This is a genomic window from Exiguobacterium sp. (assembly GCF_020832205.1).
Classification (GTDB): Bacteria; Bacillota; Bacilli; order Exiguobacteriales; family Exiguobacteriaceae; genus Exiguobacterium.
On the sequence record NZ_JAFIFD010000016.1, the window covers coordinates 1 to 50628 of the forward strand.

Consider the following 50628-nt stretch of genomic DNA (forward strand, 5'->3'; position numbering starts at 1 on the left):
CTTGCCCAAATGATCGGTGTCGCGGCCCTCATCGGCATTTTGTTTGAAGGGGGTCTGCAGACGAAGTGGTCATCCATCCGCAGCGTCATCGCCCCGTCAGCCTCGCTCGCCACGCTCGGCGTCTTGATCACGACGAGCGTCGTCGCGGTCGCCGTTCGTTTCGTATTCGGTTTCGATTGGATCGAGTCTTTCCTATTTGGCGCCATCATCGGGTCGACCGATGCCGCAGCCGTCTTTGCCGCCTTTAAAGGAAAGAACATTGCGCCGAACGTCGGCGCGACACTCGAAGCCGAGTCCGGCACGAACGACCCGATGGCGATGTTCTTGACGATTCTCGCCCTCGATTTCATGATGAAGCCGGATACGACCGTGTGGGACGGCATTTGGATGTTCGTCCTTCAACTCATCGTCGGTGCGTTCGTCGGATATATGCTTGGTAACGCGTCTCGTCTCATGCTCAACCATTTAAAACTCGAATCGAGTGGCCTTCACGCTGTCCTGATGATCTCGATGGCGTTCATGACTTACGGGGCCGCCGCTTATTTCGCAGGAAGCGGACTGCTCGCCGTCTATATCGCCGCGATGATCGTCGGGAATGCGCACACGGCCCATGAAGTGACGATCGTCCAATTCTCCGAGGCACTCGCCTGGATCATGCAGATCATCATGTTCGTCATTCTCGGGTTGCTCGTCTTCCCGAAACAGCTGCTCGACCCGGCACTCATCTGGAAAGGATTGCTCATCTCGTTCATCTTAATGTTCGTCGCCCGTCCGATCGCCGTCTACTTGTCGACGCTCGGGATGGCGTTCACGAACAAAGAGAAATTGTTTATTTCCTGGGCCGGACTCAAAGGGGCCGTCCCGATCGTGCTCGCGACATTCCCGCTCATCGCCGGGATTGACAACAGCCAGCTCATCTTCAACGCCGTCTTTTTCGTCGTCGTCACGAGCGCCTTGATTCAAGGAACGACACTCACCCCGCTCGCGGCGAGATTGAAGCTGCTCGGACCGGATAAGATCCGTTCGCCATATACGATCGCCCTCGTCTCGAGTAAACAGTCGCAACACCAACTCGTCCCGTACGTCGCGACGGAAGCGTCATCGATGATCGGCAAGACGCTCGCTGACATCACGCTTCCGCCGAACACGGTCGTGAATGCCATCGTACGTCAAGACTATCTCATTCCACCAACCGGTCAGACGAAGATTGAACCAGGTGACTTGCTGTACGTACTCGCCTCGACGTATCGCCACGATCAACTCGACCGCAAGTTCGGGGAGGACGGGCTCGAGCGGGTCGAATTATAGAAACATATATAAAAGGTAAGGATTGTGCCGAAGCACGATCCTTACCTTTTTGTATCCACTGCTTTCGCTGCTTGAATCAATGCGGCCACTTCCTCGTCCCGTCCTTCGTGTAGCGCCTCGACGATAAAGCTGCCGACGACGACACCGTCGCACGCTTCACCGAGCACCCGGACTTGCTCGGCCCGGTGGACTCCGAACCCGGCTAACACCGGGACAGGGGATCGAGCAGTGAGCGATCGCAAATGACCGAGCAGCTCATCCGGGAACACGTCCGTCTTCCCGGTCGTCCCTTTCAACGTGACGGCGTATACAAACCCCTCAGCTTGACGTAAAATCGTCTCAATCCGTTGCGCGCTGCTCGTGAGCGTGACGAGCGGGATGACAGCGACGCCCCGGCGATCGATACCTTCAAACAGCTCGAGACTCTCCTCAAACGGTAAATCCGGTATGATGACCCCGCTCACGCCACATGCCGCCGCTCGTTCGAAGAACGGCTGTACACCGAAACGGAACACCGGGTTCAAGTACGTCATGAGGACGATCGGGACGGAAAAACGTCCAGTTCCTTCTATTAAACGGTCAAGCACTTGTGCGAGTGTCACCCCTTCGGCGAGGGCGCGCATGCCGGCCGCCTCGATAACGGGCCCGTCCGCCACGGGATCTGAGAACGGGATGCCGAGCTCGATTGCGGTCGCCCCCATCGCTTCTAACCGTTCAATCGTCGGAATCAAGTGATCGAGCCCGCCGTCCCCTGCCATGATATATGGAACGAACGCCGCCCCTTCGCTCCGTTGTCGAATCGCTTCATCTAATTTCATCATGTCGTCACCCTTTCTCGAATCGTATGGACGTCCTTGTCCCCGCGTCCCGATAGACAGATGACAAGCACGTCGTCTTCCGTCATCGTCTCTGCGAGCGTCTCGGCATAGGCGAGCGCATGGGACGACTCGAGCGCTGGAATGATCCCTTCTTGGCGACTGAGCGACATACATGCTTCGAGCGCCTCCTCGTCCGTCACAGCAGCGTAACGGACCCGCTCGATGTCTTTTAAAAAGCTATGTTCCGGTCCGACACCTGGATAGTCGAGACCTGCCGAAATCGAGTGCGCTTCTTGGATTTGTCCGGCCGCGTCCTGGAGCACGTACATGAGCGACCCGTGCAACACGCCGACTTCCCCTTTTGTGAGCGTCGCCGCATGTTCATCCGTATCGACGCCGCTCCCCGCCGCTTCGACGCCGTATAAGGCAACCGACTCATCGTTCAAAAACGGATAGAACATGCCCATCGCGTTGCTGCCTCCGCCGACACAGGCAATGACCGCGTCCGGCAGCCGGCCCGTCTTTTCAAGCACTTGTAGACGCGTCTCTTTCCCAATCACACTTTGAAAGTCGCGAACCATCGCCGGGAACGGGTGCGGTCCGAGCACCGACCCCATGACGTAATGGGTGTCGTCGACATGTTTGACCCAGTAGCGCAACGCTTCGTTCACCGCATCTTTCAACGTCCGGCTGCCCGATTTGACCGGTACGACGGTTGCCCCGAGCAGTTCCATCCGAAACACGTTCAACTGCTGGCGTTCGACGTCGACCTCGCCCATGAAGATCGTGCACTCCAAATTGAGCAGCGCACAGACCGTGGCTGTCGCGACGCCGTGCTGCCCGGCGCCGGTCTCGGCGACGATTTTTTGTTTGCCCATCCGTTTGGCGAGAAGTGCTTGGCCGATCGTGTTGTTGATTTTATGGGCACCGGTATGGTTCAAGTCTTCTCGTTTCAAGTAGACGTTCGTCCCGAGACGACGGCTCATGTTTTCCGCATAATAGAGCGGCGTCTCGCGCCCGACATATTCGCTGAGCAGTTCGTCGAAACGTTCATGGAAAGCCGGGTCTCGTTTCGCCTCTTCATACGCCACTTCTAACTCCTCGACCGCCTGCATGAGCGTCTCTGGTATATACTTGCCGCCGTACGGTCCAAACTTTCCGTTCACTGGTTGGCTATACATGTAAACTCCTCCTTGGCACGTTTGATGAACGTGCGAATCTTATCAAGATCTTTCTCTCCGTCCGTCTCGACGCCGCTCGAGACGTCGACCCCGTCAGGCTGCACGAGGCGAATCGCCTCTGTCACGTTCTCGCTGTCTAATCCGCCGGCGAGCCAAAACGGTTTATCGGGGCGGTGTAGCGTCCCCCAATCGAGCGTCTCCCCGCTGCCCGGTGACGGGGCATCGAGCAAGACGATCTCAGCGTCCGTCCCCGTCTCCGCTTCAATGATCGGCAGCCCAAACGTCCGGAACGCTTCGAGCGGTAGTGTCCGCCGGTGCAGTTGAATATCCGTCAATCCGCATGCGAGCGCTGTCTCGACGTCCTCGCGCGTCGGATCGAGAAACACCCCGACGACACGGACGTGACTCGGAATTAACCGTCGCAACCGTTTCGCCGTCGTCACGTCGATGCGCCGTGAACTTTTCGCGAACACGAAGCCGATCGCGTCGGCTCCCGCGTCAACCGCCGTCCGTACGCTTTCCTCTGTCTTTAATCCGCATATTTTAACGAACATGCCGTCAACTCCTCGATCAATGCTGTCGGGTCATCTTGACGCATGAGCGCTTCCCCGACAAGAATCGCTTTCGCCCCGGCCGCTTGGAGCCGTCCGGCCGCTTCACTGTTCTCAACACCGCTCTCGCTGACGAACGCAACGTCCGGATAGCGTCGCATCAATTCAATCGATGTCTCGAGCGTGACCTCGAACGTTTTCAAGTTGCGGTTGTTGATGCCAATCAACACGTCGCCAAGTTCGAGCGCGGTCTTTAACTCCGATTCGTCATGCACTTCGACGAGGACGTCGAGGCCGATCTGCCGTGCATGCTGCTTCAAAGCGTGGAGGCGGCTCGGATGGAGCGCCGCGACAATCAACAGTGCCGCTTTCGCCCCGGCCGCTTTCGCCCGGTCGAGCTGTCGTTCATCGATGATGAAGTCTTTGCACAACACCGGGATATCGACCGCGTCGGCGACGATGCGCAAGTCTTCGAACGACCCTTTGAAGTATGTCGCATCCGTCAGCACAGAAATCATCGTTGCCCCGGCTCGTTCATACGCACGTGCTCGGGCGGCGACGTCTAGCGTTTCCCGTATCATTCCTTTTGAAGGAGACGCCCGCTTGATTTCGGCGATGACGTGGAACCCGTCCGCGACGAGCCGCTGCAGGGAGATCGGCTCTGTCGGCGTGACGACGATGTCTTCCATTGCATTGACTTCTTCGATTTTTGTGCCGATGATTTTTGTTAAGTAGCTCATATTCCGACCTCCGTTTGTTGTAGTTGGCTAAGCACGCCGAGTGCGTGACCTTCATCGATACTGCGGCTCGCTTTCGCGACCCCTTCACGGAGCGTCTTCACCGCACCGTACGTACATAAGGCGAGTGCCGCGTTCAACAAGACGACGTCACGGGCCGGCCCTTGCTGTCCGTTCAACACAGCGACGAGCGTCTGTGCATTCTCTTCCGGTGTGCCGCCTCGTAACGCAGAGAGCGGGGCCCGCATCAATCCGACATCGCGTGGGTCGACTTTGTACCTTGCCGTCTGGTCCCCGTCAAAGAAGAGCACATCGTTCGCACCGGCGAGGCTCGCCTCGTCAAGTCCGCCGGCGCCGTGGACGACCATCCCTCGTTCCACACCGAGATGTTTCATCGCTGCCGCCATCTTCTCAAGGAGCGACGGATGATATACGCCGATCAATTGTCGTCTCGGCTTGAGTGGGTTCGTGAGCGGACCAATCTGATTAAAAATCGTCGGTGTCGCCAACTCTTTTCGCGCCGGCATGACGTGCTTCATGATCGGGTGCACGTGTTGGGCGAACAAGAAACTCAAGTTTGATCGTTCTAGGTCGGCTAACACGTCGTCTGCCGTTCGGACGATCGGAACGTTCAACGCCTCGAGCACGTCGGCACTGCCTGAGCGGCTCGACACGCTTCGATTGCCGTGTTTCGCGACCGGGATGCCGAGCCCGGCGAGGACGAAGGCGACAGTCGAACTGATGTTGAACGTATGTGCCCCGTCTCCCCCCGTGCCGCACACATCGAGTACAGGGAGCGTCGTCTCAGGGAACGTCGCCGCCTCACGGATGTAATCGGCGAGCCCGGCCATCTCTTCGGCCGTTTCACCTCGTTTTTTCAACGTGAGGAGCACTTCTTTGATTCGGTTCCCATCAGCTTCGAACAGCTCTGCCGCCGCTTGTTTCATTTCCGTCGCCGTCAATCGATTCGTCAGTAGTCGTGTTAACATCTATGTTCCTCCTCTAGTTTTACGTACAAAAAAACTCCATACGACGTCTGTCGTATGGAGGACGGTATGGACCGCGGTGCCACCTCTCGTTGGATCAATCGATCCCACTTTCCGATGCTATCACATCGTATCCCGATAACGGGGGAAGCCGTCACAGCCTACTTCATTCAGCCATGCTCTCATGAGCCCATTCACGCGTCGGTCTCGGCCAGGATCCCACCACCCCCGGCTCTCTTGACGAGACGTACATACACGTTACTCTTCTCAATCATTGATTTCATTATGTGTTGAAACGAAAAAGGGGTTACTCGCCCGCCCATAGCCTAAGCTATGAGAAGGACGAGTAACCCCGTGGTGCCACCTTCGTTGGTTCAGATCGAACCCACTTTACGGACAAACATCCGCTTCCCCGTGATAACGGTGGGTGACCCGCTAAAGCCTACTAAAAGTTTCGGTTTAGAGCTCGGAAGTCCATTCGCGACGTCCCACATACTGATTCACACCAACCATCAGCTCTCTGTCATGTAGGGACTGTCGTTACTTCTCTTCGTCGACGCCTTTATTCGTTTCAGTTAAGTTAACTCGTACTATACAGGGCACGATTGTCCGTGTCAAACAAAAACGTGTAAAAAAAACTTTGCTTCTATAGGTGCCTCCGGAAAGCCATCACGTTTCGCAGTTCGGCGAGTTGACACGTGTTTTTTTCGTCTGCTATAGTCGTCCCCAACAACACTTCACTCGACTAAAGGAGAATTGACATTGGAAACAAGCAAACTAAAACGTGAGCTGTCGACCCGGCAACTCACGATGATTTCGCTCGGGAGCGCCATCGGGACGGGTCTCTTCCTCGGAAGCGGACTCGCCATTCAAACGGCGGGACCGAGCGTGCTCGTCAGCTACGCTGTCGGCGCGTTCATCGTCCTCTTACTCATGGGTTGTCTCGCTGAGATGACCGTGGCCCACCCGACATCAGGTTCGTTCGGTACGATCGCCGAACGGTATGTCCATCCGCTCGCCGGCTTTTTGGTCCGTTACTCGTACTGGGTCGCCAACGTCCTCGCGATTGGGGTCGAAGTGAGCGCCATCGCCATCTATATGCGTTACTGGTTCCCGGATGTGAACGGGTTCGTCTGGGTCGCCTTGTTCGGCGGACTGCTCATCTATATCAATGCCCGACACGTCCACACGTTCGGAACGACCGAGTACTGGTTATCATTCATCAAAGTAAGCGCCATTTTCTTATTCATCATTCTCGGTGCGGCCGCATTGTTCGGCCAACCCGGTTCGCCGATCGAGTCGATCACGACAGGCGATGAAGGATTCTTCGCCTTCGGCTTTTACGGCATGTGGGTGACGATTTTCATCTCCCTCTTCAGTTTCCTCGGGACAGAGCTCGTCGCCGTCACGGCCGGCGAAGCGAAAGACCCGGACCGTGCCGTGCCAAAAGCGCTGCGGGCGACCGTGTTCCGCTTGACGTTCTTTTATCTCGTCACGATCGCCATCATGCTCATGCTCATCCCGTGGCAGCAAGCGGGCATCGACCAAAGCCCGTTCGTGCTCGTCATGCAGCAGTTCGACGTGCCAGGTGCGGCCGGTATTTTGAACTTCGTCATCTTGATTGCGGCACTTTCCGCGATGAACGCCCAACTGTACGCCTCGACGCGGATGATGTATTCGCTCGCCGAGGCCGGTGACGCGCCTCGCGTCTTTAAAAAAGTGAGTGCAAACGGCATCCCGACGTACGCTTTATTCGTGTCGACGGGCGGAATCGTCCTCGCGGCGCTCCTGCAAATCTTCATGGAGACGTCGTACCCGTTCCTCATGGGTATCTCGATGTTCGGTGCCATCTTCACATGGTTCATGGTATTCGTCTCGCACTTGTTCTTCCGTAAAAAATGGACAGGCCGTAAGCTCCCCGTCCGGATGATTGGGTACCCGGTGTTGCCGCTCTTAGGAGCCGGTTTACTGCTCAGTCTCATGATCACGACATGGTTCACCGATTTTGACATCTTGCTCAAATTCGGGATTCCGTGGTTAGCGTTACTGACCGTCATCTACTTCGTACGGGAACGCTTCCGTAAATCTGACGATCAAACCGATGATATCGAGCAAGCGAACTAAAAATCGCTCCTTCCCGTTACACGGAAGGAGCGATTTTTTCATGAAGACGAGCACCGGTCGCAATCGACTGGTGCTCGTTTGTTTGATTAGAAGAACTGACGTGGGTTGACCGTGTTCCCCGCGCTCGATGACGAGTACGAGTAGCTGCCTTTATGGATCTCGAAGTGGAGGTGCGGGCCAGACGAGTTGCCTGTGTTCCCGAGCGTCCCGATGTTCGAGCCTTGCGTCACACGTTGTCCGGCGCTGACTGATACTGCGTTCAAGTGCGCGTAGACCGTCGTCCAAACTTGACCGTTGATGACGTGGGCGATCATGACATGGTTGCCGTAAGCCCCGCCCCATCCTGCGCGGATGACGGTACCCGTTGCCGAAGCACGGATCGGCGAGCCGACTGGTCCAGCGATATCGACTCCGTTGTGGAACGTGTAGCCGAATTGACCGCTAGCCGGTCCCCAACCTTGAGAGAAGCGGCCCGCTGCCGGTTGAATGAACATCGCGCCAGACGGTGCTGGTGTCGACGCAGTCGGTGTGCTCGGCGCCGGTTTCGGAGCTGGTGCCGCCGGCTTTGGTGCTGGCTTCGGTGCCGGTGCTGCCGGTTTTGGTGCTGGTGCTGCTGGTTTTGGTGCCGGTGTATTATTTTGCGTCGCTTGGTTTGAAGATGACGACGACTGGGTACTATTATTATTGTTCTGCTTTTGTTGAGCTGCAGCTTGACGCGCTGCCTCTGCTCGTGCGGCTTCTTGACGAGCCGCTTCTGCTCTCGCTGCCTCTTGACGGGCTGCTTCAGCTTTTGCTTCTTCGGCAAGACGTGCTTCTTCAGCTTTTCGTGCAGCTTCTTGACGAGCGGCTTCTTCGGCGCGACGGCGTGCTTCTTCTTCTTCACGGCGCTGTGCTTCGATTTCCGCTGCGATCGCTTCTTCTTGAGCTACCAACGTCGCTTCGATTTCTTGAAGATCGAAAATTTGTGTTTCAAACTCGATGTTTTTCTCTTCAAGTTCTTTAATGCGCGCTTCGCGCTCTTTCATTTTCTTCTCGAGGTCGGCTTGACGCGCTTCGAGCGCTTTCTGCTGTTCTAAAAGTGAAGCACGTTGCTCTTTCAATGCGGCCTGTGCCTCTTGAAGAGATTGACGTGTCGCCTCATAGTCGTCGAACAACTCTTGGTCGCTACGCTGAATCGTACCGGCCGTGATCATCCGTGTGATCAAATCCGAGAAGTTTTTCGAACCGAAAATAAATTCTGCCCAGTTGATCGAGCCGCCACCGTTGATTTGCATCGTGGCCATCCGCTCGCGCATCATCGCTTCTTGGGCTTCCATTTTCTTTTGGTAAGCTTTAATATCTGCCTCAAGGTCTTCGATTTTCATCTCCGTACGCTTGATTTCTTGGCGCTTCGCTGCGACATCATAGATGATATCTTGGAGCTGGGCATCCATCTTGTTGACTTCTTCTTGCACTTTCGAAATTTCTTGATTGTTTTGCTGAATTTTCGAAGATGTGTTCGCTTGGTTCTGTTTTACGTTGTTGCGCTGGTCTTGAACTTTCTTCTGCTGTTCTTGTTTCTCTTTGATTGTCGTCGAGGCGTCGGCCACCGAGTGTGAGCCGAGAAGCAAGGCGCTGAGCGTCAGTGTCGAGACGGTGCGTTTCCAGTTGATCAATGCGGACATCCTTTCTATTTTGACGGGCTATTTAATGACGTACGAATATGAAGGTCGTTTTGCTATGTAACAAAAACGATTAATTTTTCAGTTTCAACACGACTAATTATATCGAAGAGTCGAATGTTTTCCTGTTAAAGTTATATTTCACTTTTATTACGATAACAAAGTGGGGATGCCGTTGGTATGCCCGCTTTCGCTTTATTTCAACTGTTTTTCTTATTTCTAGTTTTCGAAATGTTTCTGTAATAGTAGTTGAAAATAGAAAAACATTTACCTTATGTTTAAAAAACATTAAGACGCTTTTTCTACATTTCGCCATTCCCAGTAAACGTAAAAAGGACCAGTCGCCGTCTTTGCAAGAAGCAAAGACGATGACTGGCCGAGTGGTTCGTTGTGGTGTGAACACGAGGGGTCTCACACGTCTGATGATACAGACGAATTGTTAACCCTCTATGGATATTTCGTTACAATTTCAACGCGCCGAGGATGACGAACACCCATGCCGCGATGAACAACACACCGCCGATCGGTGTGACCGCGCCGAGCTTCGTGATGCCTGTGAGCGCCATGACGTACAAGCTGCCCGAGAAGAAGACGATCCCGGCCAACATGAGCCAACCTGCCGTGTTGAATTGGCTGATGCTCACTCGCATCAAGATGCTTGCTAGCGCAATGATACCGATCGCGTGAATCATGTGATACAGTACGCCGGTCTGCCAATTCGCGAGCATGTTCGGTGCGACACGGTCTTTCAACGCGTGGGCGCCAAACGCCCCCAAAGCGACGCCGAGTGCCATCAAGGCCGCGCCGATGATCAATAACAATTTCATAATCGTTCCCCCTTATCTAACTTTACGTGCTGGTAAATTCCACTGTCGATAGTAGGATATCACTCGAAGCGTCGCGACGACAATGAGCAACGCATAAACCGGCAACCCGCCTTCTAGTCGGAAGTAGTATGTGACGACGGCAATGATGATCGCCCATATCGCATACACTTCAGATTGAAGCACGAGCGGTTTTCTGCCTGCGAGCAAGTCCCGGACGACGCCGCCTCCAACTCCCGTGAGAACTGCGGCCGCAATCGCCGCCGAGAGCGGCAAGTCGAGCTTGATGGCGACTTGCGCCCCTTGGAATGCGAAGGCGACGAGTCCGATGGCGTCGACGATGACCCCCCATCTTTCCCAATGCGGCAAGACGACGCTCGGCAGCAGGAAGATGAGCAGGGCGACGAGAAAACAAAGGATGAATAAGTCATTTTGCTGCCAAATTAAACTGACGGGGTTGCCGAGCAACACGTTTCGAATCGCGCCGCCGCCGAACGCTGTCGTGAAGGCGAGTAGCCATACCCCAAAAATATCGTACTTTTCGTCCATCGCGATGATGGCGCCACTCGCCGCGAACGCAATCGTCCCGACGACGTTGAGTAATTCCCATTCCATGAACATCCCTGACCCTTTCTCCTAAGCATTGTATGGTACAGTAAAGATACTAAAAATCAGATCAGTCGAGCGACTGCTTGTAAAGGATGTCGGTACTTTTATGAAACGAATCGCTTTGTTCCGCATATGGATTATCGTCACAATGTTCGCCCGATTCATCATCAAAATTTACGCCTTCTCGCGCAAACAGCAACAAGGTCTCGCTTCGCAAGAAGAGTACGAGGCGCTCATGCTTCAACTCGCACGCGAGTACAAACGGAACGCCCTCCGCTTGGAAGGTCTCCTCATCAAGCTTGGTCAATTTTTGTCGATTCGGGCCGACTTGTTGCCGCCATCTGTCCTCAATGAATTGTCCGAACTCGTCGACCGCGTCCCGACGTCCGGTTGGGATAAATCACGTGCCATTCTCGAAGCCGACTGGGGCGTCCCGTACACGCAAGTCGTCAAAGACGTCGATATCGACGCCGTCGCCTCCGCTTCGATCGGCGAAGTGTACGGGGCGACGTTGCTTGAGAACGGGAAACGAGTCGCACTGAAAATCCAACGTCCGGACATCGAAAAAATCATTCGGACCGACTTTAAAGCGATGCGTATCGTCACGACGATGCTCAAGCGAACCTCCCTCGCAAAATCGACCGACTTAGATAGCTTATATCGCCAAATGATTTTTGTCATCGGGGATGAATTAAATTTTCAAACCGAATTGAAAAACGCCCATTATTTCAAGGCGAAGTACGCTGAAAACACGAACGTCCACATCCCTGATTATTATGACCATTTATGTACGAATCGTGTCCTCACGATGGATTGGGTCGATGCGCGCCGCATCACCGACCTCGCCTTTTTAAAAGAAAACAATATCGACCGTTCGGCCCTCGCTGAGCGCCTCTTTACGATGGCAGCTGAGCAGCTCCTGTTCGGCGGGAAGTTTCACGCCGATCCGCACCCCGGAAACGTACAAATCCGAGCTGACGGGACGATCATCTTGCTCGACTTCGGGATGGTCGGATCGACGACCCCGCAAGATATGGCGACGATCCGAAGAATACTGCAAGCGTTCATCTCGCTCGACTATGACGGCGTCGTCGACGGACTCGAAGATTTACGATTCCTCTTGCCGACAGCGAACAAGCATAACATTCGGCAAGCGCTCGAAAAGGCCGTCACCTTCTACTTAGAGACAGACATTGAAACGGTCGATACGAAGTTGATCGAGAAAGTGTTGCAAGATATCCAGCTTCTCGTCAAAAATGAGCCGATCCAACTTCCAGCCGAGTTCGCGTTCTTCGGCCGTGCCGCCTCGACACTGCTCGGCATCTTGCAGATTTTAGACTCGAAAATCGATTTGTTCACTCTCGGAAAACCGATCGTCATCCAATGGCTCGAAGCGGACGGGACGACGATTCAAAACCGATACGTCATGACGGCGCTCAATTACGGTAAAAAGTTATTGAACGTCCCGCCTTTGCTCGACAACTACTTGAAAGAACCGACGCGTAAGCGCCTGTCCGAACAAGCGATGTTCCAGCGCCAACTCGAATCAAAAGAACTACTCCATCGCCAGACGTTCAACTCGGGCGTCATCATCCTCGGTCTACTCGTCGGCTTGTTCGGTTATATCCGTCCAGATGAGTGGCTGTTCTGGTCAGGTGGGGTCGTCGCGGTCCTCGCCTATTTCAACGCAAGACGCCTCGGCCGTAAAATCCGCCACTTGGCCCGGCAAGACTTCCGCGTCTAACCATCCCGTCACTCTTCCGAGTGACGGTTTTTTTGTGAGCCGCATTGTAAAATTGTGTATGTTTTTTGAAATCGGGTACTTTCTTAAATGTGCACCTAGACGAAAGGGGAGAAAACGATGCGAGCTGAAAACAACTTCATCAACGGTGAATGGATCGAGACGGGTGAGACGATTGAAGTACGGAATCCGGCGACCGGCAACATCATGGCCACGGTGACGAAAAGTGACGAAGACGAGGCCCGCTCGGCTGTCGACGCGGCCCATGACGCACTGAAAGACTGGCAACAACGGACAGCCGAAGAACGAGGCGCCTTGTTGCTAGAATGGCACCGCTTGATCGCCGAAGAGACGGAAGCTGTCGCTCGGACGATGGTCGAGGAACAAGGAAAACCTTTAAAGGAAGCTGTCGGCGAGATTCGCTACGCCAACGGGTTCATCGAATGGTATGCCGCGGAAGGTCGCCGTGTGTACGGAGAGACGATTCCCGCCTCAGCGAACAACAAGCGCATCTTCGCCATTAAGCAACCAGTCGGCGTCGTCGCCGCGATCACCCCATGGAACTTCCCGGCGGCGATGATCACCCGGAAAGTCGCTCCCGCCCTCGCCGCCGGGTGCACTGTCGTCATCAAACCGGCATCGGCCACGCCGCTTACGGCGATCGAGCTCGTGAAGTTGGCAGAAAAAGCAGGCTTCCCTCCTGGCGTCATCAACCTCGTCACCGGTACCGCCTCGGACATCGTCAAAGTATGGCAACACGACCCGCGTGTCCGCAAGTTGACGTTCACCGGTTCGACAGAGGTCGGTAAAACGCTCATGCGCGGCGCCGCCGACACGATGAAGAAACTATCACTCGAGCTCGGCGGACATGCTCCGCTGATCGTCACCGCCAAAGCCGACTTGGAGAAGGCCGTCCCGCAAGCGATCGCGACGAAATTTCGGAACGGCGGACAGACGTGCGTGTGCGCCAACCGGATTTACGTGGAGAAGTCCATCGTCGATGCGTTCTCCGAAAAGTTCATCGAGGCCGTCGAGACGCTCCAAGTCGGTAACGGGCTCGATGAAGGAGTCGACATCGGGCCGCTCATCGACGAGGCTGCCGTGGATAAAGTTATGAAACATCTCGAGGACGCTCAAATTCGAGGCGGGGAGATCACGGGCGGCGAGCAACTCGACGGATTATTCGTGCGGCCGGCCGTCGTCCGCTATGCAAACGAGGACATGCTGTGCATGAACGAGGAGACGTTCGGACCGGTCGCACCGATCGCTTCGTTCGACACACTTGAAGAGGCAATCGAACGGGCGAACGCGACGCCGTTCGGTCTCGCCGCCTACGTGTTCACCCAAGATATCAACGAGGCGCTCTATTTGGCCGAAGCACTCGAATACGGCATCGTCGGGGTGAACGACGGGCTGCCGTCGACCCCGCAAGCCCCGTTCGGCGGATGGAAAGAGAGCGGTCTCGGCCGTGAAGGCGGTCATCACGGTATCGAAGAGTATTTGGAAGTGAAGTATATTTCGCTCGGACTATAAAAATGACCGGTTGAACGTTGCGTTCAACCGGTCATTTTCACTGTTCCACCCACTCAATCAGTTCGGCCGGTGTGGCGATCACATGATCCGCGAGCGCCCACTCCTCGTCATTGCCGAAACCAAATCCGGTCAAGACGACCGGGAAGTCATGCGCCCGAGCCGCCTCGACGTCGGACTTGCGGTCACCGACCATGACATAGTCCGTCTCGCCATGTCGCAGACGATGCGCCGTCAAAATATCGGCTTTCTTCTCCCCGCTCACCGACTCCAAACATTCCGGAGCGGTCATGAAGCGCCGGATCCCTTGCGAGTCGAGAATCAAATTCAAATAATGAACGCCGCAGTTGCTCGCCGTCGTCAACGTATGACCGTTCGCATGGAGCGTCTCGAGCATCTCATAAATCCCGTCGAACAAGACGTGCTGGTCTGCCATCGCATGTTCGAGCGTCTCATGCCGCAATTTGCGGATTTGCCGAATTTCCTCGAGCGTCGCTTCCGGGATGACGTGTTCCCAAAACGCGTTGCCTGCCAAACCGTACCCGGAACGGACGATTTCCTCGCTCGGTTTCGGTAAATGCGGGAGTTGCTCTAACGCCTTATGAATCGCTTCTGTCATCGGGACCGTCGTGTCGACGAGCGTCCCATCGATATCAAATAAAATGACTGCCATATCGTGTACCCCTCTCTGTTCTACTTCTCTTACCGTAGCAGAATGCCCATAAAATCAAAAGCAGAAACCCCAATCCACAAAAAAACGGCTGAACGTTTAGGTTCAACCGGACAATAAATCAGCCACGCCAGAAGCTCATGCCGCCCTTGACCGAATAGACATCGGTGTAGCCGGCACTTTTCAGCATCGCAGCTGCTCGCTGACTCCGCATGCCGCTTTGGCAGATCACATACACAGGGCGATCTTTATCTTTTGGATATTGAGCACTCGCGTTCCCGAACCCTGACAATGGAACGTTTTTCGCTTGTTTAATATGCCCGCCCCGGTATTCTTGAGGCTCTCGGACGTCAAGCAACTGAATGTTGCGCTCCTCGGCAATTTTCCGTTTCAACTCATCCGTCGAGACCGTCTTCACACTATTTCGTTTCGTCCACCAGAAATAAATCAAACCAATCACTACCGCTACAAATAAGAAATCAAGCATGTGTCCGCCTCCGTTATGCGTAAGTTTTATTAACCTCATTATACCCCCTATGGTATATAAGTCAATGCAGACGCCTCGAAAAAAAGCCACGCCATAAGGCGCAGCTTAAAAATCGAGCAACGAATCGGTTTTCGGTTGCTCGTCTTCTTCGAGCGGAATCCCTAGGAAGGCCGCCATCTGTCGATCGAGCGGCGGTTTCACCTCTCTAGACGGAAGCGTCGGTTCGACAGCCGTCGACGTCGAAGACGAGCTATCCGCAAGCAACAGTTCACAGTAGCCCATCAACTTGGCCACGTGCCGTTTCTGCGTTTCCCCGCTCGACTGTTCGATTTGCGTCATCACTTGTTTCATCTGAGTGATGAGTTGCTGTTCTGTGATCATACGTACACATCCTTTACCCCATCATTGTGCAGGAAGTCCTCACACCTCGCAAGCGTCACGCTTATTTCTCGCGTGCGTCCAGCCACGATTGGAACGCCTCGTGATCAAACCGGACTTGCGCCGCATAAAATCTAGCCCACCGTGAGATTTGACGGACGAAGAGTGCCCGCGCGTCCCCAATCGCTGCGGCGATATGTTCACTCGCCTCATAATCAAGCACGTTGGCGTCAGCATCGGCCCGCGCATGAATCTTGGCCGTGATTTCAGCTTGGACTTTCAACGTCGCGATCAACGCGCCCTCGTTTTTAATATGCTTCGCTTTTACTTTCCGCTTGTACGGAGAACGTTGCCGCACGTAGTATTCGTTGCCATCGATCGTCAAGTAGCCGAGGTACGGGTCGTGACTATGCACCATCGCCCGTTGCGCCGCGGTCACACGAGCCCCTTGATGCGAAAGCCCGTCCTCAAACAGCGGATGCGTCGGTAAAAAGAGCGACGGCACGGCCGACTGCGCCTGTTTCATCTCGAGAATGACGTCTTCGTCATGTTCCGCGTCCGCCCCTTCAATCAAGATGTAATAACGTTCGAGACCGATCGAGGCCGTCCCGCTCTCGAGCTTGATGGCGATGTCTTTCACTTCATAGTGATCCGCATGATGGCGATGCGCTTCCGATAATGAAGACAAATAGTCTGGCCAAGCATGCTTTATCTTCTCGGTCATACCGGGACTGACCGGGATGAGGTCGTCACTCGTCGCGAAGTAACGTTCCTCGTCACGCACTTCGGTCCGTTCCGCCATGAACGCGTCTTTCTTCTGCTCAGCCTTCTTGATCACTTTCTTGATCGCTTTCGACGTATTCGCTTTCGTGAACTGGACGTCCTCGTCCTCTCCTTTCGCATAGCGGGCGATGGCGCGCGCGTATACTTCCGCATACGTCTCGATGGCCTCCGTCGCGTCGAACCCGGATTCGGCAGCGAACAAATCGACCGAGATCGCCATCCGCAACACATCGAACAAATAAGAGCCGAGGTACGCCTCATCGAAATCGTTCACGTCATAGATGATCGTACCGGCACCGTCTTCGAAAACACCAAAATTCTCGAAATGAAGGTCACCTTGAATGAACGTCGGATACGTTTCTCCCGTGTCGAACGCGAGCGGCACTTTCGCGAAATCGTAGTAAAACAAGTGTGAGCTGCCCCGAAAAAAGGAAAACGGACTCGCGCTCATCTTCTCATATTTTTCCCGTCTCGCTTCCTCCGACAGATGCCGGACCGACGTATCGTAATAATCCAGGACGGTCGCGATTGTCTCCCGACGAATTTGTTGTTTGACCGAAGTGAACATCGGATTCTCCCCTTCACGCATCAAATAAGTGCTTGTACTCCCCGTAACCGGCTGACTCGAGTTCTTCTTTCGGAATGAAGCGCAAGGCGGCCGAGTTGATGCAATAGCGTAAACCGCCGAGCTCTTTCGGACCGTCATCGAACAAGTGGCCAAGATGGCTGTCGCCCCGTTTCGAACGGACTTCCGTGCGAACCATATGGTGTGTCGTGTCCATGTTCATATCGAGCCGTTTTTCTTCAATCGGCCGGGCAAAGCTTGGCCAACCGCAATTGGACTGAAACTTGTCACGCGAAGTGAAGAGCGGTGTGCCGTCGACGATGTCGACGTATAGTCCTTCCCGTTCTTCGTCCCAATATTCGTTTTGGAACGGCGGCTCGGTCCCATTCTCTTGCGTCACTTTATATTGCATCGGTGTGAGCCGTTCTTTCAATTCTTTCTGTTGTTTCTTGTCGCTCCACGCCTCTTTCACGAACTTGGCGCGGCCCGAACCGACCCGGTACATCTCATAACGGAACGGGTTTTTCTTGTAATAGTCTTGATGGTAGTCTTCCGCCTCCCAAAACGTTTTGGCCGGACGGATCTCGACCTCGATCGGACGGTCGAACCGACCCGAATCCTCGACAGCTTGTTTAGAGCGTTCGGCCGCGTCACGTTGCTCTTCTGAATGATAGAAGATGGCCGGACGATAGGATTCGCCGCGATCATTGAATTGGCCGCCACCGTCCGTCGGATCGATTTGACGCCAATAGATGTCTAGCAGCTCCTCGTAGGAAATGACATCGGGATCGTAGGTGACTTCGATCGCCTCTAAATGACCCGTCGTCTCAGAACAGACTTGTTGATACGTCGGATTGTCGACATGTCCTCCGGTATAACCAGAAATGACGCGTTCGACTCCTTCGTATTTATGAAACGGTTTGACCATGCACCAAAAACAGCCTCCCGCAAACGTAGCTTTTGCCATGTTGAATCCCTCCTTACTATGTAGTGTACCCAAAAAAATGGCGCGACAACAAAAAACGAGAACCACGAACGTGTTCTCGCCTTCAGTCTTCGACGCGGTTCATATGCCGCATCACTAAAAATAAAATCACAACGACGATTCCGGCGCCGAGTACAGTCAACGCCAAGTTGCCGCGTGCCGATAATGTATAAAAGATTGCTAGCCCGATCAAAATGAGCGCGATCGGAATGAACGCTCGTTTGAAGTGATCCCAATAACGCACGGACAGTCCCCCTTTTTCTCTATCATACCAAACATTTTTGATATGATAGAAGGGAAGCTCGATTTAACATGACAAAGGAGACGACAACATGGATGTAGCCACGCTATGGGCCAACCGCCCGACGCTCGTTTGGGAAGACCGATTGAACGAAGGGGATGACATCTATACGTTATCGGCGATCCTTGCCGTCGATGCCGCCCTTAAACGCTATGTGACCGCATTGACGCATTCGGACGGTTCAGAGGCCTCTGTGTTGGCCGCTGTTCGAGACGTCGTCTTGCGCTTGAACGAGTTGGATGAAGAGCACGACTATTTCATCGAGACGTTAGAACGAGAAGAACTGTACGAGTTCATCGCGGCCGGAGCAACGCTCGCCGGGTATGAGACGGACGAAGACGTGACCGAGGAGTGGCGTGAGTGGTGAACAGGTTCGTCCAACTCGAACGGAGCCAGCGCCATTTTCCTATGATAAAATAAAGTAATTCTTTCCATTTCAAGCAGGGGGACTGTGTCCATGCTCACGATTATCAATTCATTCTTCATCGACTTATGTATTTTGTTCACGCTGTTCACCATTTCCTTTCTGCCGTATCGCAACCGGCCCCGCCTGACTCCGAACAGCCCGCTCAAGAGCCGGGTGCTGCTTGGCATTCAAAGTGGGCTCGTCGCCTTGATTTTGCTCGCGAACGCCCTCCATCTCGAAGGCGTGCTCATCGATTTGCGGGCCATCCCGATTTCGCTCGCCGTCTTGTTCGGCGGCTGGGTCAGCGGAGCCATCGCCGGGGGCTTGTTTTTGATCGGCCGCTTTTTCATGATCACCGACGGCGAGTTCGTCGGCTTTTACTTGGCGGTTTTGACGATGGTCGCGCTCGTCTTGCCGACGAGCCTGTTGCGCTTCAAACTAGATAACACCCGGAACACGTTGTTGATTTTCACTACGATCAGTGTCGTCGTTTTCGGATCGGCGCTATACTATGCGTTGCCGCTCGAACTGTTTTATCCGATCCTGTTCGTCTACATCGTGATGGTATACGTCGGCGCATGCGCCGCTTACCGTCTGCTCCATGAGTTGCGCCGTCACTTCGAGAACGTCCAGCACCAGCAACAGCTCGCCCGCACCGATGCATTGACCGGGATTGCTAACCGCCGGCTGTTGAACGAGGCGATGGCGAACTTGACCGTCGAGGCGGAAGAGTATGCGCTCATCCTCGTCGATATCGACCATTTCAAGCGCGTCAATGACACGTACGGACACGACGTCGGAGACGACGTCTTGCGGGAGCTCGGGATGCTCCTCGTCTCGGAAAGTCACGACGACCACCTCGTCGGCCGCTTCGGAGGCGAAGAATTTTTGATCATCATGCCGAACGCTCAAAAAGACGAAGTGACCCGTCTGGCCGAATCTATACGAGAAAAAGTCTCGACGTTCCCGTTTGAGACGAGTGCCGGCACGCTTCACATCACCGTCTCGCTCGGTGCCTGCCATTCGAACGATATCGAGGTCGACAGCGTGTTAAAACATGCCGATGAAGCGTTATACCACGCAAAGGAATCGGGACGCAACCGTTTCATATTGGCTTCATGACGCCATAAAACGTTCGTAAAGGTTTAACACGTTCGCCGGATTTCCCGCTTTACTTTCCTTGGTCGAATCGGTACACTAGGCTAGACTTTGGTTACGTAAACGAGATAATCATCGATTTGACTAGAAAAAGGGGAAACACATTTCATGGCAGTATTGTTATCATTATTCGGATTGATGTTCGTGGGATCGTTCGTCCTCGACTATCAACGTGGTAAGACGTTCCGCCAGTCGCTCTTTGGGGGAGTCGATACTTTAAAACGGAACTTATTCATCTTTTTGCGCACCTCAATCTCCATGACCATCTTCATCGGACCGCTCCTCCTCCTCTCGATGCTCGCCTTCCCGCGTCTCGTCGGATTTGAAACGGTCGCCGCTTTCATGATTGCCGTCTTGAGCATCGGGTTCGCCGAGCGCATCATCGGGATGATTGTTGCCCCGCTCGTCCGAACGTTTTGGCACCAGCGCGGTAAATTGATGCCACTCTATCTTGATGCGGGACTCTATATCTTTTTGCTTTCGATTCTCGTCTTAGAGTTTTTATTGAATATTCCCGGCGTCGACATCGGCTCACCGGTTATCGCTGTATTCTATGCCTTCGCTTTATTCTATATCCGATACTTGTTCAGCCTGCTTCGCTTTACACTAAGTAAAGGCGTTCCATCTAGCTGATTCGATTCATATGACTGCGGCCCATACCGGCCGCAGTTTTCTTTTGAATTTTAATTGACAATGAGAATCGTTATCATTTATACTCAACGTGTAGCTCCCAAAAGCTTGACGCCTTCGTTCCCCAAACGCATGCGTCACGTGGATTCCCCTCCACGACACTCTTTTTGAAAGCATTGCGACAACCCCCATTTGTTGCACCCAGATTTGCCATAAAAAAACGAGCGGCTCTCCGACGGAGCCGCTCGTTTTTCATTTAGGCGAACACATCTTGTTCGATTTGCTTCAATCCATAGAACGTGCCGCGGCTTCGCATCAAGTCCTCGTACGAACCGACCTCGATGACACGGCCGGCTTCCATGACGATGATTTGATCGAACGCTTCGAGCCCGTTCAACCGGTGACTGACCATGACGAGCGTCGCCGCTTCTGCCGTCCGAAATATTTCCTGATAGACGGCGGCTTCGGTCCTGGCGTCGAGCGCCGAGGTCGCCTCATCGAGCAGCCACACCTCGCCGTTCTTCAACAACGCTCTAGCGATGGCGAGTCGTTGCCGTTCCCCGCCGGACAAGTTCGCGCCTTTTTCAAGCACCGGCTCGTCGAGCGAGAAACCGAGACGGACGCTCGCGAGCGCCGCTGTCATCTCGTCGTCGGTCCGGTCTCCGGCGAGCGCCAAGTTTTCACGAATCGTTCCGAAAAAGAAGTGGTTCTCTTGGAGAACGACGCTCGCATGTTGCCAAATCGACGCCTGCGTGACGTCGTCTAGGCGTGCCTCATCGATGAAGACGTTCCCTTCGTCAGGGCGGACAAAAGCGAGAAGCAACTGTAACAACGTCGATTTCCCCGAGCCGCTCGGTCCGACGATTGCCGTTTTCGTTCCGCTCGCAAACACGGCATCGACGTCGACGAGAACGTCTCGGAACGTGTCCGGATAGCGATAGCTCACGTGCTCGACTTTGAGCGACGGCGCCGCCTCAAGCGTGATCGGATGACGTGCGGCTTCTGCCGCCTCGATCGCTTCGCTCGGGGCGACGACTTCGAGCAATCGGTCAGCCGCTTGTTTGCTGTCCGCAAAATGACCTGGGAACACCGCCATCGGCGTCGCATTCTCAAACGCCGTGAGCGACATCATGATGAGCATCGCCAAGAAGAGACCGTCGAGATCCCCTCCGACGACGAGATACGCCCCGATGGCGAGCACACCCCATGAAACGAGGAGAGACGCCCCGACGACGAGCGACGAGTTGAAGAACTGATTCGTCACGTCTCGCCGTTGAACTGCGGCGTAACGGTCGCTTCGGTCGAGCAGATCGTCTCGTGTGCGTCCGAGCTGATCATGAAGCAACAGGTCTCGATACCCGTACATCATCTCGGTCATCCCGCTCGACAAGTCTCCGCGGAGCGTCCGAATCTCTTGGTCATGCTTGGCGCGAACGCCTGCGAACAACGCCGGAATCAAAAACCCGGTCACGATCACGCCAAACAAGATCCATAGGCTGACGAGCAGTGAGAAGTACGTGACGAAAAAGATTGTGCTCAAGAACACGAGCACTAAGATGATAGGCGGATAGAACACGCGCAGAAAGTAATTTTGCAAACTTTCGACGTCTCCGACGACACGCGCGAGCAAATCCCCGCTTCGGTACTTGGCGAAAATGTTCGGGACGAGCGGCTCGAGTTGGCGATAAAACCGAACACGAAGTTCGCTCAAAATCGTGAACGTCGCCCGGTGCGAGGCGAGACGTTCTTGGTAACGAGCACTTGCCCGGATGACGCCAAACAACTTGATCAAGACGACCGGGATCATGAGCGCGTAAAGAGGCGGCACAAGCCCGGCCCGGGAGACGAGATACCCGCTCGCCGCGAATAACGCGACGGCGGCAAGGCCGGCCACATAACCGAAGAAGATCGAGAGGACGATATCCTTCTTCTCTTTCATCATCCATTTGGTGATTGTCCAAAGTGAACTCATCCGCTCACTCCTTTCTGCAGTGCAAACAATTCGGCATAGGCTGGCACATCGAGCATTTGCTCATGCGTCCCGCTCGCGACGAGCTCGCCTTCTTCCATGAACCAAATCGCATCAGCCTGTTTGATCGTGTGCAGGCGATGCGCGACGGTGACGAGCGTCGCGTCACGCGACAACTCCTCGATCGACCGCCGAACGATTCGTTCGGTCATCAAATCAAGTCCTGTCGTCGGTTCGTCGAACAAGATAATTCCCGGCCGCTTCAAGAATGCGCGGGCCAGCGCGAGTCGTTGCCGTTCACCGCCGGAAAGTCCGTAACCGCCTTCCCCGAGCTCGGTATGGAGCCCGTCCGGCAAGTTACCGATGACGTCGACGAGTCCTGCCGCTTCTGCCGCGCGCAAGATGGCTGCCTCATCGGCCGTTTCGCCGAGCGCGATGTTGTCGGCGAGCGTCCCGGCGAACAAGTAAGGGTTTTGTGAGATGTATCCGACCGTCCCATACCAAGACGTATCGGTATACGTGTGGAGCGGCTTGCCGTCCACGAGCACTCGCCCGGCATCCGGGTTGACGAGTCCGGACAAGACGTTCAACACGGTCGTCTTCCCTGATCCGCTCGCCCCAACCAAGGCGACGTGGGAACGAGCCGGGATTTGACCGCTGAGCGGATGGAGCGTGAAGCGCCCGCCTTCATATTGAAACGAGACACCTTCAAGTGACAGGTCCGGGGTCCGGTTCGACAGTTCACGGTCGCCCCATGTGATGCGCTCTTCCGGGGCATCGAGCGCCTCGAAAATCCGGTCGGCCGCGCCCATGCTGCCGCGTCCGGTATGGAACGCACCGCCCAAGTCTTTGATGGCCAGGTAATATTCAGGTGCCAACACGAGAATCAAGAACCCTGCGAAGAACGTCAAGTTTTGCCAGACGACCATCTGCAACGCGACTTCAAGCGCGACGACACCGGTACTGAGCATCGAGATAAATTCGAGCATGAGTCCGGACAAGAAGGCGGTCTTTAAGACGACCATCGTCGCGTCCCGAAAATCAAGGCTGCTCTTCTCGATCGCTTGGGCTTCCCGTTCGGTCCGCCCGTACAACTTGAGCGTCGTCAACCCTTGCAAGACGTCCAAAAACTTACCCGAAAACTGATTCATCTTCTCCATCTGTTGCTCAGACTTCTTCTGGGTCGCAATCCCGATGATGATAAAGAAGATCGGGATGAACGGCGCCGTCACCATCATGATGACGCCCGAGATCCAATGCTGGCTGAAGACGACGATAAGGATGAGAAGCGGGATGATCGACGTTTGAATGACTTGCGGCCAGTACTGGCTGAAGTAGGCATCGACTTCATCGACCGCATCCATGTAGACGCTCACTTTTTTTCCGGACTGACCGGACAGTGAGGTCTCGATCGGATTCGACGTGTAGCGATCGAGCAACTGTCGCCGGAGCGTCCGCTTCGCCTTTTCCGACAGACTTGCCCCGATTCGGCCCGAGACGTAACCGAACATCGCCCGTACGAGCAAGGCGAGGACGAGCCAACCGAGCGCCGGGAGGACACTTTCAAATGATTCATTTTTTAAGAAAACACGATCGACGACATCGACGATCAAATAGGCTTGGGCCAAAATCGACAACCCGATCATGACGGCCGCGATGACGAGCCCGACGATATGCCGTTTTTCGGCTAAAGCGAGAGCTTGCAGTCGTTTCACTGCGTTCATCCTTTCTAACAATCCGTAACATCATTTCTTTGTGATGATTCTCACTAATTATATCGTATGCATCGCTCCATAGCGAACGCTTCGCTTAGCAGGACATGCAAAAAACACCGTCCGGTTCGAACGGTGTCAATGGCTCGCTTGCTCGAAGTATTCAGGATGCTCGGTCACGAGCTGGCGGGCATCCAATTGAAGGATGTCTTCTTTTCGGAGCTTGGACAAAATGTTCGAGACCGTCTCCCGTGACGTCCCGGAGATTCGTGACAGCTCGACCGTCGTGAACGGACAACGGACCCGGACCCCGTCGGCATCGCGTTCCCCGAGGTCTTCGATCAAATAGTGGATCGTGTTCAACACGCGGTCGGTCGCACTCGGTGTGATGATCTCTTGAACACGCCGCTCGTGCAAATCAAGAATCCGATTCATTTGTCCGACGATGTGCAGGAGCATCGTCGCATTTCTCGAGACGAGCTGTTCGAAACGGTCGGTTGGCATATAAATGACCGAGATATCGGTGAGCGCTTCCGCCGAATGCCGATAATACGTCTCTGTGAACATGCCGCTGTACGGGAACAGTTGCTTCGGTTTCAAATAGTCCGCATATTGATAGGTCGCCGCTTCATTCAAACGTTCGAGTTTGACGTAGCCGTCCATCAAAAAATAGACACGCTCGCGCGGGTCCCCTTCCATGAACAAAATCTGTCCTTTCCGATACGTGCGGCAGTAGACGTGGGGCAGGAGCGCCTCTAATTCCCGACTGGCACTCTTTTGAAAAACATCGATTTGTCTCAAGTCGTCGATCGTCCATCGCTGTGACATCGTGCATCCCTCACTTCCTCAATCAACTTCTTCTCTCTCAGTATAAGGGATTGAGCTTATGTAAACGCTTTCAAATTCCGACAGTTTTCTGACAAGAAAAAAGAGGGGCTACCCCCCTCTTCAATCCAGCATCAGTTCCATGATTGCATCTTGTAAGTCGCGATCCAATTCGAGCGCATGTAAATCAAAGAGCCAAGCTTCAAGCCGCGTTTTCGCCGCGGCCGACCGATAGAGTCGATCCTTCAAATCATACGCGATCTCGGCTCGATCAAGAAATTGATATAAGCGATCGAGACGATTATCATTCGTCGTCAGCTCGACCGGGAGCTCGACGGTCAGCTCTTCTTCAATCGGACCGAGTTCGACACGAAGCGTCTGTGTCGCCCGCTCATATTCGCCTTCTGCTTTAACGCCGCGCACGAGCAAGGTGATGTTCCGCTCCTCCGGTAAGACGGTCGTGTCCCCGGTCACGCGGATGTGTAAGCGTCTCGCTTCCCAATCAAGGGTGAATGTCGTTTCCGCATAGGCACCGGTCTCATAGGCGCGATCCGTTCCGTTATCTTCAAACAACGTGAACGTGTTTGAGGCGCCCGGAAAGACGACGACTTCAAGTTCGGCCGGATTGTCCGTATTGTTGCTACCGGTATGGTGTGCCGCCATCGGGACGATCGCCCCGGCTTTCGCGAACACGGCCTGTTCGTCAAGTCGCCGGAAAGCACGCACGGATTTTCCACCGACGTAATGATGTCCGGTGAAGAAATCGAACCAGTCGCCTTCCGGTAACCAAACGTTCGCCGGAGCGACGTGGAGGCGGTCGTTTCGTTTGACGACGATCGGGGCCACAACTAACTCACTGCCGAAATAATACTGATTCGGCGCTTCGTATGCCATCTCGTCTTCCGGATGGTCATAATACATCGGCAAGATGAGCGGTGTCGCGTCCCTATGATTGCGCCAATTCATCGTATACAAATATGGCACGAGTTGATGTCGGAGCCGAAGGAAGTGTTTCATGGCCTGTTCGGCTTCCATACCGAATCGCCATGGCTCTTTCCCATTGAAAATGCTAAACGTCGAATGGAGTCGCGTAATCGGACTGAACACGCCGAAAGCGACCCAACGTGCCGCGAGCTCATCGTCTTTCACGCCACGGTAATGCCCACCGATATCATGGCTCCACCAGCCGTATCCGATATTCGAGGCCGTGGCCGTGAAGTACGGCTGGAACGCGAGTGAAGCCCACGAGATGAGCGTGTCGCCCGAGAATCCGACCGGATAACGGTGACTCCCCGGCCCGGCATAACGCGAAAAGATGAGCGGCCGGTTGCCGTCGCGCGCGATATCGACCGCATGATAATGATTCAGCATCCAAAGCGGGTCGAGTCCTTCCATCTTCGACGTCGACCCTTGTTGCCAGTCGATCCACCAAAAGTCGACGCCATCCGCTTCATGCGGATGATGCATCTGCTCAAAATAGGATTGGATGAAACGCTTGTCGGAGAAGTCAAACGGAATCCGGTCACCGGTCTCGGGATCGATGCCCATCGCCTCCGCCATCGCCGCATACTGATCTTCAAATGCGCGGACACCATCGGCGGGATGCAGATTTAATGTCACGAGGAACCCTTCTTCTTTTAACCAACTCAAAAAGCCTTTCGGGTCCGGGAACAAGTTTTTATTCCACGAATAGCCCGTCCAACCGCTCCCGAATTCTTCGGGGATATCCGTGACGTGCCAATCCATATCGATGACACTGACGGAGAACGGAATGTCCTCGGTTCTGAATCGATGCATCAGGCTCTTATATTCCGTCTCATCGTATCGCCAGTAGCGGCTCCACCAGTTGCCGAGCGCCTTACGCGGCAGAAGCGGCGTCGGGCCTGTCAATTGATAGAAATCGCGCAGTGCTTGCCGATACTCGTGGCCATAACCGAAGTAATACAAATCATGGATGCCTTTACGACGAGGTTCCACGAACCGATCGTCTGTCATGATGAATGATGTCGAGTCGTCAATCACGGCATAGCCTTGTTTTGAGGCGATTCCTTCTTCAAGCTCAACCGCACCGTCCACGTGGTCAAGTGTCCGGGCCGTTCCTTTTAGCGTCCGTTCTACCCCATGGAACGTGTAACGGCTGTAATACGTACTAAAGTTCCCCTTCACGTCTACATAGAGCGTGTTCGGTGCGAACGGGCCTTTCACGTAATACAAATGAACGTGCTCCGTGATGATTTGCAGCTCATGCTCATTTTCCACGACGCGAAAATCTGGGACGTCGAACTCGCGATTCCAGACGACTTGGGTCGGTCGATCTTCAAACACACCATCCTCGGCATACTCCATCCGAATCAATTGACTCGTGAGCACGGTGAAGCGATAACAATGTCCTTGAACGATGGCACGTTCGTCCGCCTGCGGTTTCATTTGTTTCGTATAGACGTTGTCTTGTTCAAATAAGCGCATAGTGTCGAGCGTTGCCGCTCTTCGTCACTTCCTTCCCAAATATAGTACAACCGTTTACACCATTGATGATCACCATGTCTGGTTCGACATACAACCTTCGTTCCCTATGTCAGAGCGGAGAAAACGAGGAGAGGCCGATTCACAAAAAAAGCCGCGATTTTGATCATCGCGGCTTCGTGCTTATTGTTGGAGCGTCGCTGCGAGGCGGACGCGGGTCCCGATATCGCCGCGAACGGCTGTCCGGGCTTGAGCGAGCGATGTGATGACCGCGACACGACCTTCCCCGGTTTCCGCAAATTGAAGGGCGGCCCGAACTTTCGGCAACATGCTGCCCGGTGCGAACTGTCCTTCCGCGATGTACGTCTCGAGCTGTTCTTTCGTCGTCTCTTCAAGCGCCGTTTCTTCAGGCGTCCCGAAATTGACGTACACGTGATCGACCGCTGTCAAAATGAGGAGCATGTCTGCTTCGACGAGTTCGGCCAGTTTCGCGGCGGCGAAATCTTTGTCGATGACGGCCTCGACCCCGACGTAACCGTCCGGCGTATCGACGACCGGGATGCCGCCACCGCCTGAGGCGACGACGATATGTTCGCGCTCGACGAGGTCGCGGATGACGGCGTGCTCACAAATCGCTACCGGGAACGGACTTGGGACGACGCGGCGATACCCTCGACCGGCATCTTCTTTGAACACGTAGCCGCTCTCTCGTTCGATGCGCACCGCTTCTTCCTGCGAGTAGAAAGGGCCGATCGGTTTGGTCGGGTGGCTGAAGGCGCTGTCGTTCGGATCGACGACGGCCCGGGTGACGATCGGGGCGACTGAACGTTCGAGCCCACGGGCCCGAAGCGCTTTTGTGAGTGCATTTTCAAACCAATAACCGATCATGCCTTGCGTCATCGCGCCGCAGACGTCGAGCGGCATCGCCGGTGTCGCCTCGCTGTCGGCAGCCGCTTGTTGCAACATCAAGTTGCCGACTTGCGGGCCGTTCCCATGCGTGATGATGACATCGATCCCTTCTTCAATCAATCCTGCGAGCGCATCAGCGGTCGTCTCGACAGCACGAATTTGGGCTTCGGCCGTCGCATCCTTTCCTTGTTGGATCGCATTTCCGCCTAACGCAATGACGACTCGTTTTTTCACCATGTCTGTTTCCCCCGATCAAATGACTGAGATGTTTCCTGTGACGATGCGAACGACTGCTAAAATGGCGAGCGCCGTCAAGATGCCGGCGACGATCCATTCTGTTCTCGTCAACGTCTTGATGCCGTTCTCACGTTGTGCTTTCACATAAAGGAGCGTGCCTGGTGCGTACAGCATCGTCGTCAACAACAAGTAATCGACGCCAGCCGCGTAGATGAGCCAGATGCCGTAAATCGAAGCAACCGCCCCGATGATCAAGTCACGCGTCCGTCGTTCACCGGCGTTATACCCGATGCCGCCTTTCGCCACTTTCACTTGATAAAACGCGGAGAACGCGTACGGGATCAAGATGGCGCTCGAGGCGAGCGAGAACGCAAAGTTATAGGCGGCGTCCGAGAACAAAAACGTGAAGAGGAACAATTGAATCAAACCGTTCGTGAGCCAGAGCGCATTGACCGGCGCGTTGTTCTTATTCTCTTTCGTGAACCATTTCGGAAAGACACCGTCTTTGCCGGCGACGTAAGGAATCTCGGCTGCAAGGAGCGTCCAACCGAGCCACGCCCCGAGAACGGAGATGACGAGACCGCCGTTGATGAGCATGGCTCCCCATGGTCCGACGGCAGATTCTAACAAGTAAGCCATCGCCGGTTGAGAAGCGTTCGCCACGTTTTCTGGATTCATCAGCCCGAGCGACATGATCGAGATGAGCAAGTAAATGACGAGCGTCCCGAGGAGACCGATGACCGTCGCTTTCCCAACGTCCGAGCGTTTCCGGGCCCGGCCGGACAAGACGACGGCCCCTTCGACCCCGATGAACACCCAGAGTGTGACGAGCATCGTCGAGACGACTTGGTCTTTTACGCTGCCCCACGAGAAGCCGCCTTGGCCCCAAAAGTCGAACGTGAAGTTGTCTAAATTAAAGAAGAACAAAGTGATGGTGATGAAGGCAAAAATCGGAACGAGTTTCGCAATCGTCGTGATGATGTTGATCATCGACGCTTCATGGATGCCTCGTAAAATGAGTGAGTGGACGAGCCAGAGCATGATCGATGCCCCGATGATGGAGGCGATGTTTTGACCGCCTGCGAAGATTGGGAAGAAATAGCCGACCGAACTGAACAACAGCGTCGCGTAGGCGACGTTTCCGAGCCAAGCCGAGAGCCAATAGCCCCAGGCCGAGTTGAACCCGACGAACTGACCGAAACCGGCCCGGGCGTAACTGTATACCCCGCCGTCGAGGTCGGGACGCCGCATCGTCAAGTTTTGGAAACTGAGACCGAGCGTGATAATCCCGATCCCGGTGATGACCCAGCCGATGAGAATCGCACCTGCGTTCGCTCCTTGGGCCAAGTCGGCTGCCAAGTTGAAGGCGCCACCGCCGATCATCGAACCGACGACGAGTGCCGTCAGGGCCCCGAGCCCTAACCGTTTGTCTTTCGGACTAGGACTTGCGCCAACGGAACCGCTTGAGTCATGATCTATTTTCGTAGACATTTAACTCATCCCTTTCGATTAAGTAAGGGGAGGAGACCCTCCCCTTCTTCAACGTTCAAGCCACTCAGACGTGTCGGCGAGAGTCGCCGCCATGACCGCTTTGATCGTGTGCATCCGGTTTTCCGCCTCATCAAAGACGAACGAGTGGCGGCTGCGGAACACTTCATCCGTCACTTCCATCTCTTTCAAGCCGTGCTCTTCGAAGATCGCGCGACCGACCTCTGTTTCTAAGTCATGGAACGCCGGCAGGCAATGCAAGAACATGACATCCGTATTTCCCGTCTTCTCGAGCATCTCCATGTTCACTTGGTACGGACGAAGGAGCTTGATCCGCTCTGCGAACTCCGCTTCTTCTCCCATCGACACCCAAACGTCCGTATAGATGACGTCGGCGTTTTTGACCGCCTCGTCGATACTCTCGGTCAACGTGATTACCGCCCCGGTCTCTGCCGCCACGGACCGCGCATACTCGACGACCTCATCAGATGGCCACAATGATTTCGGTGCGCAGATGCGCATATCCATTCCGACTTTCGCACCGCCGATCAATAACGTGTTGCCCATGTTGTTGCGGCCGTCTCCGACATAGACGAAACGGATGCCGGCAAGATCCCCTTTTTGTTCTTTCACCGTCAAGAAGTCGGCCAAAATTTGTGTCGGATGGTACAAGTCCGTCAACCCATTCCATACCGGGACGCCAGCATCGCGCGCGAGTCCTTCGACCGTCGCATGGGCGAAGCCGCGGAACTGGATCCCGTCAAACATCCGTCCGAGGACGATCGCCGTGTCACGGACCGACTCTTTTTTACCGAATTGAATGTCCGACTTACCGAGATATTCAGGATGCATGCCCAGGTCGACAGCTGCGACTGTGAACGCACACCGTGTCCGCGTCGACGGTTTTTCGAACAGCAAGGCGACATTTTTGCCTTCACAGATCCGGTGCGGGATTCCTTGTTGTTTTTGTCGTTTGAACGCGGCTGACAAATCGATCAAGTAGTTCAATTCGTCTCCCGAAAACTCGTTGAGCGATAAAAAGTGACGACCTTTCAAGTCAAAGTTGTACGTTGTGGACATGCTCGTTTCCTCCTCGTCAAATATCTTCGCGAATAATTGGACAACTCATGCAACGTGGGCCCCCACGACCGCGCGACAGCTCGCTCGACATGATCTCGATGACCTCGACGCCTTCCGTACGCAACAGTTCATTCGACACGTAGTTGCGGTCGTATGTGACGACGACGCCCGGAGCAATCGCGAGCGTATTCGAACCGTCGTTCCACTGCTCACGCGCCGCGGCGATCGGGTCTCCGCCACCGCAAGGGATAAGGACGATTTCATCAAGCCCGAGGGCACGTTTTAACACTTGCAACAAATCGGTATGTTGCGTGATATGAAGCTCGCCTTCTTTGTTCAATGTCAGTTCAAAGATGTTCATTTTGCCTTCTGGGCCTTGAATGAACGGATGGATCGTAAATTTGTCGTGGTCGACCATCGTGAAGACGGTGTCGAGGTGCATGAACGCCCGTGACTTCGGAATCTCGATCGCGATGACTTTTTGAAACGTGCCGCCGTTTTTGAGCAAGTTGAGTGCGACCCGTTCGATTCCTTGGGCGGTCGTCCGTTCCGATATCCCGATGGCGACGACTTCTTTCGACAAGACGAGCTCATCCCCGCCTTCCATCGCGAACCGATAGTCCCGGTCCGACCAAATCGGGATGTCATGTTTCGCGAAGCGCGGATGATATTTCATAATATATTGCGTGAACAAAGATTCACGGCGGCGTGCCGGCTCTTTCATCCGGTTGATCGATAGTCCGTTGCCGATGGCCGCAGCCGGGTCACGCGTGAAGTAGAGGTTTGGCATCGGGTCGAGATAGAACGGATACGTGTCTTCGATCATCTCATGCAAATGACGGCGCTTCTCCGGCTTGATTTCCGACTTCCGGATCCCAGCCATGACCGTCTCGATCAATTGTTCATTATCATAAGCGAGCAAATATTCTTTGAGCGTCTCGTATGAGCCGTTAATGTTTGATTTTGACTCCGACAAGATGTCGGCGACGAAACGTTCACGCACACCCGGGAGCGACAGCGTCTCTGCCATTAGTTTTTCTAAATAGAGCACTTCGACGCCGCGGTTTTGGAGCGCGCTCGCGAAGTAGTCATGTTCTTTTTGAATGACCGGTAAGTGTGGGATGTCGTCAAAGAGGAGTCTCTCTAAATATTCGGGGGTTAAATTTTCAAGCTCGCGGCCCGGACGTTTTAGAAGCACCGTCCTAAGTTCGCCAATTTCTGAATACACGTGGATTGGATGTTTCAGCGTTGTATCCCGTGAGGTCCGTTGATCCATCATCGTTATCATCTCGCTTCCTCCTAGTGTTTCGGGTGTGTTGCTACCCTTACATTATCAACTTACCCAATATCGGGATGGGTAAGTCCGACAAGACACGTGTGGCGGATTCCACAGTCAAATGTATGAAAGATTGAGGAAATTGAATGAACAAACGGTTGTGAACGACTGAACAAGCGGTTAGAAAAGGCGCCTATGAATAATCGTTGTATGCATTGTGAAAAAAATTCATTATTTTATTTTTAGACGGATAAGGTAAGATAGTGACGTGCCTCAAGATTTTGAAGAAAAGGAAGTGAGTCGATGGCAATCGAACGTACAGAACATGCGCGTCACCAAGCTCAAGTGACCGCGCTCATTCAAAAGGGGGACCCGGTCGATTTCCGCGACCTGTTCCTCACGTTACACCCCGGTGAACAAGCCGACTTGTTTATCGAGCTCGAGCAACCCGAGCGACAGTTCGTCTATCAAGCGTTGACGCCGGAAGTGTTTACCGATCTGTTTGAAAAACTTGAACTCGAGAATCAGGAGCGGTTCATCCAAGAGATGCCGCGCCCATACGCCGTCCGTGTCTTGAACGACATGTTCTCGGACAACGCGGCCGATTTGATGAACGAGCTCCCTGACGACTTTATGAACGAACTGTTTGAACAAATGGATGAGACCGAAGCGACCGAAGTCAAAGACTTGATGCGCTACCCGGACGATACGGCCGGAGCGGTCATGACGACCGAATTCGTTGTCTTGAAATCAGACAAGACGGTCGGTGAGACGCTCGAAGAGCTGCGCGACCTCGGACCAGATGCCGAGACGATTTACTATTTATACGTCATCGACGCGTCGGGACGCCTCGTCGGCGTCGTCTCACTCCGTGACTTGATTGTGTCACCGTTAGACGCTCGAATCGCCGACATCATGGGAAGCCGTGTCGTCTCGGCGAACGTGCTCACCGACCAGGAAGATTTGGCCCGGACCGTCCAAAAGTATGACCTTCTCGCCCTGCCTGTCATCGACGATGAAGAGAAATTGCTCGGCATCATCACGGTCGATGACGTCATGGACGTCATCGAGCGCGAGACGACAGAAGACTTCGAGGAGCTGTCCGCGACGAAAGGATCGTCCGACATCAATATGGGACCGCTCGAAGCAGCGAAAAAACGAGCCCCGTGGATCATCAGCCTTATGTTTCTCGGCATGATCACCGCCTCGACGATCGGCGGCTTCGAAGAGACGCTCGAAACGATCGTCCTCCTTGCCGTCTTCATGCCGCTCGTCATGGGGTCGGCCGGAAACGCGGCCACCCAATCGCTCGTCGTTGCCGTTCGCTCGATTGCGCTCGGGACGATCAATCGGAAAAATGTCATCAAAATGGTACGACGTGAGTTCGGGACCGGGGTCATTCTCGGCCTCGTCTGTATGGTCGTCATCTTCGGCGTCATCACGTTCCTTTATGATAACGCCTTGATCGGCCTCATCGTCGGTATCTCTATATTCGCTGCGCTCAGTGTGGCGACGACCGTCGGGACGCTCATCCCGCTCCTCATCAACCGGTTAAAACTCGATCCGGCCGTCGCTTCAGGCCCGTTCATCACGACACTGATGGACAACCTCGGCTTGATCATTTACTTCACAGTCGCCACATCGATGTTGCAGTTCCTCTAAACGAGACGTTTGCTTCGGCAAGCGTCTTTTTTTATTACGTTTCGTTTACAAATAGAAAAACGGGAAATAATTCGTTTCACCCGAGGGTATCACTATCAAATACTTATAAATAAGAAAGAACTGCGGGAGGAACGAATATGACCATTCAGCAAGTCATCTACATATTGATTACCGGGGCCCTGTTCATGGGACTTGTCGCTTACGTCTCGTATCGAATGACACGAGGAAAAGTTGAAAGCGCCGATGACTACTTCCTCGCCGGACGCGGATTGACCGGCCTCTTTATCGCCGGGTCGCTCTTATTGACGAACTTGTCGGCCGAGCAGTTGATCGGGTTGAACGGACAATCGTTCGCCGGCAACATGTCTGCGATGGCATGGGAAGTGACGGCCGGGATTGCCGCCATCATCATGGCACTCTTTTTACTGCCGCGCTTTCTCGGGATCGGCATCTCGACCATTCCGGAATTTTTGAGCCAACGCTACGATGAGGACGTTCGCCGGTTGACCGTCTTATTATTTCTGTTCGGATACATGTGTGTCACGATTCCATCGATGCTCTATTCAGGCGGGTTGGCCGTCTTACAACTGTTCGACGTGCCTGAACTGTTAGGGGTCAGCTTCGAACAAGCGTTATGGATGGTCATTTGGTTTATCGGGATTATCGGGGCCGTTTACGCCATCTTCGGTGGCCTCCGAGCCGTCGCCGTGTCAGATACGCTGAACGGCATCGGACTCGTCATCATCGGGTTTCTCGTCCCGACGCTCGGATTTATCGCTCTCGGTGACGGCAGTCTCGTCGACGGGATGAAGACGATCGCGACGTCAAACCCTGAGAAGTTGAATGCGATCGGGTCATCAAGCGATTCGGTTCCGTTCCTCTCTATTTTTACAGGGATGATCTTTGCGAACTTGTTCTACTGGGCGCTCAATCAGTACGTCATTCAGCGTGCCCTCGGTGCTAAAAACTTGGCAGAAGGACAAAAAGGGGTGCTCTTCACCGGTTACTTGAAGTTGCTCGTGCCGATCTTTATGTTGCTTCCGGGCATCATCGCATTCCATTTATACGGTTCGAACGTCGATAAAGCCGACCTCGCCTATCCGAGTCTGATCGCCGACTTGTTGCCGATGTGGCTCATGGGCTTCTTCCTTGCCGTCTTGCTCGGCGCCGTATTCAGCTCGTTCAACTCGTTGCTGAACAGTATTGCCACGTTGTTCGTGCTCGATATTTACAAGCCGAAGTTCAAGCCGGACGCGTCGGACAAAGACTTGATTCGCGTCAGTAAGTGGTTCGGAACGTTCGTCGCGCTCGTGTCGTTCTTCGTCGCCCCGAACTTGATGTACGCACCGGACGGACTGTGGGACTTGATTCGTCGCTTCACCGGATTTTTCAACATCCCGATTCTCGTCATCGTCTTGATCGGGATGCTCGCGAAGCGTGTGCCTGCCATCGCTGCTAAAATCGTGATCGTGTTCCACGTCATCACGTATTATTTCCTTGTCTGGGGCACGAATCAATGGTTCGGGTTTGACCTCGGTATCAATTTCATTCACATTTACGGCATCTTATTCGTCATTGAGACGAGTATCATGCTTCTGTTCGCCAAACTGCGTCCGATGCAACGCATCAACCCGATTCGCATCGAACTCGGTCGTGTCAAACCGTGGCGTCATGCGATCTCGACGTCTATTCTGTTGGTCGCATCCATGGTGTTCGTCTACTTCGTGTTCTCTCCGATTGGGCTCGCCTACGCGGATGGCATCGTCTCGGGTTGGTTCTGGCCAGCTACACTCGGCTTGTTTGTGATGACAGGCGGCCTCGTCTTTGCCTCGTATCGCTACTGGCTCCCGCGCTATGAGGTGTATTTGAATAACCTCGGCACGACCGAAACCGAACGTGAAGAAGAAGCGAGCGGATCATAAACGATTGAAACACCTCACTTGTCAATGGACGAGTGAGGTGTCTTGTTTCAATCTATGCTTATGGACGTACATCATACGGTCAGCTTCGTCGTATAGCTCCTTAAAATCCGACACGTGCCTATCCCACGCCGAACCGAGCGCAGCCGAGATCTCGGCCTCGTCCAACGCGTCATGAATGTCGGCGACTAGTTGTTCAAATGATGATTCGGTCACATCGCTCACAAGGACGACGAACTCATCCCCGCCGAGTCGATATACTTTCGGGCTACGGCTCGTCAACGCGTGGGCTGTCCGTTGCAACAATTGATCGCCGGCCGAGTGACCGTTTTCATCGTTCACTCGTTTCAAGTCGTTCAAGTCGACAATGATCACACCGATAGCGATTGCTTTATCCTTCCATCGGTCAATCGTCTCGTCAAAGGCGCGCCGGTTCCATACCCCCGTCAAACTGTCGTGACGACTCTCATACACGAGCGCCTCCCGCTCGGCTACCGCAGCCTCGACGTTCCGGATGACGCCTTGAACGGCTACGAGCTCATCCCCCTCATAGATCGGGGTCGTATATTCCTCGAACGTCAAATAGCGCCCATCGTTCGTTCGCCATCGTTGCAAGATCGGCTCGTCGTAGTTGACGTGACCAGTCACTTTATTCACGAGCAGCTCATAGTCGTCCGGATGGATGCGACGAAAGCAATCGTATGGATCGTCGTAGTTTTGGGAGACCGTTCCTTCTCCTAAATAGTCGTCAAGGGAAGGGCTGATGTAGCGAAACCGAAAGACGGGCTTCACGTCAAAAATATAGATGACGTCTTTCATTTGATCAGTGAAACGGCTCAACGGCTCATCTGAGTGCTTCGCTTGATCACGGATTTTGTACACGATGAATGTTAAACTAATGCCAATGACAATCCCGCCCCACAACTCGATCATGACGTCCCCTCCCCTCGTCTAAAATCTTTGTCTATCTTATCACGGAGAATGTCGGCCACCTACGCTGCATCCATTATTTAGGGGAATGAATTTTTAATTTTTTGTGTGTGATGTGCCAAACTATAGGAATGATGGAGGGCAGACATGGAACAGCGAATCCGTCCTTATGAGGAACAGGACTTTAATCAGATTCAAGCGCTGAACGAGGCGGAAGGCTGGACACAGCTCGTCGCGCGATCGGACGAGACGAGACAGGCGTGGGACCACTCGAACGTGGCCTATGTCATCGAAGACGCCGGCGACATCGTCGCCTACATTCGTGGCCTGACGGATTCGGCCGTCAGTCTGTACGTATGCGAGTTGCTCATCGCCCCGTCCCATCGCCAGCTCGGTTTAGGTGAACAGTTATTGACACACGTCCACTCCCTTTACCCGACGACGCGGATGGAGCTGCTCGCGAGCGCATCGTCGCATACGTATTATGAACGATTGAGCTTCCGTCCGTTTCATGGCTTTCGAAAAACGATTCACGAATAGGAGGAAACATGATGAAACTAGCTCTCGTCACCGGTGCCTCGCGCGGTCTCGGCCGTGCCGTCGCCGAGGAACTACTGAAGCGTGATTACGAGGTGATCAATTTCTCACGGACACGTGCGAACGACGCCTCATTCCGACAAATCGAGGTCGACTTATCAGACGGTCCGAGCACGCTCGCCGCTCTCGAACAAGTCGGACCGCTCATCGAACAAGCCGATTCTCTACTCGTCGTCCAAAACGCGGCATTGATTGAACCGATTCATCAAGCTGGCCAGCTGAACACGAACGAACTGACGGCTCACGTCCAAGCCAACTTGCTCGCACCGATGCTCATCACCAACGCCGTCCTTGCCTACGACTTGCCTGTCTCGCTCATCCACGTGACGTCAGGCGCCGCCAAGCGTCCGATCTCCGGATGGAGCGCCTACTGTGCGACGAAGGCCGGGCTCGATCATTTTACCGAAACGGTCGCCCTTGAACTCACCGGCACAGAACACCGGGCCGCCTTGTTCAACCCCGGCGTGATGGACACATCGATGCAAGCTAGTATCCGGTCTTCATCAAAAGAGGCGTTTCGTGACGTCGAGCAGTTCCAGGCTTACGTCGCGGAAGGACGTCTCCGAGCGCCAGAAACGGTCGCCCGCGTCCTCGTCGAGCAGATGGTGGACCAGCCGTTTGAGAACGGGAGAATGTACTCCATCTATGACCTCATTTAAATTTTTACCAGGAAAGAAAAAACGCCACCCTTCTTCGTTCGAACCGACTACACTAAAGTCAAATGAATGAAGAAAGGATGACGTCATGATGAAAACGATTGCTGGAGGCCTCCTGTTTTTTGGCTTGTTCTGTCTCGCCTTGTCGTTCACGATGATCGGCGACACGGCCATCGTCGGAGCGATGGTGAGCGGCGTGTCGATTCTCTCGAGCGTCGGGCTTTGGTTCGGGGCGACGGAAGTCGTCCGGGTGCGGTCGGACTTACAAACCGTCAAAAAAACGTCTTTCCCTGCTGAATGAGGGAAAGACGTTTTGGATTCAATTCTCGTCGTCTTCATCGTCAGCGAACTCTTCGAAATCATACTCTTCGAAGTCTTCTTCGTCGATAAAGATATCACGATCGTTGACGACGTGAATCGGACCGTTGGCCACATCGATTCGAATCGTCCACGCCCACGGAATGCGCAATCGGCTGTACACGCCCGTCCAGAATTCCATCGATTCTTGCTCGTATTGCTCGAACTCTGTGAGCAATTCTTTGAACGTTACTCCGGATAACTGGAAGTTTGAGTCTTGGATACGTTGAAGCGCGTGATGCTTCGCTTCAAGTTCCGCCGCTCGGACCATCTCTTCGGCAGTCGCCATCTCGAGAATCGTACCATCTGGCGGCAGAATGTCGTATACGTTAAACAATTCGCCTTCTTCTACTTCTTCATCAAACTCATAGTCATCGTGCCGCATGCTACATTCCTCCTCACTCTAGTTGAATCTATTCCATTATACCATTCCACATCTGCTCATAACGAAACATTCGTGTATATATTTTCAACAGACGGGAATGATAGATGGTGATAGCATCTCTCACAGAGAAAGGGGCAATTTGACGATGAACGACACATTCCAAGCACTCGTCCTCGACAAGCAAGAAGACAGGCTGCACGCCGAAGTGAAAGACGTGCAACGAGAGGCATTGCCGAAAGAAGAAGACGGCAACGTCTTAGTGGAGGTCCATTACTCGGCGCTCAATTATAAAGACGCGCTCGCTTTGACCGGTTCCGGCTCGATCATCAACAACTATCCGTTCATTCCCGGCTGTGAATTCGTAGGAACCGTCGCCTCCTCCGACCATCTCGACTTCAAAGAAGGGGATGAAGTCATCGCGACGGGGTTTGGCATCGGCGAGCGACACTTTGGCGGATTCAGCCGTTACGCGCAAGTCCCAGGGAATTGGCTCGTCAAACTGCCAAAAGGGATGTCGATGCGGGACGCCATCACGCTCGGAACCCCTGGACTGACTGCCATGTTTGCCGTCGAGGCGCTCGAGCATGAACAGATCCATCCGGGACAAGAAGTGCTCGTCACCGGCGCATCGGGCGGGGTCGGCAGCTTTTCCATCGCTATCTTGCATAAACTCGGCTATCACGTGCTCGCCTCGACCGGAAAGACCGACCCGTCTTATTTACGAAGCCTCGGCGTCGAGAACATCATTGCCCGGAGCGAACTCGAAGGCCCTGCCCGTCCGCTTGACAAGCAACGGTTCGACGCCGCCATCGACTCGGTCGGCGGCGAGACGCTCGGAAACATTTTAAGCCGGACCCGTTACGAAGGGACCGTCGTCGCCTGCGGGCTCGCCGGGGGACACGAGCTTCACACGACGGTTTACCCGTTCATCTTGCGGGGTGTCCGCCTCATCGGCATCGATTCGGTCATGCAACCGATCACGAGACGAGTGACGGCGTGGGAACGGCTGCATGAGCTCGTCGACGAAACGGTGCTCAATCATATGGTCCACGAGATCCCGCTCCATGATGTGCCAAGGCATGCCGAGGCGATGATTCGCGGCGAATTGAGCGGTCGGACCGTCATTCGACTCCATGCATAAAACAACAGGGCTGAATCAACCGATTCAGCCCTGTCTCTGTATTCTCCATGGTAAGGTTATAACGTGAAGCCGTTCGGTGCGTCTTTTACGACGACGATGACTTTGCCTTGATCTAACTTCTTCTCGAGCTGGTCCGCCTCTGTGGCCGCAAAGCCGAGCTGTTCGAATTGAGCCCGCAACTCGTCCCCTTTTTTACGGAACAAGTTTTTTGCGGCCGTTCCGAGACCGACGTCCGACGCGGATACCGTATTCGCATCGGCGTTGTCCGCGACACGATCCGTCCGATCGTCATCGTGCGTGATCACGTAAATATGCGAGTCGTCGACTCCTTTTGCTTTCATCGATTGAATGGCGGTGACGACTTCTTCATCGTTTGTAAACTCTTTGTACAAAACTGACATGTCTATTCTCCTCCTTCAATAGCGTTACAGTAATAGGTATTTCCTGTTTTCCTCCAAGCTACACATTAAAAAACGATGACAATTGTCATCGTTTCGTCAAACGGCCGGTTCTTGGCCTTTTAATTTTTTCAGTTCCGCCAATAAGATATCCGATTCATTGAACGGGACCGCCTCACTGCCGATCCGTTCGACATGGTCGTGTCCTTTTCCGACGACGACGACGCGTTTCCCTTCGAGCGCTTGAACGGCCGCATGGCGCAGTGCTGCGCGGCGCTCTTCAAACGTGACGTACTGCGTGTCCGCCTCGACCCCTTTTAACAGCCCATCGATGATCTGTTTCGGGTCCTCGGTCCGGACGTCATGTACCGTCACGATCAAATCGTTCGAATAGCGGCTCGCGATCCGTCCCATCTCAGCTCGCTTCGTCGGGTCACGATCCCCGGCCGCACTCAACACGACGACGAGATGCCGTTCGCCTTTTTGAAGCGTCGACAAACATTTTTCTAACCCGTCCGGCGTGTGCGCGTAATCGATATAAATTTCAGCATCTTCCGTGTCGAGCCGTTCCAGACGGCCTTTTGGAAGCGTGAGTCCCGGGACGTTGGCAATGATGGCTCGAAGCATCAGTTCAGACGTCGACACGAGTCCGATGGCCGCAGCCAAGTTGGCGGCGTTGAACGCGCCCATGAACTGAACAGGCACTTCAATTGTCATGGCGTTCACTTTGACACGCACCGTATCGTCTAGCCAGATGACTTGAATATCGGCCGGTACGTTCGTGTGCGTGCTATACATGACACGCCGTCGTGTCGGTGCGAACGACGCCATGATTTCGCTTGCTTCGTCCTCGGCGTTCAAGATGATCGCATCGCCACCTGTCTGTTCGACTTGCTCGAACAGACGAGCTTTCGCCCGCGCGTACTCGTCCATCGAGCGATGGTAATCCAGATGGTCATGCGTCAAATTCGTAAACGCTGCCGCGTGGAAATGAACGCCTTCGACGCGTCCTTCCATCATGGCATGTGAAGACACCTCGACGACGCAGTCGGTCACACCGGCATCGGCCATTTCAGCCAAGATTCGGTGCAAGACGACGGCCTCTGGTGTCGTATTTGGTGTTGTTAACGTCTTGTCTTTATAGCGGGCGCCGATCGTACTGACGATCCCGACCGGTCGTCCCGATAGACGGAACAAGTCGTACGTCAGTGTCGCTGTCGTCGTTTTCCCGTTCGTGCCGGTGACGCCATAGACGCGCATGCGGTGCGACGGATGATCGTAAAACGCACTGGCCACGATACCGGCCGTTCGTTTCGTATCCGCGACGACGAGGTTAGGCACATCAAGCTCAAGCGGATATTCCGAGATGATGGCGCTTGCGCCTTTCGACACGGCGTCTTCCGCGAATTCATGCCCATCCACCGTATAACCGCGGATGCAAATAAACAAATTCCCTGGACTGACCTTCCTGGAATCCGTTTCAATTCCGGTCACCCATGGATCACATTCGATGTCATCCATCTCATTTCCTAGAATGGCGGATAAACGTTTCGTCCTCATGCTGTGTACTTCCTTTCTCATGGGTGTCGCTAGGTTCGCAAACCTTATCGTCATGGTACTAGATTTTAGGTGTAATGGAGATGACAAATATATTACTTCCCTTTTTCATAGGAAAACAACCGTCCCATCAAAAAAATCCCAAACCCGTTTTCTGAGTTTAGGACATGGATTCGTCATCATCGTGCAAAAATCCTTTAGCGGGCGAGACGCGGACGAGTCACACGCCGTCCTTCTCGCTCGTTTCGATCTCGTTCAATCGTCGGGAGACAGGCGAGGACGCGATCGATATAAAACGAGCGGCGCGCCCGTTTCGCCACATCCCAAGCGATGACCCGCTCCCCTTGCAGCTTCAGCAGTTTGACCCGCCGCTTTGAAATCACACCGTGCCGATCGATATACATCAACTCCACCACCCGGCCGATTCGCATGTCGCGCAACAGTTCGTCCCTCATCTCGTCTCCCTCCTTCATGTTTCAATTATACCGAACAAAAGTTCGTATTTCCAGTCTGGAGGTGTATGTTGCACCGTTTTCGAGTATGCTGTGAGTAGCGCATTCACACGAAAGGAGCGTTGTCGATGACGACGTATGTCATGCTCGGAATCTTAGCCTTGATCTTATTCATCTCGATGGTATTTGCGGCCAAGGCATTGCCGAATTTAAAAAATGTGTTATACAACCGGGGCAGTCTGTTCGGTGCGGACAGTGAGACCGTCACTTGTCCGAACTGCAAAAAGACGTTCAAACGTTCAGGCGGGAACACGCAGACGTGTCCGCACTGTTACACCTCATTTTGACGGGAAACGTCAGAGCGGCCAACAAGAGCCGTCGACGCGTGAAACAAAAACAGAGCGACCATTCCGTTTATTGACGGGACGGTCGCGCTGTTTGCGGTAAGAAGAGAAGCATCGTTCGATGAAAGTCCGACGTACTCCGAATGTGCTCGGCAGCAGCAGAAATCGTTTACATCCGATTGGATTTGGAAATAACAACATTATTGCCAATTTCGATTTCATACAAAGGGCGCCATGCCTTCAAAGGAGTTCACGATGTCATTCTTATCTGATCACGAATTATTCGAACGAATCATTCAACGAGACACCTCTGCGTTCGAGCTCCTTTACGACCGATATGAGCGGGTCCTCTACTTAACCGCACTCCGTTTGACGACACGGGCCGAATTAGCCGAAGCCGCACTGCTCGAAGTGTTTAACGAGTTGTGGCGCGCCCCACAGACATTCGATATTCAAACCACATCATTGCGGCTCAGGCTATTCGCCCGGGCCGAGACGGCCGCTCGCCAGCTGCTACAGAGCGCTTGAGCGTCACTCGATCTCCCGTATCAACACTTCTAAAATCCCTGCCGCGTATGGCTTCTCGGTCACGCGGTGATGTCCCTTCTTCGCCTGCTCCGTGCCGTTTCCGAGCACGTAGCCGTTTCCGACTCGTTTTAACATCTCTAAATCGTTGCCGCTGTCCCCGAACGCATACGCTTCTTCGGCACGGAACGAGAAGTGCTCACAGACGTAGTCGACCGCTGCCGTCTTCCCGGCCCCCCGCGGAATGAAATCGATGTCGTACGCTCCGGACGGATCTCCAGCGAGCGGATTGCAACGACTGACGTTCGCCGCGATGCCCGCTTCTTCCACGAGCGTGCGAATCAACTGCAACGTCGCCATGTCGTCGCCGTGATAGTAATAGTTGTGCATCCACGGGTTCTGGCCGACGCTCGACTGCGGCTCGAGCTCGATACCGTGACGTCGCATCGCCTCGATCGTTCGACCGACGCGCTCGACAAAATCGGACGGAAACAGCTGCTGAAACGTCGCATCTAGTTCAAGGCCGCCCTTGTCGCTGACGTGGTATAGCTCCGTGCCGAGACTTGAGGCAATCCGATGCGGGAAGTAGCGCATCGAGGCCCGGTTTGTTTTTTCAGTCAACGCATCGAACGAGCTGCCGGTCACCCACATCGTCGAGAAGCGATGCGCGTTCTGTTCGAGAAAATCTTCGAGGCGACGTACCCCCTCGAGCTGTTCTGCCGTGCACGCATGGGGAAAGTATGTCTCATCGAAATCGAAACAGACGAGCGTCCGGCCTTCTTTTGAAAATCGTTCCATAGTCATCCTCCTTGTGTCGCCATACCCCATCTCGTATAGTTGAAGTACGAAAGGAATGAGCGATGTGAGAAATTGGTTTAGTCGATCCTATTGTCAGTATAGCGGAATCGCGACCGGATTCGGTCTCGTCTTCGCCTTTTTGTTCGGTGTCCGGACGTTTCCGTTTTGGCAACAGTGGTTATCGAACGGTTTGGCGTTCATGATGATGCTCGTGACGGCGACGCTTTTCAGCTGTACGACCTATCAGCTGCTCAACCGCTTGAACTTATTTATTTTCCGACGCATCGGGGGTGCCGCTTCGGCTTGTTCACGCTGAAGGCACGGGCAAAATCACACTGTTCACGTATTTGTCACCTCACATAAGCATCCATTTTACGTTTTCATCCGTTAGATGAATACAAGGGACCCCTTTACGAGAAAAGGAGCAAGCCATGACTGATTATGAATTGTACGAGCGTGTCAGGCAAAAAGACAAGCAAGCGCTCGAAATCTTATACGATCGATATGAACGTATTTTGTACGCGTTCATGATGCAGTTGACGAAAGACCGCGACCTCGCCGAAGAAGCGATGCAAGAAGTATTCATCAAACTCTGGCGCGGGGGCGGCGTTTACGACGAATCAAAAGGCAAGTTCAAGTCGTGGCTCTTCACGATGGGCCGCCACGTGGCCATCGATTTGATTCGAAAACGTAAACCGGACCTGCAGCTCGACGAGTCTTATGCGGAAACAATCCCATCCACCGATCGTTCCGTCGAGAGCGAGGTCGAATGGCAAGAGGAACGGGCCCAAATCGAGACGGCGATGGCCGAGCTTCCGACCGAACAGCAACAAGTCGTCCGGCTCATGTATTTCAATGGGCTCAGTCAACAAAAGATCGCCGTTGCGTGCAACATCCCGCTCGGTACCGTGAAAGGCAGGATCCGGTTAGCATTGAAACAGTTACGAAAGCACTTATCCCATGAAACGAATGATAAGGAGGTGGAACGATGAACGCTTGCGACCAATTGATCGATTACTTCAACCAACATTTGACGGAAGAGGAACGCCTCCGTTTCGAGGCGCACCTCGCCACATGCGAGACGTGTCAACAAGAGCTCGAACAGCTTGAGGCACTCGTCGGCGGCGTCGCGTTCCTCTCTGAACCGGCTGAACCCCCAAGTGGAATGAAGGCCCGCATCCTCGATAACGTTTTTGCCGAAGACGACAACCCAAAAGCGGCGGAACCCGCCCCTGAGCCAACACCTGCGCCCGTGACGCCGTTCACCGCACCTAAAGAAAAACGGAAGACACCGTGGGGCGCCTTCGCGCTCGCTGCCGCGCTCGCCTTGTCATTGATTGGCAATGGCTATCTGTTGCTCAATCAAAACGAACCGGCCGGAATCGCTTTGATCGATACAGTCCCGCTTCAAGGCGAGTCGGAAGGAGTCGCTTATTTGGCCGAACAAGACGGCGAACGCCAACTCATCGTCCAAACGAACGGCCTCGCCCCGCTCGAGGCGAATGAAGTGTATCAAGTCTGGCTGTTGAAAGACGATTCCCCGATCCCGACCGGCGCGTTCGTCACAGATGATAAAGGCAACGGCACCGTCATCTATACGCTCGACTCAACCGAGTCAGCGACAGATTGGGACACGGTCGCTGTCACGAAAGAACCTGAACGAGGTAACACAGCTCCCGAAGGCGAAACCGTACTCAGTGCCAGCTTATAAGAAGAGACCAGATGACACTATGCATAGGTGTCATCTGGTCTCTTTTTCGTTATGATTGATAAAAAGGAGTGATTGTATGCGAAAACCGAAAATCGGGGTCGTCGGTCTCGGTGGCATTGCCCAAAAAGCGTATTTGCCGATTTTGACGAACAGTACGTCGTTCGAACTCGTCGGGGCCTATTCGCCGACCGTCGAGAAACGTGAGGCGATTTGTCGTGCTTACCGGATGGAGTCGTTCTCTGGACTGCTTGAGCTTGCCTCATCGGTCGACGCGGTGTTCGTCCACAGTGCGACCGATACCCATTACGACGTCGTCTCGACGTTACTCACACATGGTGTCGACGTCTATGTCGACAAACCACTCGCCGCGACGATCGAAGACGCTTCGCGACTCGTTGACATCGCAGACAAGAATAAACGAAAGCTCATGGTCGGCTTCAATCGACGCTTCGCTCCGATGTATCAACACGTCAAAGAAGCAGGCCCGTTTCATATGATCGATTTCGTCAAACATCGCGGTGACGGTCTGCGTGGACACGACTACCAATTCACGTTGCTCGACGATTACTTGCATGTCGTCGATACGCTCCGCTACTTATCGAGCGGGACGTTACGCCTCGTGACCGGTCAGCTCGAGACGACGCAAACGAACGGTCTCCACTTTGCCCGCCATGTCTGGCAAGACGACCACGGCTTACATACGACGGCCATGCACCGGAAGGCTGGTGTCAATCATGAAGGGGTCATCGCCGTCACCGATGATTTGCGTCTGACCGTCGATGAGATGGTGACACTCCACCGCCACAGGAACGGGACGCATACGACCGAGACGTTCGGCTCGTGGGACACGCTCCTTACCCAACGCGGATTCCAAGGGGCCATCGATCACTTCATCGAGGCGGTGACCGACGACACGCCGATACTGACGGACGGTCGCGAGGCGCTTATGACACAGCAACTCGTCACCGACTTATTCAATCGCTGAAGAAGAGACCAACCGTCTCAACGTTGAGCACGACAACTTAAATCATCACGGTTTTTGAAAAACAGTCGGCCTTTATCGGGCCGACTGTTTGCGTAAGCGTTCGGTTTGATCGTACGAGGTTTCTGCCAGTTTGCGCTGTTGCCGTCGCTCGACGAGAGTCGACCACGTCACGGCCGTCACGATACAGGCCGCGCCGATGAAGAAATTGCGATCGAGTTGTTCATTTAAGACGAGCCAGCCGAGATATCCGCCGACGAGCGGTTGAAAGAAGAAAAAGAGCGACCCGACGCTCGCGTCCATGAGTTCAAGCCCTTTGTTCCAAAAGAAGAACGCCCCGGCCGTCGACACGATCCCGACGTATAGCACACTGAGCCAAAGCGCGCCAGTCATCGTCGGCAGTCCGCGATCGGCCACTTCGACGCCCATGAGCGGTGTCATCAACACAAACGCGATGCCGATGGCAAACGTTGTGATCGTCAACGACGACAATGTCGCTGACGCGATTTTGACGTAGATCGACATGAGCGCCCATGTGATCGCCGCCCCGACTAAGATCAAGCTACCGATGAAATATGTCCCTTCCACGTGCCAACCGACGACGATGATGACCCCGATCGTCGCCAAGATGAGTGACCCGACTTTAATCGGTGTCAACTTCTCTTTCAAAATCAAACGGGCGAACAGCACCATGAACGCGGGCGTCGCCGCCGTGACGAGCGATCCCGTATGCGCGTCCGACAGCTTCGTCCCGATGAACTGAAAGGAAATCGAAGCGACATAGCCGATGACTCCAATCAACGTGATCCATTTCCAATCACTCCGGCTGATTCGCTCCCTTCCGAACAGCCACCATGCCAAAAACAACACGATGAAGGCCACGAAGTAGCGCATCCAAATGAGTGTGAACGGCTCGATAAAGCCGAGCGCATATTTACTGACGACGTACATGCCGCCCCAAATACTCGCGGCGAGCGTCAAACTGATGGCACCGAACCATTCCTTTCGCATCGTGTCCCTCCTCCCCTAATGCCTAAACAATACGACAGCATGGCATCAAATTCCTGTTTCTCTAGTTGTCCGATATCCAGAAATCGCTTAAACTGATGATAACGATGATTGAAAGGAGGGAGAAAGGTGAACTTTGTCGGACGTACGCATTGGTCAACAGAACATTTGTACATTTTGCGTGCGATTTTTCACGATGTCGCCTAATCACAGGACCCGTCTGTCCTTTTTTAGACATTGCTGAAAACCAACAAAGCGCCTCTCTTCCTAACCGAGCGCTTATTTTGCGCTCGGTTTTTTTGATAGGCCTCTACTCTAGGAGGAACGATTCATGTTAATCGAATTACAACAAATCCAAAAGCAATATGGCGGCCACGCCGTCTTGACCGACGCCAACCTTCATGTGAACGCGGGTGAACGAATCGGACTCGTCGGACGAAACGGGAGCGGCAAAACGACACTTCTCCGCCTCATCGTCGGGACAGAATCACCGGATGGCGGTACGATTTACCGAAAACAGCGATTGACGATCGGTTATTTGGCCCAGATTCCGGCCTACCCGGATAAAACCGGTCGGGACGTGCTCTATACCGCGTTTTCTGAGCTCGTGACACTCGGCGACGAGATGCGCCGGCTCGAAGAAGCGATGGCCGAACGTGACGACATCGAGACGCTCCTCGAGACGTACGGAGCGTTGCAGACTCGTTTTGAGAACAACGGCGGCTACGCCATCGACTCGAAAGTGAACGCGATGATTGACGGGCTCCGGCTCACCCGGTTCGTCGACCGGCCGTTCGACACGCTCAGCGGCGGCGAGCGGACGAAGATTGGACTCGCCTTGGCGTTGCTCCAAGAACCGGACCTGCTCATCTTAGACGAGCCGACGAACCATCTCGATTTAGAGGCGATGGCTTGGCTCGAGGCGTTCCTGTCTGACAGTCCGTCTACGCTCCTCCTCGTCTCGCACGACCGTGTGTTTTTGGACGCCGTCGCTACCCGTATCGTCGAATGTGAGGATGGTGAGTTGGCAAGCTTTGACGGCAATTACAGCGCGTTCGTCGCCCAAAAAGAAAAACGGCTACTCGACCAATTCCATGCCTACACGGAGCAACAAAAGAAAATCAAGAAGATGAAAGAGACGATTCGCCAGCTCAGGCAGTGGGCGAACGAAGGACACCCTCCGAACGAGAAGTTCTACCGGCGCGCCAAATCGATGGAGAAAGCACTCGCCCGAATCGAGACGATCAAGCGACCGCAGCTCGAGGCCGTTCAACCCGATATTCAGTTTATGGCACATGGTCGGACCGGTCGTGATGTCTTTGAGGCGACCGATGTGACGGTCCGCTTTGACCAGACCGTCTTCGAGCACGTCTCATTTTACGCAAGCCACGGCGAGCGCATCGCCATCGTCGGCCCAAACGGGAGCGGCAAGTCTACGCTCTTGAAAGTGTTGCTCGGCCAAACCGAACCGACTTCAGGCGAGGTACGTCGAGCGGAACGCGCAAAAATCGGTTATTTGTCTCAACATGTCGATTTCAATCAATCGCATCGTCTCATCGAGGCGTTTCGGGACCGAATCCCGGTCGATGAAGGAACAGCACGACAGCTGCTCGCTCAATTTCTTTTCTACGGTGCGAGCGTGTTCAAACCGGTCAAGGATTTAAGCGGTGGCGAGAAAATGCGGCTCATGCTCGCAATCCTCATGCACGAAGAGATGAACGTGCTCGTCTTGGACGAGCCGACGAACCATTTGGATATCGAAGCGCGCGAGGCGCTTGAAGAGGCACTCGACCGTTTCGACGGGACGCTCGTCGCCGTGTCGCACGACCGCTACTTCTTGAACAAACTGTTCCCCATCACGTACTGGCTCGACGGGACGACGACGCGTTTCTCAGGGAACGTGACGTACGCACTCGAGAAACGTCGCGAAACACCTGAGGCAGTGACTGCGACGCCGAAACAGAAAGCAACGCCAAAGCAAAACACGACGGGAACAAGGCAAATCGACACGTCCCGTGAAGAAGCGCGTCTGTCCGAGCTCGAGGCGCTCCATCAGTCGCTCATCACTCAAATGAATGACACGAACGACTTGGAGCAACTCATGACGTTGCAACTACAGATTGATGCCCTGCAATCAGAGATTGATTCGTTGGTCCTTCAATTACTCGAATCCATGTGAAAACAAACGGCGCCGTCATTGACGGCGTCGCTTGTTTTCGTACCATGACTGCGTGAGAAACCCGACTGCCCCAATCGCCATCAGGACGTACGGTAAGACACGCGGGACACCGTCCGTTTCGCCGATGGATAGTAGGAAGATCCCGCTCACGAACGTACCGAGCCAATAAAACTTGGGCATGTCATCCCCCCCTTTTTAAAAATGACTTGTTATTTTTCTGAATTTTCCGTAAAATACCTTCTAATTCGATTCAACGAAAGGAGGCTGTCCCATGCCACGTCGCAACTGGAATACGATCGTCCGCTCAACGCTAGTTGTCGCGATTGCCCTCATGACTTTTTTGTACATCCGCTACGATACGGAAATGAAAGAACGAGAACGCGCTCTCGAAGAATATCTTGCCACCCATTATAACATTCCGGAGCAGACTTATTCGCTCGATGGGACGCTCGGGCGGGACGGCTACGTGTATGACGTCACGTTCCGTGACGAACCAGACACCGACTACACGTTTCGTGTGACGAAGTCGGTCGACGGTCATCAAATCGAGTATAAGACTGCCAACGGCCACGCCCAATCGCGTGTCTCGACGTACACGCCTTGAAAAAGCGCCACGAAAGTGGCGCTTCACGGAG

51 protein-coding genes and 2 other annotated features are annotated in these 50628 nt (G+C 54.1%); of the genes, 21 read left to right on the top strand and 30 right to left on the bottom strand.

Annotated elements, in window-relative coordinates; genetic code table 11:
- Positions 1-1308, top strand: a 1308-nt coding sequence (locus JJU47_RS03345) for a potassium/proton antiporter (RefSeq protein ID WP_228616192.1), incomplete at its 5' end; no start/stop codon positions are given.
- A gap of 41 nt (positions 1309-1349) precedes the next feature.
- Here JJU47_RS03345 and trpA read toward each other — a convergent pair.
- From trpA to trpD, 5 genes are read right to left on the bottom strand one after another with little or no spacing between them, the layout of a single operon-like run.
- Positions 1350-2126 carry a tryptophan synthase subunit alpha gene (trpA, locus tag JJU47_RS03350; protein ID WP_228616283.1) on the bottom strand — a complete coding sequence of 259 codons (777 nt, stop codon included), beginning with the start codon at positions 2124-2126 and terminating at the stop codon, positions 1350-1352.
- Positions 2126-3307, bottom strand: coding sequence for a tryptophan synthase subunit beta (gene trpB, locus JJU47_RS03355; protein WP_228616194.1), 1182 nt, complete (start codon positions 3305-3307; stop codon positions 2126-2128). Before trpB ends, trpA begins: the two co-directional genes overlap by 1 nt.
- Entirely contained in the window at positions 3289-3861 is a 573-nt protein-coding gene (locus tag JJU47_RS03360; protein WP_228616197.1) for a phosphoribosylanthranilate isomerase, read from the bottom strand. The genes trpB and JJU47_RS03360 overlap by 19 nt, the downstream gene beginning before the upstream one ends.
- Positions 3837-4598: an indole-3-glycerol phosphate synthase TrpC gene (gene trpC, locus JJU47_RS03365; RefSeq protein ID WP_228616199.1), complete on the bottom strand. Its 762-nt coding sequence runs from the start codon at positions 4596-4598 to the stop codon at positions 3837-3839. Before trpC ends, JJU47_RS03360 begins: the two co-directional genes overlap by 25 nt.
- Positions 4595-5584: an anthranilate phosphoribosyltransferase gene (gene trpD, locus JJU47_RS03370; RefSeq protein ID WP_228616201.1), complete on the bottom strand. Its 990-nt coding sequence runs from the start codon at positions 5582-5584 to the stop codon at positions 4595-4597. Before trpD ends, trpC begins: the two co-directional genes overlap by 4 nt.
- A gap of 54 nt (positions 5585-5638) precedes the next feature.
- Positions 5639-5865: a binding site (T-box leader), on the bottom strand.
- Between the two features lie 51 nt (positions 5866-5916).
- Positions 5917-6147 (bottom strand) — a binding site (T-box leader).
- A gap of 190 nt (positions 6148-6337) precedes the next feature.
- Between trpD and JJU47_RS03375 the strand changes: the two genes are divergently transcribed.
- Positions 6338-7705 carry an amino acid permease gene (locus tag JJU47_RS03375; protein ID WP_409631031.1) on the top strand — a complete coding sequence of 456 codons (1368 nt, stop codon included), beginning with the start codon at positions 6338-6340 and terminating at the stop codon, positions 7703-7705.
- A gap of 86 nt (positions 7706-7791) precedes the next feature.
- On the opposite strand, the gene JJU47_RS03380 is transcribed toward JJU47_RS03375, so the two are convergent.
- The 3 genes from JJU47_RS03380 to JJU47_RS03390 form a co-directional block, all read right to left on the bottom strand.
- Complete coding sequence (locus tag JJU47_RS03380) at positions 7792-9369, bottom strand: murein hydrolase activator EnvC family protein (protein ID WP_228616205.1); 1578 nt, start codon at positions 9367-9369, stop codon at positions 7792-7794.
- Positions 9370-9827: 458 nt separating this feature from the next.
- Complete coding sequence (locus JJU47_RS03385; RefSeq protein ID WP_228616207.1) at positions 9828-10193, bottom strand: DUF423 domain-containing protein; 366 nt, start codon at positions 10191-10193, stop codon at positions 9828-9830.
- A 12-nt stretch (positions 10194-10205) separates the two neighbouring features.
- The gene (locus tag JJU47_RS03390) at positions 10206-10811 is read right to left on the bottom strand and encodes a trimeric intracellular cation channel family protein (protein WP_228616209.1); all 606 of its coding nucleotides are present in this window, start codon (positions 10809-10811) and stop codon (positions 10206-10208) included.
- Between the two features lie 94 nt (positions 10812-10905).
- Here JJU47_RS03390 and JJU47_RS03395 point away from each other — a divergent pair, with 94 nt between their 5' ends.
- Together JJU47_RS03395 and JJU47_RS03400 are read left to right on the top strand one after the other, a co-directional pair.
- Positions 10906-12543 carry an ABC1 kinase family protein gene (locus JJU47_RS03395; RefSeq protein WP_228616211.1) on the top strand — a complete coding sequence of 546 codons (1638 nt, stop codon included), beginning with the start codon at positions 10906-10908 and terminating at the stop codon, positions 12541-12543.
- Between the two features lie 117 nt (positions 12544-12660).
- On the top strand, positions 12661-14073 hold the full coding sequence (locus JJU47_RS03400) for an NAD-dependent succinate-semialdehyde dehydrogenase (protein WP_228616213.1): 1413 nt from the start codon (positions 12661-12663) through the stop codon (positions 14071-14073).
- 37 nt (positions 14074-14110) lie between these two features.
- Here the strand turns inward: JJU47_RS03400 and JJU47_RS03405 are convergent, their stop codons facing one another.
- The 6 genes from JJU47_RS03405 to JJU47_RS03430 all read right to left on the bottom strand — a co-directional run bounded on the left by JJU47_RS03405 (position 14111) and on the right by JJU47_RS03430 (position 18182).
- Positions 14111-14743 carry an HAD family hydrolase gene (locus tag JJU47_RS03405; protein ID WP_228616215.1) on the bottom strand — a complete coding sequence of 211 codons (633 nt, stop codon included), beginning with the start codon at positions 14741-14743 and terminating at the stop codon, positions 14111-14113.
- Between the two features lie 118 nt (positions 14744-14861).
- Complete coding sequence (locus tag JJU47_RS03410) at positions 14862-15227, bottom strand: rhodanese-like domain-containing protein (RefSeq protein WP_228616217.1); 366 nt, start codon at positions 15225-15227, stop codon at positions 14862-14864.
- A gap of 105 nt (positions 15228-15332) precedes the next feature.
- Positions 15333-15608 (bottom strand): DUF5327 family protein, encoded by a 276-nt coding sequence (locus JJU47_RS03415; protein ID WP_228616219.1) that lies wholly within the window; start codon positions 15606-15608, stop codon positions 15333-15335.
- Between the two features lie 61 nt (positions 15609-15669).
- The gene (locus tag JJU47_RS03420; RefSeq protein WP_228616222.1) at positions 15670-16956 is read right to left on the bottom strand and encodes a DUF2252 domain-containing protein; all 1287 of its coding nucleotides are present in this window, start codon (positions 16954-16956) and stop codon (positions 15670-15672) included.
- A 13-nt stretch (positions 16957-16969) separates the two neighbouring features.
- Positions 16970-17920, bottom strand: coding sequence for a peptide-methionine (S)-S-oxide reductase MsrA (gene msrA / locus JJU47_RS03425; RefSeq protein ID WP_228616224.1), 951 nt, complete (start codon positions 17918-17920; stop codon positions 16970-16972).
- An 82-nt stretch (positions 17921-18002) separates the two neighbouring features.
- Positions 18003-18182, bottom strand: a complete 180-nt coding sequence (locus JJU47_RS03430) for a hypothetical protein (protein WP_228616226.1) — start codon at positions 18180-18182, stop codon at positions 18003-18005.
- An 88-nt stretch (positions 18183-18270) separates the two neighbouring features.
- Here JJU47_RS03430 and JJU47_RS03435 point away from each other — a divergent pair, with 88 nt between their 5' ends.
- The 3 genes from JJU47_RS03435 to JJU47_RS03445 all read left to right on the top strand — a co-directional run bounded on the left by JJU47_RS03435 (position 18271) and on the right by JJU47_RS03445 (position 20436).
- The gene (locus JJU47_RS03435; RefSeq protein WP_228616228.1) at positions 18271-18606 is read left to right on the top strand and encodes a hypothetical protein; all 336 of its coding nucleotides are present in this window, start codon (positions 18271-18273) and stop codon (positions 18604-18606) included.
- 90 nt (positions 18607-18696) lie between these two features.
- Entirely contained in the window at positions 18697-19767 is a 1071-nt protein-coding gene (locus JJU47_RS03440; protein ID WP_228616230.1) for a diguanylate cyclase, read from the top strand.
- A 144-nt stretch (positions 19768-19911) separates the two neighbouring features.
- Complete coding sequence (locus JJU47_RS03445) at positions 19912-20436, top strand: hypothetical protein (protein WP_228616232.1); 525 nt, start codon at positions 19912-19914, stop codon at positions 20434-20436.
- 253 nt (positions 20437-20689) lie between these two features.
- Here JJU47_RS03445 and cydC read toward each other — a convergent pair whose 3' ends face one another.
- The 8 genes from cydC to arcA all read right to left on the bottom strand — a co-directional run bounded on the left by cydC (position 20690) and on the right by arcA (position 32362).
- The gene (cydC, locus tag JJU47_RS03450) at positions 20690-22405 is read right to left on the bottom strand and encodes a thiol reductant ABC exporter subunit CydC (protein ID WP_228616234.1); all 1716 of its coding nucleotides are present in this window, start codon (positions 22403-22405) and stop codon (positions 20690-20692) included.
- Entirely contained in the window at positions 22402-24126 is a 1725-nt protein-coding gene (gene cydD, locus JJU47_RS03455; protein WP_029693736.1) for a thiol reductant ABC exporter subunit CydD, read from the bottom strand. The genes cydC and cydD overlap by 4 nt, the downstream gene beginning before the upstream one ends.
- A 126-nt stretch (positions 24127-24252) precedes the next feature.
- A complete protein-coding gene (locus tag JJU47_RS03460; RefSeq protein ID WP_024371214.1) occupies positions 24253-24942 on the bottom strand; it encodes a Crp/Fnr family transcriptional regulator in 690 nt (229 codons plus the stop codon).
- Between the two features lie 120 nt (positions 24943-25062).
- Positions 25063-27405: a glycoside hydrolase family 31 protein gene (locus JJU47_RS03465; protein ID WP_228616236.1), complete on the bottom strand. Its 2343-nt coding sequence runs from the start codon at positions 27403-27405 to the stop codon at positions 25063-25065.
- Positions 27406-27585: 180 nt separating this feature from the next.
- Entirely contained in the window at positions 27586-28548 is a 963-nt protein-coding gene (gene arcC / locus JJU47_RS03470) for a carbamate kinase (RefSeq protein ID WP_047374881.1), read from the bottom strand.
- Positions 28549-28563: 15 nt separating this feature from the next.
- Positions 28564-30039: an arginine-ornithine antiporter gene (gene arcD / locus JJU47_RS03475; protein WP_047374879.1), complete on the bottom strand. Its 1476-nt coding sequence runs from the start codon at positions 30037-30039 to the stop codon at positions 28564-28566.
- A 48-nt stretch (positions 30040-30087) separates the two neighbouring features.
- On the bottom strand, positions 30088-31116 hold the full coding sequence (gene argF, locus JJU47_RS03480) for an ornithine carbamoyltransferase (protein WP_047374878.1): 1029 nt from the start codon (positions 31114-31116) through the stop codon (positions 30088-30090).
- Between the two features lie 16 nt (positions 31117-31132).
- Complete coding sequence (gene arcA, locus JJU47_RS03485) at positions 31133-32362, bottom strand: arginine deiminase (protein ID WP_228616285.1); 1230 nt, start codon at positions 32360-32362, stop codon at positions 31133-31135.
- A 333-nt stretch (positions 32363-32695) separates the two neighbouring features.
- On the opposite strand from arcA, the gene mgtE reads away from it, so the two are divergent.
- Together mgtE and JJU47_RS03495 are read left to right on the top strand one after the other, a co-directional pair.
- Positions 32696-34054: a magnesium transporter gene (mgtE, locus tag JJU47_RS03490; protein WP_228616238.1), complete on the top strand. Its 1359-nt coding sequence runs from the start codon at positions 32696-32698 to the stop codon at positions 34052-34054.
- Positions 34055-34191: 137 nt separating this feature from the next.
- A complete protein-coding gene (locus JJU47_RS03495) occupies positions 34192-35976 on the top strand; it encodes a solute:sodium symporter family transporter (protein WP_228616240.1) in 1785 nt (594 codons plus the stop codon).
- A gap of 21 nt (positions 35977-35997) precedes the next feature.
- Here JJU47_RS03495 and JJU47_RS03500 read toward each other — a convergent pair whose 3' ends face one another.
- Positions 35998-36906, bottom strand: a complete 909-nt coding sequence (locus JJU47_RS03500) for a sensor domain-containing diguanylate cyclase (RefSeq protein ID WP_228616242.1) — start codon at positions 36904-36906, stop codon at positions 35998-36000.
- Positions 36907-37050: 144 nt separating this feature from the next.
- Here JJU47_RS03500 and JJU47_RS03505 point away from each other — a divergent pair, with 144 nt between their 5' ends.
- The 3 genes from JJU47_RS03505 (at position 37051) to JJU47_RS03515 (ending at position 38457) form a co-directional block, all read left to right on the top strand.
- On the top strand, positions 37051-37443 hold the full coding sequence (locus tag JJU47_RS03505; protein WP_228616244.1) for a GNAT family N-acetyltransferase: 393 nt from the start codon (positions 37051-37053) through the stop codon (positions 37441-37443).
- An 8-nt stretch (positions 37444-37451) separates the two neighbouring features.
- A complete protein-coding gene (locus JJU47_RS03510; RefSeq protein ID WP_228616246.1) occupies positions 37452-38159 on the top strand; it encodes an SDR family NAD(P)-dependent oxidoreductase in 708 nt (235 codons plus the stop codon).
- Between the two features lie 88 nt (positions 38160-38247).
- On the top strand, positions 38248-38457 hold the full coding sequence (locus JJU47_RS03515; RefSeq protein WP_228616249.1) for a hypothetical protein: 210 nt from the start codon (positions 38248-38250) through the stop codon (positions 38455-38457).
- Between the two features lie 18 nt (positions 38458-38475).
- Here JJU47_RS03515 and JJU47_RS03520 read toward each other — a convergent pair whose 3' ends face one another.
- Positions 38476-38898, bottom strand: coding sequence for a TerB family tellurite resistance protein (locus tag JJU47_RS03520; protein ID WP_228616251.1), 423 nt, complete (start codon positions 38896-38898; stop codon positions 38476-38478).
- A gap of 145 nt (positions 38899-39043) precedes the next feature.
- Here JJU47_RS03520 and JJU47_RS03525 point away from each other — a divergent pair, with 145 nt between their 5' ends.
- The gene (locus JJU47_RS03525) at positions 39044-40039 is read left to right on the top strand and encodes an MDR family oxidoreductase (protein WP_228616253.1); all 996 of its coding nucleotides are present in this window, start codon (positions 39044-39046) and stop codon (positions 40037-40039) included.
- 56 nt (positions 40040-40095) lie between these two features.
- Here JJU47_RS03525 and JJU47_RS03530 read toward each other — a convergent pair whose 3' ends face one another.
- The 3 genes from JJU47_RS03530 to JJU47_RS03540 form a co-directional block, all read right to left on the bottom strand.
- Positions 40096-40440 carry a YflT domain-containing protein gene (locus JJU47_RS03530; protein ID WP_228616255.1) on the bottom strand — a complete coding sequence of 115 codons (345 nt, stop codon included), beginning with the start codon at positions 40438-40440 and terminating at the stop codon, positions 40096-40098.
- A 96-nt stretch (positions 40441-40536) separates the two neighbouring features.
- Positions 40537-41997, bottom strand: coding sequence for a UDP-N-acetylmuramoyl-L-alanyl-D-glutamate--2,6-diaminopimelate ligase (locus JJU47_RS03535; RefSeq protein WP_228616257.1), 1461 nt, complete (start codon positions 41995-41997; stop codon positions 40537-40539).
- A gap of 194 nt (positions 41998-42191) precedes the next feature.
- Positions 42192-42449, bottom strand: coding sequence for a hypothetical protein (locus tag JJU47_RS03540; protein ID WP_228616259.1), 258 nt, complete (start codon positions 42447-42449; stop codon positions 42192-42194).
- A gap of 125 nt (positions 42450-42574) precedes the next feature.
- Between JJU47_RS03540 and JJU47_RS03545 the strand changes: the two genes are divergently transcribed.
- Together JJU47_RS03545 and JJU47_RS03550 are read left to right on the top strand one after the other, a co-directional pair.
- The gene (locus JJU47_RS03545; RefSeq protein WP_228616261.1) at positions 42575-42793 is read left to right on the top strand and encodes an Rcat domain-containing protein; all 219 of its coding nucleotides are present in this window, start codon (positions 42575-42577) and stop codon (positions 42791-42793) included.
- Between the two features lie 252 nt (positions 42794-43045).
- Positions 43046-43318 carry a hypothetical protein gene (locus JJU47_RS03550; protein WP_024371232.1) on the top strand — a complete coding sequence of 91 codons (273 nt, stop codon included), beginning with the start codon at positions 43046-43048 and terminating at the stop codon, positions 43316-43318.
- Between the two features lie 3 nt (positions 43319-43321).
- Here the strand turns inward: JJU47_RS03550 and JJU47_RS03555 are convergent, their stop codons facing one another.
- On the bottom strand, positions 43322-44113 hold the full coding sequence (locus JJU47_RS03555; RefSeq protein ID WP_228616263.1) for an HAD-IIB family hydrolase: 792 nt from the start codon (positions 44111-44113) through the stop codon (positions 43322-43324).
- A gap of 64 nt (positions 44114-44177) precedes the next feature.
- Between JJU47_RS03555 and JJU47_RS03560 the strand changes: the two genes are divergently transcribed.
- The 4 genes from JJU47_RS03560 (at position 44178) to JJU47_RS03575 (ending at position 46809) form a co-directional block, all read left to right on the top strand.
- The gene (locus JJU47_RS03560) at positions 44178-44429 is read left to right on the top strand and encodes a hypothetical protein (protein ID WP_228616265.1); all 252 of its coding nucleotides are present in this window, start codon (positions 44178-44180) and stop codon (positions 44427-44429) included.
- 115 nt (positions 44430-44544) lie between these two features.
- Positions 44545-45105 carry an RNA polymerase sigma factor gene (locus tag JJU47_RS03565; protein ID WP_228616267.1) on the top strand — a complete coding sequence of 187 codons (561 nt, stop codon included), beginning with the start codon at positions 44545-44547 and terminating at the stop codon, positions 45103-45105.
- Entirely contained in the window at positions 45102-45824 is a 723-nt protein-coding gene (locus tag JJU47_RS03570; protein WP_228616269.1) for an anti-sigma factor, read from the top strand. Before JJU47_RS03565 ends, JJU47_RS03570 begins: the two co-directional genes overlap by 4 nt.
- A 76-nt stretch (positions 45825-45900) precedes the next feature.
- Complete coding sequence (locus JJU47_RS03575) at positions 45901-46809, top strand: Gfo/Idh/MocA family protein (protein WP_228616272.1); 909 nt, start codon at positions 45901-45903, stop codon at positions 46807-46809.
- A gap of 72 nt (positions 46810-46881) precedes the next feature.
- Here the strand turns inward: JJU47_RS03575 and JJU47_RS03580 are convergent, their stop codons facing one another.
- Positions 46882-47817, bottom strand: coding sequence for a DMT family transporter (locus JJU47_RS03580; RefSeq protein WP_228616274.1), 936 nt, complete (start codon positions 47815-47817; stop codon positions 46882-46884).
- Positions 47818-48145: 328 nt separating this feature from the next.
- On the opposite strand from JJU47_RS03580, the gene abc-f reads away from it, so the two are divergent.
- Positions 48146-49993: a ribosomal protection-like ABC-F family protein gene (abc-f, locus tag JJU47_RS03585; protein WP_228616276.1), complete on the top strand. Its 1848-nt coding sequence runs from the start codon at positions 48146-48148 to the stop codon at positions 49991-49993.
- Between the two features lie 15 nt (positions 49994-50008).
- Here the strand turns inward: abc-f and JJU47_RS03590 are convergent, their stop codons facing one another.
- Complete coding sequence (locus tag JJU47_RS03590) at positions 50009-50173, bottom strand: hypothetical protein (protein WP_228616278.1); 165 nt, start codon at positions 50171-50173, stop codon at positions 50009-50011.
- Between the two features lie 91 nt (positions 50174-50264).
- Here JJU47_RS03590 and JJU47_RS03595 point away from each other — a divergent pair, with 91 nt between their 5' ends.
- The gene (locus JJU47_RS03595; protein WP_228616280.1) at positions 50265-50597 is read left to right on the top strand and encodes a hypothetical protein; all 333 of its coding nucleotides are present in this window, start codon (positions 50265-50267) and stop codon (positions 50595-50597) included.
- Positions 50598-50628 lie beyond the last annotated feature (31 nt).

Excerpts from the sequence above, each read along its gene's own strand:
- JJU47_RS03595 (WP_228616280.1), top strand. The coding sequence starts at position 50,265 with ATGCCACGTCGCAACTGGAATACGATCGTCCGCTCAACGCTAGTTGTC.
- JJU47_RS03410 (WP_228616217.1), bottom strand. The coding sequence starts at position 15,227 with ATGCTTGATTTCTTATTTGTAGCGGTAGTGATTGGTTTGATTTATTTC.
- trpB (WP_228616194.1), bottom strand. The coding sequence starts at position 3,307 with ATGTATAGCCAACCAGTGAACGGAAAGTTTGGACCGTACGGCGGCAAG.
- mgtE (WP_228616238.1), top strand. The coding sequence starts at position 32,696 with ATGGCAATCGAACGTACAGAACATGCGCGTCACCAAGCTCAAGTGACC.
- JJU47_RS03575 (WP_228616272.1), top strand. The coding sequence starts at position 45,901 with ATGCGAAAACCGAAAATCGGGGTCGTCGGTCTCGGTGGCATTGCCCAA.
- JJU47_RS03590 (WP_228616278.1), bottom strand. The coding sequence starts at position 50,173 with ATGCCCAAGTTTTATTGGCTCGGTACGTTCGTGAGCGGGATCTTCCTA.
- JJU47_RS03525 (WP_228616253.1), top strand. The coding sequence starts at position 39,044 with ATGAACGACACATTCCAAGCACTCGTCCTCGACAAGCAAGAAGACAGG.
- JJU47_RS03435 (WP_228616228.1), top strand. The coding sequence starts at position 18,271 with ATGGATGTAGCCACGCTATGGGCCAACCGCCCGACGCTCGTTTGGGAA.
- JJU47_RS03395 (WP_228616211.1), top strand. The coding sequence starts at position 10,906 with ATGAAACGAATCGCTTTGTTCCGCATATGGATTATCGTCACAATGTTC.
- msrA (WP_228616224.1), bottom strand. The coding sequence starts at position 17,920 with ATGGCAAAAGCTACGTTTGCGGGAGGCTGTTTTTGGTGCATGGTCAAA.
- abc-f (WP_228616276.1), top strand. The coding sequence starts at position 48,146 with ATGTTAATCGAATTACAACAAATCCAAAAGCAATATGGCGGCCACGCC.
- JJU47_RS03580 (WP_228616274.1), bottom strand. The coding sequence starts at position 47,817 with ATGCGAAAGGAATGGTTCGGTGCCATCAGTTTGACGCTCGCCGCGAGT.
- argF (WP_047374878.1), bottom strand. The coding sequence starts at position 31,116 with ATGTCCACAACGTACAACTTTGACTTGAAAGGTCGTCACTTTTTATCG.
- JJU47_RS03550 (WP_024371232.1), top strand. The coding sequence starts at position 43,046 with ATGTCATTCTTATCTGATCACGAATTATTCGAACGAATCATTCAACGA.
- trpC (WP_228616199.1), bottom strand. The coding sequence starts at position 4,598 with ATGAGCTACTTAACAAAAATCATCGGCACAAAAATCGAAGAAGTCAAT.
- arcD (WP_047374879.1), bottom strand. The coding sequence starts at position 30,039 with ATGTCTACGAAAATAGATCATGACTCAAGCGGTTCCGTTGGCGCAAGT.
- JJU47_RS03380 (WP_228616205.1), bottom strand. The coding sequence starts at position 9,369 with ATGTCCGCATTGATCAACTGGAAACGCACCGTCTCGACACTGACGCTC.
- JJU47_RS03510 (WP_228616246.1), top strand. The coding sequence starts at position 37,452 with ATGATGAAACTAGCTCTCGTCACCGGTGCCTCGCGCGGTCTCGGCCGT.
- trpD (WP_228616201.1), bottom strand. The coding sequence starts at position 5,584 with ATGTTAACACGACTACTGACGAATCGATTGACGGCGACGGAAATGAAA.
- trpA (WP_228616283.1), bottom strand. The coding sequence starts at position 2,126 with ATGAAATTAGATGAAGCGATTCGACAACGGAGCGAAGGGGCGGCGTTC.
- JJU47_RS03545 (WP_228616261.1), top strand. The coding sequence starts at position 42,575 with ATGACGACGTATGTCATGCTCGGAATCTTAGCCTTGATCTTATTCATC.
- JJU47_RS03500 (WP_228616242.1), bottom strand. The coding sequence starts at position 36,906 with ATGATCGAGTTGTGGGGCGGGATTGTCATTGGCATTAGTTTAACATTC.
- JJU47_RS03360 (WP_228616197.1), bottom strand. The coding sequence starts at position 3,861 with ATGTTCGTTAAAATATGCGGATTAAAGACAGAGGAAAGCGTACGGACG.
- JJU47_RS03385 (WP_228616207.1), bottom strand. The coding sequence starts at position 10,193 with ATGAAATTGTTATTGATCATCGGCGCGGCCTTGATGGCACTCGGCGTC.
- JJU47_RS03535 (WP_228616257.1), bottom strand. The coding sequence starts at position 41,997 with ATGAGGACGAAACGTTTATCCGCCATTCTAGGAAATGAGATGGATGAC.
- JJU47_RS03445 (WP_228616232.1), top strand. The coding sequence starts at position 19,912 with ATGGCAGTATTGTTATCATTATTCGGATTGATGTTCGTGGGATCGTTC.
- JJU47_RS03460 (WP_024371214.1), bottom strand. The coding sequence starts at position 24,942 with ATGTCACAGCGATGGACGATCGACGACTTGAGACAAATCGATGTTTTT.
- JJU47_RS03420 (WP_228616222.1), bottom strand. The coding sequence starts at position 16,956 with ATGTTCACTTCGGTCAAACAACAAATTCGTCGGGAGACAATCGCGACC.
- JJU47_RS03400 (WP_228616213.1), top strand. The coding sequence starts at position 12,661 with ATGCGAGCTGAAAACAACTTCATCAACGGTGAATGGATCGAGACGGGT.
- cydD (WP_029693736.1), bottom strand. The coding sequence starts at position 24,126 with ATGAACGCAGTGAAACGACTGCAAGCTCTCGCTTTAGCCGAAAAACGG.
- JJU47_RS03505 (WP_228616244.1), top strand. The coding sequence starts at position 37,051 with ATGGAACAGCGAATCCGTCCTTATGAGGAACAGGACTTTAATCAGATT.
- JJU47_RS03515 (WP_228616249.1), top strand. The coding sequence starts at position 38,248 with ATGAAAACGATTGCTGGAGGCCTCCTGTTTTTTGGCTTGTTCTGTCTC.
- JJU47_RS03390 (WP_228616209.1), bottom strand. The coding sequence starts at position 10,811 with ATGTTCATGGAATGGGAATTACTCAACGTCGTCGGGACGATTGCGTTC.
- JJU47_RS03405 (WP_228616215.1), bottom strand. The coding sequence starts at position 14,743 with ATGGCAGTCATTTTATTTGATATCGATGGGACGCTCGTCGACACGACG.
- JJU47_RS03465 (WP_228616236.1), bottom strand. The coding sequence starts at position 27,405 with ATGCGCTTATTTGAACAAGACAACGTCTATACGAAACAAATGAAACCG.
- cydC (WP_228616234.1), bottom strand. The coding sequence starts at position 22,405 with ATGAGTTCACTTTGGACAATCACCAAATGGATGATGAAAGAGAAGAAG.
- JJU47_RS03415 (WP_228616219.1), bottom strand. The coding sequence starts at position 15,608 with ATGATCACAGAACAGCAACTCATCACTCAGATGAAACAAGTGATGACG.
- JJU47_RS03495 (WP_228616240.1), top strand. The coding sequence starts at position 34,192 with ATGACCATTCAGCAAGTCATCTACATATTGATTACCGGGGCCCTGTTC.
- JJU47_RS03555 (WP_228616263.1), bottom strand. The coding sequence starts at position 44,113 with ATGGAACGATTTTCAAAAGAAGGCCGGACGCTCGTCTGTTTCGATTTC.
- arcC (WP_047374881.1), bottom strand. The coding sequence starts at position 28,548 with ATGGTGAAAAAACGAGTCGTCATTGCGTTAGGCGGAAATGCGATCCAA.
- JJU47_RS03520 (WP_228616251.1), bottom strand. The coding sequence starts at position 38,898 with ATGCGGCACGATGACTATGAGTTTGATGAAGAAGTAGAAGAAGGCGAA.
- JJU47_RS03570 (WP_228616269.1), top strand. The coding sequence starts at position 45,102 with ATGAACGCTTGCGACCAATTGATCGATTACTTCAACCAACATTTGACG.
- JJU47_RS03440 (WP_228616230.1), top strand. The coding sequence starts at position 18,697 with ATGCTCACGATTATCAATTCATTCTTCATCGACTTATGTATTTTGTTC.
- JJU47_RS03565 (WP_228616267.1), top strand. The coding sequence starts at position 44,545 with ATGACTGATTATGAATTGTACGAGCGTGTCAGGCAAAAAGACAAGCAA.
- JJU47_RS03530 (WP_228616255.1), bottom strand. The coding sequence starts at position 40,440 with ATGTCAGTTTTGTACAAAGAGTTTACAAACGATGAAGAAGTCGTCACC.
- JJU47_RS03540 (WP_228616259.1), bottom strand. The coding sequence starts at position 42,449 with ATGAGGGACGAACTGTTGCGCGACATGCGAATCGGCCGGGTGGTGGAG.